This is a genomic window from Cohaesibacter sp. ES.047 (assembly GCF_900215505.1).
GTDB lineage: Bacteria > Pseudomonadota > Alphaproteobacteria > Rhizobiales > Cohaesibacteraceae > Cohaesibacter.
The window spans coordinates 1-56,823 of the sequence record NZ_LT907844.1 but is presented as its reverse complement, the minus strand read 5'-3'; the positions used below and the strand labels follow the sequence as shown (position 1 = coordinate 56,823).

Genomic DNA, 56,823 nt, shown 5'->3' with positions numbered 1-56,823 from the left:
CACCTGCCCACCTCTGGGATCGAGTGCCTACAAGGTCGAGCTTGAAGTCACGGCCTTTCGAGGCGCTCAGGAAGCCGAAGTCGATTATCTAACCCTGTCGAACTGATCCGACACGAAGGAAAAGCAAATGGCGCTGAAACTTCCCCCCGTCAAAAGCTCCCCCGACCTGCCTGCCAAAGCCACAGTGGCAATCATTGGCGGCGGCATCGTCGGAATTTCTGCAGCGCTCGCGCTGGCTGAGCGCGGCATTTCCGTGGTCGTTCTGGAGAAGGGACAGGTCGGCGCCGAGCAGTCGTCGCGCAATCTGGGCTGGATCCGCAAAACCCTCAGAGACCCGTCCGACATTCCGCTGGCTCTGGCTGCCGATCAGCTCTGGAGCCAGATGGCACAACGCACCGGTGTTGATGTCGGTTATCGTCAGAACGGCATCATGTTCGTCTCCGATGCTGACAAGGACATGGAGATGTATTCCAGCTGGTTTAAGGCAGCCTCGGAGTTATCTCCTGAGAGCCGGCTCATAACTCCTGACGAAATCGACCAATTGGCTCCCGGCTGCGAGCGCAAATGGAAAGGCGGGCTCTATACGCCGACGGATGGCTACGCCGAGCCGACCCTTGCGACCAGTGCACTGGCCAATGCAGCCATTGATAAGGGGGCCGTTATCGTCGAGAATTGCGCGGTGCGCGATCTGGCAATGACCGGTGGCCGCGTCAGTGGTGTCGTCACCGAAAAGGGCGAGGTTGCAGCAGAGCATGTCATTCTGGCCAGCGCCTTGTGGTCCCGCCGCTTTCTGGGCAATCGGGGCATTTCCTATCCGACCCTGCCTATGATTTGCTACGTTTTTCGCACCGCTCCCATCGAAGGGCCACAAGGTCCCAGTGAGATCGCCGTGGCTGGTCCCAATTTTTCGTTCCGAAAACATCAGGACGGCGGCTATGTGATCACCCACCGGGCGGCACTGGGCTCGCCGATCACGCTCGACCATCTGCTGATCGGGCTGCGCTATCTGAAAACCCTCAAGCATGCAGCGGGCATGATACGCCTCTTGATCGGCAAACCGTTCATTGAGGATCTGAAGCTGGCAAGGCGCTGGAAGGCAACGGATATATCCCCCTTCGAAAAGGTCCGCACCATGGACCCGCCCGCCGATGAGGCGATCAACAGTGAAGCGCTCGACAATATCATCAAGGCCTGGCCTCAATTCGCGAATGCCACCATCGAGGAAAGCTGGGCCGGCATGATCGACATCACCCCGGACAACAATCCGGTCTTCGGTGCCGTCGACAAGATCCCCGGCCTTACCCTCGCAACAGGGCTGTCCGGTCATGGTTTCGGAACCGGCCCGGCCGCCGGGCAATTGGCTGCGGATCTTGCAACGGGAGCCGATCCGATCGTCGATCCGTCACCCTATCGGTTTGACCGACTGTGACTGGACATAAGCGCCATTAGGGCAAGAAGACACGCAAGCCTCCTCCGAGGCGAATAATTTTGAAATAATAACAACAAAAGACATCGCATAGAGACACGCAAGACGGGCAAAGCGCCGGAAGAGTTGGATTGCACAGAAAGGATTGATTATGAAACTGATTAAAGCACTATCGATTGCATTGCTGACGATGAATGCCGCAACGGTGACCTCGGCCCTTGCCGAATATCCGGAAAAGCCAGTTCAATTCATCGTGCCGTTTCCTCCCGGTGATCTGGAAGATATCCTGACACGGCAGATTGCGGAGGGTTTTCAGGAAAAATATGGCGTGTCCACGGCTGTTGTAAACAAGCCAGGCGGCGGCGGCGGCCCGTTCCCCGGCGCGGTTGAAGCATCATTTGCACCGGCAGACGGTTATGTGGTGGGCTCCTTTGTCGCCGATGTGCCGGTCATTGGCCCGGAGATCGGAATTCCGCCTCTCAACCCGTTCCCGTTTGAGCCGCTGGGGCATTTTCTGACCTATCCTTTCATTGTCGTAGCCAAAGGGGATGCGCCCTTCAGCAATTTTGAAGAGCTGGCAACCTACGCCAAGGACAATCCGGTGACGCTGGGCCATTTCGGCAACGGCGCAATCCCGACAGATTCAGTGTTGGCGCTGGCGGCCCAAAAGGGCTTCTCGTATAAATCCGACGCCCCGTTCGATGCCCTTGATTGCAATACTCTCGCATCAGGAGACGTCGACGTGATCACCACCACCGTCCAGCAGGTTCGTCCGTGCCTCGATGATCTCAACGTGCTTTTCTCTATTGGTCACGAAAGGATCAGCATGCTGCCCGACGTGCCCACCATGGGAGAAATCGAACCCGGGCTCAACATTGGCACATGGAATGGCCTGTTCGTGAAAACCGGTACGCCTCAGGACGTCAAGGACAAGATCATTGCCGTTGCAAAAGAGGTCGTGATGTCGGCCCCGGCCCAGAAAATTGCCGAAGAAACCGGTGCAAAGGTCTACTGGAAGGATGCCGAGGCAACCGCGACACAGATTACCGAAGATCGCAAGACCGTGGCGAAAATCCAGGAATTGATTGCCAAATAGCCAACAATTGGTCCCAAGGCGGCTGATGGCACGAGACTTGCGTCAGCCGCCCTGGACATTGCATGAATTTGTTCATCTATAAAGGATTGTGAAAATGGGACAGTCGACAGCCGCCGCTCGCAACCGCCCTCTGGTGCGGAGCTCTCGCGTTGCCAGAGTGAGAACCGCACGGATCTACAATCGATACAAGCGATATGCCGTTCCGCGCCTACGGGTCATGAAGCCGGTCTTCACGCGCTATCACGGGCCTGTCATTGAACAGTTCCGCTCGATCAGCCCACTGTTTGTGCGTGACCATCGGTCCGGTGATTTTGCCTTTTCCATTCTGATCTTCGCAATTTCGATTGCGTTGTTCGCCAGTCTGGGTAGTCAGATAACGTGGATCGAAGGCAAGCCGTTGCCCGCTCAGCCGGGCTTCTGGCCATCGATTGCCATCGGCTCGATGCTTCTGTTCTCAAGCCTCAACGTCATCAGCGCCTTTGTCTCGGAAGAAAAAGAGGGGCGATGGAAAGAAGTGATGGTCTGGCTGCGCAGCCTCGAATTTGCAGGCTGGTTCATTGCCTATGTCTTTCTGGTGCCAAAGCTTGGCTATCTGCCCACGTCCATCGCCTTCGGGGCGTTGCTTGCATGGCGCGTCGGCTATAAGCGCGAAGGCATTCTGATCGCTGCTGTGGCGGGTTTGCTGACGGTTGTTGTCTTCAAATCCTTCATCGGCGCCCAGATTCCGGGTGGCGAGATCTACAATTATCTGCCATCTCAGGTGCGCCCCTTCATGCTCACCTATCTATGATGCGATCAGTGTTCCTCCAATAAAGGAAATCCCGATGGAAGCGTTTCTAGGCGGATTGGATTTGCTGCTGAATTGGCAGGTCTTGGCAGCCGTTGTCATCGGATCGGTGGGCGGCGTCATCATCGGCGCCATTCCGGGTGTCGGCCCGCCCATCGCGATCGCCATTCTGCTGCCCGTCAGTTTTGCCCTGCCTCCTCTGGTCGGCCTGACCATGCTGCTTGGCATCTACGGCTCGTCCATGTATGGCGGCGCACTGCCGGCAATCCTGATCAACACGCCCGGAACACCGGTCAATGCTCTGACCACCTATGATGGCTATCCCCTGACCCAGAAGGGCGAGGCGGGACGCGCGTTGAAGCTGGCCTATAGCGCCTCTCTTTTCGGCGGTCTTTTCTCGATTGCCTGCTTTGTGCTCATGGCGCCCGTGCTCGCCTGGATCGCACCGCAATTTGGCAGTCGGGAGATCTTTCTTGCCGCCCTGCTCGGCGTCATCATGGTGGTCTTTGCCCATCAGAACCAAATGCTCGCCGCAGGCATGCTCACCGCCTTTGGCATTTTTCTCAGCACCATTGGTCTGGATACGACAAGCTACACCATGCGCTTCACCTTCGGGCAATCGTGGTTGGTCTCGGGCGTTGATCTGATCGTGGTGACAACCGGGCTCTTTGCTCTCAGTCAGGCCTTTGTCTTGCTGGTCGACAAGGACGAGGACTTTAAACCCGAGCCGATCAAGGGCTCGCTCTTTGGCGGCTTGGGCGAGATACTGCGCCACAAGCGAATTGCCTCCTTTGCCGCCGGATGCGGCACCGTCATGGGGATCATGCCCGGCGTCGGAGAATTCACTGCACAGTTTCTGTCCTACACCTATGCCCGCCGGACATCTGCGACACCTGAAGAGTTTGGCAAAGGCTCAGCTGAAGGGCTGATCGCTTCGGAATCGGCCAACAACGCGGTTCCCGTTGCTGCGACCATTCCCCTTCTTGCCCTAGGCATCCCGGGCGAGGCACTGACGGCAATGATGCTGTCCGTCTTCTACGTTCACAACGTCGTTCCCGGTCCGCAGCTGTTCCAGAGCCACATGGATTTCGTGATGGCGCTCTATATTGCGCTGTTCGCCATCAATATCATCGTCTTCCTGTTCCTGTTGAGCACAACGAACCTGCTTTTGAAGGTTCTGCAGATCCCGACGCGGCTGCTTGGGGTCTTCATCTTCCTGCTCGGGTTCGTTGGCGTCTACACCCTTCGCAACTCCATCAATGACTGCATCATCGCAGCGGGGTTTGGTGTTCTGGGCGTCATCCTGCGCCGCCTCGATCAGCCGATCGTGCCAATCATTCTGGGCATGGTGCTGGGCAATATCATGGAAGTGAAACTGCGCAGCGCCATGCCGCGCATTGACGGCCCGCTGGATTTCGTCAACCGTCCAATCGCTGCGATCATCTTTGCCATCATCGTGTTCGTCGTTGCCCGTCAGATCCGCGCCACCTATCTCAACTGGCGCGATGGACATCAGGCGACCGAGGACCAGTAACGCCGGAGCTAACGCAAACGACTTTAAATGTGCCAGAAATCCGATAGACTGCGCCAAAGGGATCCCGAAGGCCGCGAAAGGGACCGAATAAGCGATCAGGCGAGGCGCATCATGTCTGGACTACCCTCCGTACGCGCATCCGTGCTTCTGCCGCTGGTGCAGCAGATTGACACCACCTGGGGCAAAGGCGACATCCTGCTTGCCCTGCACGGGATCTTGCGCTCTCAGCTTGAGGACCCTTACGCGCGGGTGTCCATGTCGCGCTATGTCGCTCTGTTCGAGGATGCCGCGACCCTGATCAAGGAACGTCACCTCGGTGCCATGCTGGGTCTTGGCACCAAGCCGGGAGACCTCGGTCCGGCCGGGCTTCTCTTCTCCATGTCATCGACCATACGCCGCGCGTTTGAACGGGTGACGTCAAACGTCCAGTCGCTTCAGGGTGCCACGTCGAGCGGGCTGCTGGAAGATGGCGACGAGCTTATCTGGAACTACCGCATCGCAGATGAGAGCATCTGGCCGCGCAGGCAGGATAGCGAGTTTACTATCTCGACGACGCTGCAGATGGTTCGCTCCTTCTTCGATCCTGACTGGACGCCGCTGGAGATCCATTTCGAACATGGCGAACCAAGCGGCTTGAAGGAATTGGAAAAACTGTTTCACGCCCCGCTCGTCTTCGGTCAATCGAGCAACCGGATCATCTTTGATCGAGAAGAGGCAGACAAGCGCTACCGGGTCGAGGATCCTGCGTTGACAACCATCATCGAGCGTCACCTCTCCGACATCATCGGCGAAGTCGATGGCACCTTGTCGTTTTCCAACAAGGTTCGGTCCTATATTGACATCCACATAGCGCACAAGCGCATAACCCTTGGTGAAATCGCCGCTGAATTGAAAACCTCACCGAGAACCTTGCAAAGACGCCTCGCCGAAGAGGGCACCTCGTTGCGCTCCCTGATCGAGAGCCACCGCCATTCCGTGATGGATCACCTGTTGGAGGCGAAGATCAAGAAGAACCGCATCGCCGAAACCCTCGGCTATGCCGATTCAACCACCTTCTGGCGCGCAAGGCGCAACTGGCAGGACGATCAGTAGACGGCGCTTATGTGGCCTGGCGCTGGAAGGGTTACGCCACACGGTGCTTGACCGGATCAAAAGCAAGGCAGATCTGATCGACCAGCGCCTGCACAGCGCGAGAATTGGCGTTTTTCCGCACCCGCGCGACGGTCGCAAAGCGGGGAGGCTGGGCAAATCCCTCGCTGATGATCTCCAGATCATCGTCCACCATGTGGGCATTGATCATTGCCACGCCGAGACCGGATTTCAGGGACTCGATGATGCCCGACATGCTGGCGCACTTCATGACCGTTGACAGGCCATGGGGCGGCAAGGGATCGCTTTCGATGGCCCAGAGCCGATAGAAGCAATTTTCCGCAAAGGCCAGAAACGGGATGGGCCTTTCGAAGTTCAGGTCGAAATCACGCGACTTGGCCCAGACGAGGGCCGCCTCGTTCAACACGATATCGTCCTGTCGCCGTTGATCGGGAAACAGCTGAAACACGCCGACATCAAGCTCGCCGCGCTCCAGTTGTTCCTGGATGATCAGACTCTGAGACACCTCGGTGAAGACCGCCACATCCGGCTGAAGCCTTGAAAAGTGCCCTAGAACGCGCGCCAATGTGCCCTGAACCGTCTGTTCGGTGATCCCAAGGCGAATGACACCATTGAGCGGATCGGTGCTCAGGCTGGTGAGCGCCTCGTTATTGATCGAGAGGATGCGGCGGGCATATCCAAGCATCCTTTCTCCTTCTGGCGTGAAGAGCGACTGGCCCGTTTGGCGGCTCAGCAACTGGCAGCCAAGCCTGTCTTCAAGGCGTCGGATCTTGTGCGACACCGCAGACTGGGACAACGCCAGCACCACCGCCGCACGTGAAACCCCGCCATGATCCCTGATGGCGCAAAGGGCCTGCAAGGCACCGATATCAAGTTTTGTCATCATGAATTGATATATGACAAATTTAGATCAAAAATGCAATTCATTTCATTTTTGTCATCTATTCGCCTGTTCTATGCTGCCTTCCAAGCGCCTCACGAAAAGGCCCAAGGGAGACACCGATGGACTACAGCCTCACTGACCATGTCATCATCGAGGGAAACGCGGTTGCCTGGGGCAAGGTGGGCTCCGGCCCCGCCCTCGTCGCCATCCACGGCACACCGTTTTCCGCGCAGGTGTGGCGCAAGATCATTCCGCATCTGATGGATGTCAGAACGATCTACTATTTCGATCTTGTCGGCTATGGCCAATCGGAAATGCGCGTGAGGCAGGACGTCTCGCTCGGTGTTCAGAACAGGGTGCTTGCCGCTCTCATCCGCGAATGGGGCCTCGAGCGCCCGGACGTACTGGCGCATGATTTTGGGGGCGCCACGGCTTTGAGAGCGCACTATCTGGATGGTGTACGCTATGGCTCGCTGACCCTGTTCAATGCCGTTGCCCTGTCTCCATGGGGCTCTCCCTTCGTGCAGCATGTGCGCGCGCATGAAACAGCGTTTGCGCGGATGCCGGAAACCATGCACCTAGCGCTCCTTCGCTCCTACCTGCAAGGCGCAGCGCACACCCCTTTGTCCGAAGAAGCGCTGGAGATCTATTGCGCGCCATGGCTCGGACCCGTGGGACAACCTGCCTTCTATCGGCAGATCGCTCAGATGGACGCCTGCTACACCGACGAGATCGAACCGCTTTATCAGCGGATGGATTGTCCGGTGACCGTCCTTTGGGGACAGGAAGACCAGTGGCTCCCCCGAGAGCAGGGCGAGGCATTGGCTGCAAGGCTCTCGGACAAGCCTTGCGTTCACATCGAAGGGGCAGGGCATCTGGTTCAGGAAGATTGCCCCGAGGCCATCGTGGCCGTCCTGCTCAAACAGCAAAACCAAAAGGACCCAAGCAAATGATAGCGATGCAATATAGTTTCACCTTGCCCGCAGACTACGACATGGAGCGCATCGACCGGCGGATTCGCGAGAAAGGGGCCGCGCTCGATGGCTTTGCACGGCTGCGCTTCAAGGCCTATCTCTCGGCCAGAAAGCACCCTGAGGACGGGTCCACCGCGCAGAATCTCTATGCCCCTTTCTACCTGTGGGACGAGGCCGAAGGCGCAAGTGCCTTTCTTTCGCATCCCGGATTTGCGGGCGTGACGCAAAGCTTTGGCTGGCCATCGGTGCAAATCTGGTTGCCGTGGGGCGTTCGCGTGGCGGAGGATCTTCATTCTGCGACTTTCGCCACGCGAACGATTGCACCGATTGATCCCTTTTCTGATATGGCAAGGATCCGCGATGCGCTTGAAGCACGGGTCGAGATCGCCCGAGATGCTGGCGCATTGGCAACCGTCACCGGCTTCGACCCGACCAACTGGAAATCTGTCGATTTCAGCCTTTGGGCTGAAGACCCCGAAGGGCTCGGCGACACCTGCCAGATCTATGATGTCGGATATGTTGCCACCTAGGTCAACGCGCTCCACAGATCCGTGATTGAGGGCTTCACATTGAGGCCGTGTTTGTCACTATAACGAAAGGACCCGAGTGAATCGCCGCACCCAACCCCGATGGGCGGCCGACCTGCGGCGTTGACACACCGCGCCCGATCAACTGGAGCCATTGGATTGAGCGATCGTGTTTCCAAAAGAACTGCAGAACCGCCCATAGAGCCACCCATGGTGCTGGCAGGTCCCATCATTCGCCGGGCTGAGGCGGGTCGACTGGCGATATGGTTGGCAGCAAGAGTGAAGACTGCTGTGCGGTTGGAGCTTTTCCCGCCCGCTGAGGACAGTCTGACCGTCGAACTCGAGCCAGACGATCCCGATATGCTCTGGCTGCCGGCCGGAACGCACCTTCACTATCTATTGATCGATCTGCAGCTTCATTGCGATCTTCCCAAGGAAGAGCTGATCTCCTATCGCCTCAGTCTGCGTGCCCCGGACCCGGAGGGCGCTGGCAAGCGCTGGCTGGTTCATACGGACTGGGCGCCGGATATCTGCTATCCGGGCCGTACGTTGCCGTTCATTCGCATCCCGAACAAGGTGTCCTGTGTGATGCACGGGTCATGCCGCAAACCGCACAGCCCCTGCGGCGACGGTCTGGTGGCGGCGGACCGGATGGTTGAGCAGTCTCTTAAGGCTCAGGTTTCTGACATTGATACCGACGGTGAGGCGCAAAGGGCCGCGGATGAAGACACAAGCCCCTCCATGCCGGAGCTCTTGGTGCTGAGCGGCGATCAGGTCTATGTGGACGATGTCGCCGGCCCGATGATTGAGGCCATTACGGCACTGATCGAGTGCCTTGACCTTCCTGACGAGGATTTGCCCGGTATCCAAAGCGGCCTGCCGCAAAGCGGGCACGACCTCATGGAAGAGGGGGGCATGCTCTATCGACGTGATCAACTGCTGCCGAAGATCGATCAGAAAGCATCGGTATTTGATGTCCTGTTCGGCGGAACGCGCAAACCGATCTTCACCTCGCAACACGCCAGAAATCATCTGCTGACCTTGGCTGAAATGCTGGCGATGTATCTGCTGGTCTGGTCCCCAACTGGCTGGACGCTTTTGCCGGACAGGAAAGCCCCCAACGGCCTTTCCGGCAAGGATCGCCGGATGTATAACGAGGAAAGCGCCGAGATGGACGCTTTCGTTGCCAACTTGTCCAAGGTGCGTCGCCTCTTGGCCCACGTGCCGACCGCGATGATCTTCGACGATCATGATGTCAGCGATGACTGGAACCTGTCGCTGGCATGGGAGAAGGCCGCTTACAGCCACCCTCTGTCGCGCCGCGTGATCGGCAATGCGCTGCTCGCCTACGGCATCAATCAGGGCTGGGGCAACCGTCCGCAAACCATCAGCGAAGATCTCAAGGATGCATTTCGGCAGGCACTGGAGAAACCGGGCACTGATGCGCACGAGGCCGCGATTGATGAGATCCTTGATTATCAGAAGTGGGATTTCGAATGGCCGACCGATCCTCCCTTGATCGCGCTCGATACCCGTACCCGTCGCTGGCGATCCGAACGCAACAGCCATTTTCCGTCCGGGTTGCTCGACTGGGAAGCCGTCACGGATCTGCAGGCGCGGCTTCGAAACAGGGATGCCGTTCTGCTCGTCTCGGCGGCACCCATCTTCGGTGTAAAGCTCATCGAAGTGGTCCAAAAGCTTTTCACCACACTGGGCAAGCCGCTGATGGTGGATGCGGAATACTGGATGGCCCATCCGGGAACTGCAAGCGCGATCCTCAATGTTTTTCAGCACAGCAACACACCGCGCCACTTCGTCATCCTGTCCGGTGACGTCCACTATTCCTTCGTTTATGATGTGCAATTGCGCAACGCTCGCTGGTCGCGCACCGGCAAGGCGGATCAGGATCCCGAAATCTGGCAAATCTGTTCGAGCGGCATCAAGAATAAATGGCCCGACAGACTGATCGCCTTGCTTGACCATGGCAATCGCTGGGCTTTCTCGCCGCGTTCGCCCCTCAACTGGCTGACCAAGCGGCGTGGTATGCGCGTCGTTCCCCGCAAACCGGTCGGAACCGCGCACGGTCGCCGGATCCTCAATGCCTCAGGCATCGGCATCGTCGAATTGAGCGATGACGGCTCACCAATCCGGATCACGCAAGTCACCTCCGATGGAGATGTCTATCCCTTCGAACCACGCGAAGGGGAAGCCAGACTGGATTGATCGAAACCCCGGCGGCTTTCCTAGGCTGTCCTCGCTTGGTTCGCTGCATGGAAAAGGGCGGACCCGCAGTGGATCCGCCCCAATCGAAAGCTGTAGTGCCTGGTTGAAGCCCATCAAGTGTCTGGTCTTGCGAACGAGACGTGCTTCTTGGTGCCGATTATGTCAGCGTTTTTTATTTCAGCAACGCCACGATTTCTTTCGCAGCGGCAGCAGATGAGGCCGGGTTCTGGCCCGTGACCAGCTTGCCATCACGTAACACGAAGCTGCCCCAGTCCGGGCCTTTTTCATAAAGGCCGCCATTTGCCTTGAGCATATCTTCAACAAGGAACGGCACAACCGCGGTCAGCCCCGCGCCCTCTTCTTCGGTGTTGGTAAAGCCCGTCACCTGGCGGCCGGAAACCAGCGGTTTGCCGTCCTTGCCTTGGGTGTGGCGGAACACGGCAGGAGCGTGACAGACCGCGCCAACCGGCAGGTCCGCGCCAGCGAACGCTTCGATCAAGCGTTTGCTGTCCGCATCTTCGGCAAGATCCCACAGAGGGCCATGGCCACCCGGATAGAAGACGGCGTCAAACCCGTCTGCGGTCACGTCCGAGAGCGTCAGCGTGTTGGCCAGATGCTTCTGCGCTTCGCTGTCATCCTTGAAGCGGCGGGTGTCATCGGTCTGTGCGTCCGGGCTGTCGCTGCTGGGATCAATTGGCGGCTGACCACCTTTGGGCGAGGCCAATGTGATGTCAGCGCCTGCGTCTTTGAATACATAATAGGGGGCCGCAAATTCTTCCAGCCAGAAGCCGGTTTTGTTGCCGGTGTCCCCAAGGGCGTCATGGGATGTGAGTACCATTAGAATTTTCATGATCTTGTTTCCAGTTCCCGTCAGCGCGGCGTACGCGCTTGTGAAATTATTCCCCGTTCAGCAACCCGATGTGCTTTTCGCGATATTAGAGTGTGTCGCTTTCAAAGGGCATTGGGGTGCAGTCAGGCGCACCGCCAGCAAAAGCTGGCGGTTTGTTGCTCGGTCTTGGTGAAGGTCGCGATTTCTTATTGGGCCGCTTCAAGAATGCGGCGCGCATCATCGGGCGTGATGGCACCATGCTCGCCGAGCGCGGTCATGCCGTGATCCTTCAAGGCGGCGACAATGTGGTCAATGCCAGACGCGGCAACATCATAGTCGCCCAGCCGTGTCTTGATGCCCATGGACTCAAAGAACCCGCGGGTGGCTTCGATGGCAGCGTCGATCCGCTCATCGTCGGAGCCTGTGCGGATGTCCCAGACGTTGGCAGCATATTGCAGCAGTTTTTCGCGTTTCGGGCCGCGCTGATCGTTCATCAGCGAAGGCAACACAACAGCCAGGGTCCGCGCGTGATCGGTATCGTTGAGCGCAGTAATCTCATGCCCGATCATGTGGCTTGCCCAGTCCTGCGGAACCCCGGCACCGATCAAGCCGTTGAGTGCCAGCGTCGCCGTCCACATCAGGTTGGCACGAATGTCATAGTCCTTGGGTGTTTCCAGTGCTTTCGGCCCGAGATCGATCAGGGTGCGCAGCAGGGTTTCGGCAAATCCGTCCTGAACCTGCGCCGCAGCAGGGTAGGTGAGATACTGCTCGATGATATGAACAAAGGCATCGGCAACGCCGTTCGCGATTTGGCGTGGAGGCAGCGTGTAGGTCACCTCTGGGTCAAGTACTGAAAAGGCGGGATAGCAATGGGCGCTCATGAAGGGGAGCTTTGCGCCCTTTTCAGCGTTGGTGATCACCGAGCCGGCGTTCATCTCAGACGCTGTGGCTGGCAGTGTCAGCACCGAACCGAAGGGCATGGCGCCCTTCACGACCGCCCCGTGCGTGGTCAGGATTTCCCAAGGGTCGCCATCATAAAGAGCAGCGGCCGCAATGAATTTGGTGGCGTCGATAACCGACCCGCCGCCAACGGCAAGCAGGAATGTTATGTCTTCCTTGCCAATCATCTCAACGGCCTTCAATGCAGTCGCAAAACGGGGATTCGGTTCGATCCCGCCGAATTCAACGATCGTGCGACCGGCGAGTGCTTCACGCACCTGAGCCAGAACGCCAGTCCGTTCCGCGCTCCCGCCGCCATAGATGACAAGGACCTTGGCGTCAGCAGGAACCTGATCTTTCAGATCCGCGATGCGGCCCTTGCCAAACAGAATATGCGTGGGATTGCGAAAATCGAAATTTTTCATTGGTCAAGGTCTCTTCTGTTTCAATGTGCAAGTGCACGTCGATCATTTCGCGTGTGTTGTTGCAAGTTGGTGAAAACGGCTGCGTCTCCTAGACTAGGCGCTAAGCGTCAGTCTCGATCTTCCACGGCAAACGGTTGGGTGATCTAAAGGTAACCCCGGCTGTGCCCTTGATGGAAACCACAAGACGATGCGCCTGTTCCCTAGCAACAGAAATAAGTACATCTAGCAGTATTTCAAGGTTGTCGGCGAAGGCCTTGCGGCCAACAAGAGCATGGCCGTTGAAGCTCACCGCAACCGGACAGCGTTCACTTCTGGTGCCATAGTCGGCTCTGGAGCGGTTATCAGCGCTTTCTCGCGAAATGTTCTCAAAGCGGATGTATGCGCAAGCTTCAGTCTCGTGCAAAGTCGCGCCGCGCTGCTACACTTTATAAAGCTTATCCAACGGTTGACTGTGTCCATTCGGCTTTTTGATTTCACATTCTATAGGAAAGAAATCATACATTATTACAATCGCTTATAGGGGATTTTAGGCTTGACTTTAGTCCTCGCTTTTGGGAGCAGGGGACCAATTTAGGCGTTCGGTCCCGGGATTTGATGGATCGGATTCATTTTGAATCTTTCCGGATCCTCTGTCCACTTTTTGCAGATAAATTCGTATGGGGTCAGCCCCCTTAGCGTCTTCAATCGTCTAGCGAAGTTGTAGGCATCTATGAAAACAGCCAGATGCTTCTGGAGTTGCTCGTGATCGTCGTAATGGAACCGTATGACGGTGGCATCCTTAATAGTCCGGTTCATCCTCTCGACCTGACCGTTGGTCCTTGGGTGCTTCACTTTTGTCAGGCGGTGTTCAATGCCGTTTCCAGTGCAGACCCGGTCAAAGATGTGCTGGAACTCATGGAGATCGCGAGACCGATTGGTGAACTGGATGCCATTGTCGTTCAGAACAGTATGGATGGTATAGGGCACAGTGGCGACCAGATTGCGCAGGAACTGTGCAGCATTCATCTTTCCTGCCTTGGTATAGAGTTCAACGAAGGCATACTTGGAAGTCCGGTCAATAGCCACAAAGAGATAGAGCTTGCCTTCAGCTGTCTGTACCTGGGCAATATCGATATGGAAATAGCCGATCGGATAGCTCTTGAAACGCTTCTTTGGCTGCTTGTCGCCTTCGACACTCGGTAGTCGCGAAACTCCGTGTCGTTGCAGGCATCTGTGCAGTGAAGAGCGCGTCAGATGCGGGATTGTCGGCTGGAGTGCATAAAGGCAGTCGTCGAGAGGCAACAAGGTATGCCTGCGGAAGGCGACAATGGTCGCTTCTTCTTGCCGCGAAAGCACAGTCGAACGTGGCTCCTTCGGTCCGGTTCTTAAGTCCGCTTGTGAGGTGCGCGTCTTCCACTTGACGACCGTTTTCTGATTGATGCCGTATCGCTTGGAAAGCACTCTCAGGCTCTCTTGACTATTTTGTATTGCTCGACGGACTGCCTCTGTCGTCGTGGCGCTGCCGTGTAGAACTCGGCCCTTAGTGCTTCCCTCCATTCAAATGAGAAAGGTGCACCATCAAAGCATGGGATCAAACATTTTTAGGTCGTAAACTCATAAACGGTTTCACATCAGATGCTTGATTTGATTCAATGGTCTTTGCAAAGGAGGGCCTTGATGAGACGTCGCTTTGATTTGACAGATTTCGAATGGTCGACAATCGCACCGCTTCTACCACAAAAGAGCCGTGACGTGCCGCGCGTCGATGACCGGCGGGTTATCAATGGCATACTTTGGCGGTTTCGCACTGGTAGCCCATGGGCCGACATACCGGAACGTTATGGACCATATACGGCCTGTTATAATCGCTTTGTGCGCCGGCGCCGAGCAGGTGTTTGGGATCACTTGCTTGATGCAATCTCGTCCGCTTTCGATGGTGACATCCAGATGATTGCCTCATCATGTGTCCGAGTGCACCAGCATGGAGCGACCGGTAAAAAGGGGGATCCAATCGAGGCATGGGACATTCCAGGGGCGGCCTGACGACAAAGATACACGCGCTTGTCGATGCTGATGGACTTTGGGACTATGCAGAATTTTGTGCCCTGGCGCTTTGATTACGCCATTTGGAAACGATCTTCGAACATTATTGCGAACTGGCTTTTCACTGAGTGCCATTCGCGCACGGAGCGTTTCCATTCCACAGAGGTAGCATTTAGCGCGAGATAAATCAATTTCGCAGCTGCCTCGTCACTGGGGAAATGCCCGCGGGAGCGAACGGCCCGGCGGATTTTCGAGTTCAGTGCTTCAATGGCGTTCGTGGTGTAGATCAGCCTGCGCACTTGGGGCGGATAGTCAAGGAACGGGATCACCTCGTTCCAAGTCCGGCGCCAACTCGGTGCGATTGCCGGGTATTTGGCGGCAAGGTCGCTGTTTTCGAACTCCGCCAGCGCCGCCTCCGCGGCTGTGGCGTCCACAGCGGTGTAGACAGCCTTAAGAGCCGCTGCGACGGCCTTGCGATCCTTGTAGCTGGCAAAGCTCATGGAATGGCGCAGCAGATGCACGATACAGGTCTGGACCTGGGTCTGAGGAAAGGCTGCCTCGATGGCCTGGGGGAAGCCCTTCAGACCGTCCACGACGGCGATGAGAATGTCCTGAACGCCACGGTTGCGCAGATCGCTGAGAACTTTAGCCCAGAACTTGGCACCCTCATTGGCCTGGAACCAAAGCCCCAGAACGTCGCGGGTGCCGTCCGGGAGAACAGCCAGGGCCACAAAAACCGCCTTGTTCAGAACCACGCCGTCGGTGCGGATCTTGACCCGGATCGCGTCCATGAACACAATCGGATAACACGGTTCCAGCGGGCGGTTCTGCCAGGCGGTCACTTCCTCCATCACGGCATCGGTGATCGCCGAAATCAGGCTCGGGGACGCCTCTATACCATAGATATCCTCGATATGCCCCTGGATCTCGCGGGTCGTCATCCCGCGCGCGTACATGCTGATGATCTTGGTGTCGAACTCGGGAAAGCGGCGCTGATACTTGGCGATCAGCAGAGGATCAAAGCTGCCGTTGCGGTCACGGGGAATGTCGAGAATGACCTTCCCGCTGTCGGTGGTCACCGTCTTCTGGCTGCGGCCATTGCGACGATTTAGCGCCTGGTTCGCGCCTTCAGGCGGCGCATCGGCGCGTTCTTCGGTCAGATGCTCGTCCAGTTCGGCGCTCAGGGCTCGTTCGGCCAGCGCCTTGGTCAGTTCTTGCAGAATCCCGTCCTCTCCGAACAGATCGCCCGCTTTGCGGCCTTCCATCAGATGATCCAAAAGGGCTTTGTCGATGCTCATACGTGGGTCTCCTCATATTAGAGTTACCACGCCAGGGCACAAAATTCTCCATAGTCCCATGGTATAATCCATCTTTATTGCCATAGCGAGGCATGTAGGAAGGGCGTAGGTAAGTAAGGACAAACGATCAACGAGACAGGGTTGGGAGAACCAGACACAGGCGGTGCGCCGCAGAGCGCGCGTATCCGAATTGGACCCGACCCGCGTATCTCCATACGGGCCCGTGGCGTGTTGATGCCACATCTGGAGGCCGAACACACGACAGCACCTGATCCTTGTTCATATTGACCAAAAACTTCTTGCATTTTCCGGGGTGTCCACACACGGCCTTTTGATCGACACGCGGGTCGTGGCCATGTTGGAGTTACGCTCGCACCGTGATCTCATTAGCGGAAAGGTCCATATTGACCGAAAGGGCCGTCAGATTCTGGGGGCGTATTTTTCTGTTCCATGCAGTCAGTCTATCGCGAACTCCTTTGAGGCCGAAAATGGTTTCAGATTCCAATCTCGACCGCATTTCTTGGGCGCATCAAACGCCGTTTTGTGTCTGAGGATACTCCAAGCCATCCGGGCCAGTTTGTTGGCCAAAGCTATCGCCAGCTTGTTCTGGTTCATGCGTTCTGATGCCCTTATCAGCCATTCACCAAAACTGAAGTCTGGCCATCGATTGGATCGCATCAGAATAACCCTCGCCGCTTGCACAAAGAGCATCCGCAAATATCGGCTGCCCCGTTTCGATATGCGTCCAAGTATTGTTCGGCCCCCTGTGCTGTGTTGACGGGGAACCAAACCGACCCAGGCGGCAAAATCGCGCGCTCGATCAAAGGCTTCTCCAGTTCCGACAGCAGCAACCATCGCAGTCGAGATTACCGGACCAATGCCGGGGATCGTCATCACGTTGATGCAGTTTTCTTCCCTTTGGCTGATCTCTTCTATCTCCTTGGAGACAGCCTCAATCCTGTCATCAAGCCAGAGCCAGTCTCCATAGAGGCCAAACAGGATACTGCGCATTCGGGGCGATATCTCATCTTTGCGCTGTTCGAGAATGGTTTCGAAGGAATTTTTCAAAGCCCGCAGCCCCTTGCGAACCGTAATGCCCTGTTCAATCAAAAATGCACGGATCTGGTTTATCGTTGCTGTGCGACGGGACACCAAGCGGGACCTGACGCGATGAAGAGCTTGCAGGTCGAGCTGGTCCTGGCTTTTCTCTGGCACTGTCGGCAAGTTCGGCCGCAAGGCTGCCTCCGCAATGGCCTCAGCATCATTGTAGTCATTCTTCTGGCCCTTGATGAAGGGCTTCACATAAATGGCAGGGATGATCCGAGGTTTGAACCCGAGTTTGCGCAAGCATCGACTGACAAAGTGGGCGCTCAGGCATGCTTCCATACCGACAACGCATCTCGGAAAATTTTCGAAGGTCTGCAGCAGGGCAAGTCGTTTGATTTTCTTGCGCAGAACAAGTTGGCCATCGTAATCAAAGCCAACCAGATGGAACGTGTCTTTGCCGATATCGATGCCAATCGACATCAATGCATCAATTGCTTTCTTCGTCATGCCACTTCTCCTAATCTGCAGTTGAAACAGTCAAACTATAACCTGCTGAGTTGGGGGAAGCAGCCGGTACATCCCATTGGGATGGTTCGGTTGACAATCGCCGGTTTTCTTGAACTTTTGAAGCTGTGGAGGCGCTGCAGTCGGCGTTTCAGGACTTGGTTCTCTTCATCTTCTTGCCGTCGACAGTTTAACTGAAAACTGCCGAATTCGGCCGATCTTTCACGTCTAGCCAGCTTACAATTTGCTCTGAAATCTTGTCATCAATCCAGTGCCCCACGTCCGAATAGGTGTAGCAACGGGCCTTTGACATATCGGCCGCGATCCGTTGAGCGGATTCTGCCTTGATACAAGGATCACTGTTACCATGCAGAAAGAGAGCCGGAACAGTGAGTCCTGCCAAGCTATCCGCCCAGGCTGGCGTCGCCGTCAGTGCCAGAGCCTGCCGGAGATAGCCACCTTCATCGCGGGCGCGCTCGATCAGAGCGCGGGACAGCCGAACATTTTGTTCGCCATCAAAGGGCAAGGTGCCACGGGAGAAATAGGCATTGCACGATTGGATCGTTGTCATTGCGTCTGCTTGCGTGGGAAGGGGCAAGAAAAAGGCTTCCATCTGACGCAACGCGTCAGGTTCGGCGGATAGCAGGCTTTCCCCGCCCGTGCTGCAAATTGACACAATAGACGTCACCCGCCCCTGCGCCCTTATTGCTACAAGCTGTGCGATCATGCCCCCCATGGAAAATCCGATGCACCCATGCGGCTTCAGGCCCAGATGGTCGGCCAACGCGATGACGTCATCCGCCATATCACTCAGGCCATAAGGGGCGAGTTCGGCCGGGCTACCCGCCCAGGAAAAGCCGGAGGGGACATTTGAGAACGGTCCGCCACATCGGCTTGATAACCCGCAATCCCGATTGTCCATGCGAATGACCCGATAATCTTGCGAAAGCGCATCGACAAGGTCTTCTGGCCATTCGATCAATTGCATACCAAGACCGGGAATGAGGAACAGCGCGGGTGCATCCGGAGGCCCGTCTTGCCTGTAGCAAATCCGGATATCACCCAACTCGGCATAGAGGTCTTGACGCGTCATTGCTTCGGATCAAGTCCGAGATCTGCTTTTATAACGGGTAAAGCCGGATCACCATCCGTCGTAGAAATGCCTTGCAACCAGTTCTCCAGCATTTCGGGATGGTTGGTAATGACTTTGCGTGCGGCATCCATGGTGTTCATTTTGTCATCCAGAATATAGCCCATGCCTTCGCTTTCCATGTCTACATTGAATGTGAGCTGGTCAAGCAGTTTGCCAATTTCGGGACATTCTTTCTGATACCCTTGGCGCACCTGTGTGTGCACGGTCGCCCCACCGAAGTCCGGCCCGTAGTAGTCGTCGCCCCCTTCAAGATATTTCAGATCGAATGCCGTGTTCATGGGATGCGGAGCCCAACCGAGGAAAACGATCCACTTTTTGCGCTTTACCTCACGCGAAACCTGCGAAAGCATGCCCTGTTCCGAGCTTTCGACGACCTTCCAGTCTCCCAATCCGAATTCGTTTTTGGCAACAATATCAAGCATGATGCTGTTCGAGCCCGGTTCGATACCATACACTTTCTTGCTGAATTCATCCGCATGGCCTACTAGGTCTTTGAAGGAGTGAACCCCTGCGTCATATACATACGATGGAACGGCCCACGTGAATTTGGCCCCTTCAAGGTTCGTATGGATCGTTTCGATTTCCCCGCCATCACGATAGGCATCGAAATAGGTTTCCATCGCCGGATCCCAATATCCCATAAAGACATCCAGATCCTTGCGCTTCATTGATTCATAAATCACGGGAATGCCGAGGATCTTGCTCTCTGTCTGATGCCCCATTCCTTCGATCAGAACCTGCGTGATCGCGGATGTAAGCGCCAGATCTGTCCAGCCAGGCTCGGCAAGGCGCACAAGATTGCAATCGGCATGGGCGGGAGCTGCTAACGTAAGCAACAGGGCGGCTGTCGTGGAGCGAAGTGATTTCATGTTTTTATGATCCTCTTGGGTTATAAATAAACCATTTGGTCAATCTATGGCAGAAGATCTATTAAATTGACCGCCGAGTCAACCTATTCTAGAAGAACGCACGAACCGGAGCGGATCTGGCTGGAGGGCAGTAATGGGTCGCAGGAATATTTCTCATATAAGACGGGCAGAATATGCCGCAGCTGCTTATCGTACCTTGATGAAGCTTGGACTGCAGGGAACTTCGCTTGCGCGCGTTGCTGAAGAGGCCGGGGCTTCCAAAGCAAATGTTCTGCACTACTTCCAAAGCAAGGAAGCGTTGCTCGCGGCTGCGCTGCGCCATGCCAATTCGGTCTTGCTGAAGGAAGCGGTATCGCTTTTGAAAGAGGCGCAAACCCCTTGGGAACGCATTTATGCTGTTCTTGAAACGAACCTTTCTCCCACGTCTTTTCGTTCTGACGTCGCCCACGCATGGATTTCTCTTTGCGCCGGCGTGCCCCATATTACGACCTATCAACGCATTCAGACGTTGATATACGCCAGAATGCGCTCGAACCTAATCGGCCCGTTGCGTAGCCTGTTGTCAGAGCAGGACGCGATCTTGATGGCGGATCTGTTGACGACAGCCATCGACGGGATATGGCTTCGGTGCGGGCTGAGCCTCGACGGATTAAGCCAGGAAGCAGCGCGCGCTCAACTCGATGCGGTACTGGATGCACGCCTGCCAGACAGTGAGGATCGTTGCCGAGCGCGCAGCCGCATGGCAGACGTATCGCGCATCGTAGCTAAAGCATATCGCAATTAATTAACCTCATACCCGGCAGCTTTGAAGTAGTTCAGACACTCCTTGGCAGAATAGAGGTCACAAATGTCACCGATCGCGTCTGAGATTGTATCGAAGCTTCTGGCTGCTCGCTTGCGCAGCAGTGTCTTGAGTTTGGAATATGCCATTTCGATGGGATTGAGGTCCGGTGAATATGGCGGAAGAAACAGCAGCCATGCTCCCTTTGATTTGACGAGCTTGTGAGCTTTCTCACTTTTGTGGAAGGCGACATTATCGAGGATGACGATGTCGCCAGCAGACAGGGTCGGCAGTAGTTGAGTTTCAATCCAAGTTTCAAAGATACGTCGGTTCATCGGAGCATTGACGATCCAGGGCGCAACCATCCCACGGGATCTCAAACCAGCGATGAAGGTCTGGGATTTCCAATGACCAAAAGAAGCGTGGGTGCGATAGCGCTGTCCTTTTGGTGACCATCCAGACCGTTTGGTCAGCTTCGTGTTGGTTGATGTCTCATACCAAGGGCGTGAAGTTCTGACTCTTTAGGGATTCCATTTTTAGCACTGGCGTGATTCAACATGGCAAAGGAGATTTTGCCATGTCTGCCGCTTTGATTCTTAGCGATGCTTTTGACGCCGATAGTTTGCGCCGTCTTGCCAAAGGATGCCGCAATGCCAAACAGAGCCGCCGCCTACTGGCCATTGCGGCTGTCTATGACGGCATGAACCGTGCTGATGCCGCCAAAGTCGGCGGTATGGACCGCCAGACTTTGCGAGATTGGGTTCTTCGCTTCAATGAGCAAGGCACCGATGGTCTTGTCGACATCAAAGCAACCGGCGCTCCCATGCGCTTGAGCCCAGAACAGCTCGAAGAGTTTGTTGCTATCGTTGAAACCGGTCCTGATCCTGAGAAGGACGGCGTCTCTGTCTGGCGTAGCCAGGATCTGGTGCGTGTGATCCAAGAGCGGTTTGGGGTCTCCTACAAGGAACGTGGAGTACGGGATCTTTTGCGCCGCATGGGGTATGTGCGCATATCTGGTCGACCTCAACATCCAGAACAAAAGCCTGAAGTCATTGATGCTTTCAAAAAAACTTCTCCGCAACGTTGGCAGCGCATGTAGGCCATTTGCCAAAGAACAAGCCCATCGAGATTTGGTGGCAAGATGAGGCTAGGCTTGGTCAGAAGAATGGACTGGCCCGACTATGGGCAAAAAAGGGAACCAGACCACGTCTGCCAGCCGATCAGCGATATAAAAATGCCTATCTGTTCGGTGCAATATGTCCAGCGCGTGGCGTTGGCGCGGGATTGATGATGCCTTTTGCAAATACACAGGCCATGCAAATGCACCTCGAAGAAGTCTCAAGGACAGTGGCGCGCGGCGCTCATGCCGTGGTGCTGATGGATCGTGCCGGATGGCATACGACAAGCAGACTCAACGTGCCCAAGAATATCACCATCCTCCTGTTGCCTTCCAAATCACCGGAACTGAACCCAGTTGAGAATATTTGGCAGTATCTGCGCGGTACCTTCCTGTCCAATCGGGTCTTCGAAGACTATGCCGCCATTCTTGATGCTGGTTGCCAAGCATGGAAGAGCCTCTCCGCCAACCCAACCATCATCCATTCAATAGGTATGAGAAAATGGGCTCAAGAAGGTCAGAATTAAATGCCGTTGGTATCATCGATAAAGATCAATCGGGACAATGCTTTGTTGAAGAAAGGCCGGCGCTGATTGATCCATACATACCGATCATGAGCAATCGCGGCCCGTAGCTGTTCAGTGGCTACCAGACTTTTTTTTATGGCTCAGGCCGAGCCTGTGAAGCACGCGCCCAACGCTAGAGCGATGCACATGGACCCCGCGTTCAGCCAATTCCAGACAAAGCTCATCAAGCGTCAGATCGCCATTCTCAGACATGCGCCTTGTGATCCATTCATGATGCACACCCAACTTGCCTTTGTCTGGTCGGCCTTGCTTGCGAGGCTGCACAGAACCCGTCTCTTTCTTGAGAAGCATCAGGTTATTGACAAACCGTGGTGACACGCGGAAATGGCTGGCGGCCGCCCGATGCGAATGACCGGCATCAACAAATGAAGCAACACGTTCGCGCAATGCAATAGGAAGTGATTTGCCCATGATGATCCCCTTTTCTCAAAGGGAATCACAATTGGCAAAAAATGGGAATCCTGAATCTCATTAACTGCGACACGCTTTAGCATGGGCAACAAGCACCCCTGATCCTCCATGATCGGTCTGTATTGACCCACCGGGAATCTGATAGTGTGGCTAACATGGTTCGAAATCCGGATCCTACAGATCTGGGTGCAAAGTTTGGATCAGCAGCCTTTTTTTGCGGAAGCGGCCTCACGCTTCAGATACCACTATAAAAAGCCACCAGCTCAACCTGACTGCTCACATCGGTTTTATTGTAGATCACTTTAAGGCGCTGACGAATGGAGGCTGGCTTCAGGTTCATGAGATCAGCAATGATGGCGGTGGTTTTTCCGACAGCCAGTAGCTCGAGCGTGATAATTTCCGCCTCTGTCAGATCAAATTCGTTCTTCAGACGGCTGCGCTTAAGCGCACTTGTATCACCCAATTCCGTTCGAATTGCACAAGTCTTAAATTTCATGAAAAAGTGGCGCAAGCTGGGTGGAATTTGGATTACGAAAACGTTGATATTCTTGCCACTTTGCGTGAATTGATAAGATTTGCTTAGTGACATGTCGGGACTTGAAAGCAGAACGTCTTTTAGTTCTTCTTGGATCGTCCTATTGACTTCATAAGGCAATAGTTTTTTTAGACAATCTCTTGTTTGGATGTCACCATTCACGTCTATGGAAAAGCTTTGCTCGCCATCAGCATCAAACACGAAGATTTCTGTTTCTGACCCATTCAAGAATTGAAAGAAATCATAAATTTTCTGGTGGGCGATTTCTGATGCGGATTTCGTTGCCTGTTCAAACAATGTCTGAATAGCTCTGACCAGAGTAAAATCATCTTCACCAAGGGGAGGGTGATCATTGGCAAAATGAACCGTCAGGGGCCAGTAGCCTTCGGGCGTCAGCAAACGGATCATGCATACATTCCCAAAATTCCATGGATGCAGAAAATCACGATAGATCGGCATGTCCTTACGGGCGGCTCGATCGGGAAACACTTCGTCGTCCGTACAATAGCCTCTTTCAAACATGATCTTCAAAACAGGCTCACGGGCATCACCATGTATCCATTTTTTTTCAAGATACACAGTCATCGCTTCCTTGATGCGCTTGGTGCCGGCTGTCCAAAGACCGCGAAAGTTTGGGTTGGATGCGGGCAGCAGCGTTCCAGTCGCACCAAAGAGAAAATTGATTTCCTCGCAGACATTATCCCATATTCGCGCATCAGATGCGGCGTCTTCCAGCAGCTTTTTAAGGCGATCGAGATCATGCGTCATCTAGTTTTCCAATTGTTCCGCCAGCCAAGCATAGGAAAAAATACAAATCTCAATAAAGCAAAACAAGAAAAGAGATCCTTTCCGCAGTAGCCGAAGCCCATTATTGTTTACCTTCATCCGAAAAACACTTGAACTTTCGGGGATACCTATTGGTCGCGCGACAAGGTGTTCAGGTTCATATTTGTTTTATGGAACGAAACCACAAAAGTACCGGGCAGATAGCGAAGTAAACCAACACGCCATAAATGGCACTCGCCAGCGCATAATCATTGAATCCGGTTGTGTTGTGGGTCAGCAATGTTGCCACCGTAATTCCAAGTGCGCCATTTTGAACGCCGGTCTCGATCGAGATGGTTTTGGCATGTTGCCTGTCACAGCCCAGTGCGAGCGGGACGAGAAAGCTGAGGGCGGTCAACAAGAAAAACAGGGCGGTCAGCGACCCTCCCAGAAGCTGCAGATTCTCAACAAATGATGTCCAGTTCCCGACGACAGCCCCGATGATTATTATAAGGAGCAATAGGATAGACACCTTTGTAAGAATGACCCCAGCCCTGTCTGCAAATGTTGTTGCGACATGGCGGAGGTAAATACCAATTAAAATCGGCAGGACTGACAGGAGAAACGCCCTTAAAGCAATGCCTCTGAGATCGTGGAAAACAGCCGTATTTTCCATAAAATAATATTCAGACCACTTTAATACGACAGGCACTGTAATGACGCTCAACAAGCTGCTCACAGATGTGAGAGAGATAGACAGTGCGACATTTCCTCTGGCGAATTTGGTAAAAAGATTGCTGGTGTTGCCTCCGGGACAGGCCGCGAGGAGCATGACGCCAACCGCGATTTTTCCTGTTATTCCAAAGGCTGTAACAACGGCAAAGGAAATGACCGGGATCATTACCATCTGACAGGCGAGCCCAACAAAGAATGATTTGGGCCATTTGACTATTCTGGTGAAATCTTTGGTCGATAAACCGAGGCCCAGGGAAAGCATTATTATTCCGACCGCAATTGGTAGAAATACCCGAATGACTAAATCCATGTCTTCTCTTTGCTTTCCAACTCATTGAGCTACTGAAATTTTTTATATCGTCAACATGAATCAAAAACGGTGCGATCATACGCACACTGCCATATGGCGCTTGTTGCTCTTCGGTTCCTTCACTCTCGTATCTTCAAACAATTTGGCGAGGCCGCGTGAACCACAACAGGCTTCACGCACGGTAGCGACGATCTGACTTCGGCATCGATATCATCAGGGCGGAAAACGCTGCCCTTCACCCCATCAAGCTTCGTCAGAACGATCAAAAGAAAGAACACGTTTTAAGGGTGATGTGTCCGTCTTTAGTGTCATTGTTGTAAGCAGACTACCATATGGCACTTGGAGTTACAAAAACGCCCTACTAGTAAGTTTTGATTATAGGATTTTGCACTGGGTGTGTCTGATTTCTATTTTGGAGAGAAGACGTCTAATGATCAAGCTTCCCAAATATCTAACTCTTATTGCTTTGCTTACAGCAGGTGCAGGCACAATGTCTGCTGTTGTAGCGCTAGCGCCTGCTCAAGCACAGGTCGTTGAATTCAAACAAGTTATAGGCATCGGCCAGAATGACAGCCTCAATATGCGCACAGGTCCAGGCAATGGTTTTGCCGATATTGGAGATGTGCGCAATGGGGCCATCGTTAAAGTGTGGGGCTATGACAGCACAGGCCGCTGGGCCAAGCTGCGCCGAACTGGGCGTGACGTCTGGGTTTCTGCCAAATATCTTGCTGATGTCAAAGCCAACCCTGATGTCAGCACAAAGCCAAACGCCAATAGGCTTGGCGCCCATTTGGTCACCGGCATACCGGCCAACGATCCCGATGGCGGCTTGAATTTGCGCTTCAAACCAAATCGCCATGGACGCGTTAAAGCGACACTTCCCCTTAGCACGCCTGTTGACGTCATGCGGCTCAGTGCTGATGGAAAATGGTCTTTCATCCGTGGTCCCTTCGGCAAAGGTTGGGTACGGAATAGCCATTTGGTCAAGGCTTTGCCGCGAAACAACCCTTCACCTGAGCCAGCCCCTTCTGAATTGAGCCAAGATCCAAAAGGCAACTCTCTGCCTGGTGTCTTCACTGTGACCGGTGTTGCTCAGGGGGATCGATTGTGGGTTCGCAACAAACCAAATGCCACCTCTGCTCCCGTCTCCAATCTTGCGCCCGGTGGTCCTGTCTTGGTTCTGGCATGGCTCAACAACGGCTGGGCCAAGGTCTCCATCGGCCAAAATATTGGCTATGTGAATGGTGCTTTCCTCCAATATGGCGGCGGACAAAAGATGCAAAACGGCTTCCCCCTTGGGCTCACATGCGCAGGGACGGAGCCATTCTGGACGCTCGATCTAAATGGCGATCAAACCGTTTCTTTTCGGCCAGCAGATCTGCCCAATCCGCGAGTGATTGGGTTGCAAATGACGGCTCCTGCGAACAGTCCGGATGGCTATCCTTTTGGTTTCCGCGCGGGCCGTCTTTCTGGCCGCCTTGATCAAGCAGCATGCTCCGATGGCATGTCAGATATCGAATATGGCTGGAGCCTGACATTGATACGAAATACCCCCAAGGGCCCCACCACAACGGCCTATGGCTGCTGCCGATTGCGCTAGAACTTTCTGTTTTGCTCAGACTGACCATTCTTGTCTGAAAATCGGCTGTGCCAGTCATGCAATACATCGCCTTCCAATTTAACCGGGCTTGCAAATTCCACTTCTCAGGCAATTTGCAATGACCAATTCATAATATGAGCCTTATCATGCGAATATTACTCCTCATACTCCTCATGCTTCTGCCGTCGCAGATTGCATGGGCGCAAACCCCATCTTCCGGCACTTTTGACGCATCTCTCATTACTCTGGCCAAAAGCTGCACGCCGCCAGTGGATGGCCAATATCAAGGTGCCTCCGGCAAACTCTGGAATTGCCAAATTGTGGTTGACGTCACTGCCGCCACGTCGTCTAGCACTGGCAGCCCGAACTTCAACGGCTATTTGACTATAAACGACGTTGTAACGCCGATGGCAGGCACCGGTTCACAGATCGTTTCCATGACGTCTCAATCCGGTAACTTCAATTGTTCCAGCGGTCAGGCCTGCATTATTGTTGGCCAGCTTTTCGCTACCAGTGGCATCGAAACAATTGATGTGCAGGTGTTCCTGTCGGAAAATGGCCAGAACGAAACATTCGGCGCGACCAATTGTTCGTCCGGAACCTATTTTGCCGGTTTGGGTCAACTCACAGCCATATCCGGCTCATGTGTCTCCACCAGTTGGACAGGCAGCTCTGATGGTGTTGACCCAATTTCGGGTAACGATAGTATCGAAACTCCATCCTCAGGTTTCACATCAAACCCTGATATCAACAACAGCACGACAGAGCCGCACGCTGACAATTTGGGCCTTGCGACAGCGATTGACGCCACAAACGATCAAACTGGACCCAACACAGGCGACAACACCAATGATGGCGGCACCGGCACCGAGACAAGCCTCGACACCGCCAAAAGCTGCGATCCGATCGTCAGCTTGGGCAACGGCAGTTATTCTCTGACCTGCCAGCTTACTGTGACGGGTAGCAATTTGCCTGCAGGCGAGACCATCGTATTGGCAGATCTTTTTGCCGGCCAAACTGGCAACTCAATGGGTTTATTGCCTTTCCTTACCAATTTCAGCTCCAATGAGCCTTGGTCTTGCGGAGCGCTCAATACGAATATTCAAGGCTGCACGCTTGATCCTGCGGATTTGGCCGCGGCGGGTGGCACATCAACCTTATCCACCACAACAGTGTTCCAAAACCCAGACAAGCAGGCACAGGCATTTAACTGCCTGCAGATTGATACAAAGAAAGGCTTTCCTGCTCCGGGTGGCAAAAGCGCCCGTCAACCTTTGCCAAGTGGCATCAAGGGCTTTTCAAAGGGTCAGAACAAATCAGCGCATTCACAGTTTGGCGATGTGTGTGTCGTCGTTGATATTCCAAAACCCGGCGACAAACCAACGGTGACCGGCAAGGTACAGAAACGCTGTCAGCAGATGCCGCGAATTGGATCCACCATCAATCTGATTTGTGAGATTAATGTTTCTCTGTCGGGGCCAGTTTCCGGCACCGTTACCGTGTCGGATCTATTCACTCAGCTTTCAGGCTCCCCTGTGTCCTATGTTGCGCAAGTTGGCAGCAACGAACCAGCATGGACCTGCAACAGCCCAGCGTTTTCCGCACAAAATCCGATGGCATGCTCCATTTCTGGAGCCGATTTGGCAAGCCTTGGCAATTCATCGGGCGTTTGGGCGCTCTTTTCGATCCCTGCGCGTGACTATAAAGAAGCAACATTCAAGAACTGTGGCACCATCTCCATGGGCGACACACAACTTGCCGATCCCGATTGCATTCCTCTTGGAAATGGCAATGGAGATACAGGTGACAATGACAACAACAATGATGGCGGGCTGGTTTCTCAAAATCCCGGCAGCGCCGCCAACCCAAACCCGTCAGTGATGGCCGACGATGGCACACCTTTGTGGCCGGATGTCGTCGACGGTCTGGTGGTAGGGTCGCCGGTACCCGATTTTCCAAGGCCAACAACGGCCAATCTGCAAGTCAGCAAAAAGAGTCTTGGGGCCTGCAGCATCAACCGGAGTGCACAAACCTACGAGTGCCGGTTCCAACTGACGGTCAAGAATATCGGCTCAGGACCTTATAACGGTCCAGTATCCTTGCTCGATCAATTTGGGCAGCCACACCCAACGGGTTTTAGTTTGGCCACAACCAACGGCTGGTCATGTTCCAGCAACAACAATGCCATCGCCAGCTGTCTCAACCCAAGCCTCAATCTGACGCCAGGTCAGGTCAGCCAGTTTGTGATGGTCGTGACTGTGCCGGGGGTTCGCAAAGGCGGCATATCCAACAACTGCGCCAAGCTTGCAGTGCCCCCATCAAAAACCCAGCGCATTGCCATGATCCAACAGATCATGAACGATCGCGGGCTCAATGCTGGCGTGGTTGATGGCAAGGACGGCCCGAATACTCGTCGTGCGCTCTCTCAGTTGAAGGCTGAGTTGGGCCTACCTGATACGCAGTCCATTGATGAGGGTCTGTTTCGTGCTCTCGGCTTGGGCGGGGAGTCCAAACAGGCATGCGTTAAATTCAAACTGCCGCCAATGCCTCGGCCAATTCCAAACTGCGACCGCACAACGGCCGTCCAGAAGGGGGATGCCTGTTTTTGTCGCTACAGCAACATGACACAGATCAGCCCGTCGAAATGCAAGTGCAGATTCGGCCTCGAACTGGTGAAGGGAAAAGGTTGCTTCAAACCGCACATCACACCGAAACCAGTGCCGAACGTACCAAGATGCAACCCACGCACCACGCGCGCTCGTGGCGACAGATGCGGTTGCCTCTACAAAGGCATGGTTCAGGTCAGCCCCACAAACTGTGTTTGTAAAAGAGGTACCAAGCTGGTTCGTGGCAAAGGCTGCGTGAGACCCGTCATCAAGCCAAGACCTCTGCCTGACGGACCCAAGTGCGACCCACGCACGACCCGCGCGCGCGGAAACAGGTGTGTTTGCATTATCAAGGGAGCTGTCAAAGTCTCAGCGACGAAATGTGGCTGTCGTTCAAATGCACAGATGATTGGTGGCCGCTGCGTTCCATACCGTACCCGTCCAACCCCGGACCAACCAAAACCGGGAAAACCAAGACCCGGGACGCCAAGACCGGGGAAAGCGTCTCCAAGCATATCCCTAGAAATGGCTCCATCGATCAAATTTGAGCCGGGCAAAGCAATTCTCCAGTTCAAGAACTGATCAAAAAATGGGAGGGCTAGTCTTTAGCCCTCCCTTACCCTGACAATTGGCGAATTTTTGTATTGATCCATTGAAATTCTGCTCATGCTATAGGTAAGGAAAAAGCGATGAGTACGACCATGGACGATAAGATCAAATGCTGGACAGCGAAGCGGAAATCGGCATTGGTTATTGAGATCATTCAGGGCAAGACGACGGTATCAGAAGCAAGCCGCTCTTATGATCTGTCGCCCTCCGAGATTGAGGGATGGGTTGAAGATGCCAAGCGAGGGTTGGAGAATAGCCTGCGTGCCAATCCCCTCGACATTCACGCCCAATATGAGAAGCGATTGAAGGATCTTCAGGAAGCCTATGGCGTAAGCGCCCGCTTGGCACCGCCTTTTGTGGTTGAGAGATCTGGCTTAAGACACGTGTATAACGACGTCGTTAATGACGTGTCTTAATGAGGATTGTGATGCGCGGAGAGATATTGGGCCCAGAACGCCGGCGACGTTGGAGCCTTGATGAGAAGCTTTCGATTGTTGGATCGATCGGTATTGATGGAGCGACGGTTACGCAGGTTGCCCAACGGCATGATATTAGCCGACAGCAGCTCTACATCTGAAGGCGCGATTTAAAGCGGAAGGGTTTGCTTAGAGAGGCTGATCCTGCCCGGTTCATTCAAATTGAGCTTTCGGCCATTGCAAAAGAAGCATCGGCATCGCTCGATGACATTGGGGGGGGGGAGCTCTTCTCAAGTTGAATTGAATTTGCGCCACGATCGCCGCCTCCGCTTTGACTGTGGCCTGGATGGATCCGTACTCACCGGTCGCATTCGGGCAGTGGAGGCAGCATGATTGGCCCAGGCACTGGCGTTCGTGTTTATCTTGCTGGCGGCGTGACTGATATGAGGAAGGGCATTGGGGGCCTTACGGTTTTGGCGCAGAATGTTTTGCGACAAAACCCGACAAGTGGAGCTGTGTTTGCCTTCCGAGGTCGGCGTGGAGATCGGTTAAAGCTTTTTTACTGGGATGGGCAAGGTTTTTGCCTTTATTACAAAGTGCTCGAGGGAGGACGCTTTCCGTGGCCATCGGCTAGCGATGGTGTTGCCAGACTGACATCAGCACAGCTTGCTATGTTATGGGAAAGGATTGATTGGCGGCGTCCCAGTTGGGGGTCTCCACCGGCCCGTATTGGGTGAATTCCCTATTATGAACCAATTGTTTTTATTGCTCTTTTGGCACATTCGCGCTATCAGGATGCATGTCAAACATCCCTAAAAATTTGCCCAATGACCCAGCCATTTTGAAGGCGATGATTACCGCTTTGCAGGCTGAAAACGAGCAGATGTCTGCGACATTGCGGGTTCATGATCAAATGATCCAGGGATCGCGCCTTCGTATTGCGAAACTGCAGAAGCAGGCTTTTGGCAAGTCATCGGAAAAGATCGAGCGGGAAATCGAGCAACTGGAATTGGCGCTGGAAGATCTATTGGTTGCGGTAGCCGAGAACAATGCCACGCCAGTCATTGAGGATGATGAGACTGCGTGCAATCCTGATCCTTCTCCTGCTGATGAGCCAAAGAAGCCCCGTCGTAGCCCTCGCGTCTCAGACAAGGCACCTCGTGAGCGCCGAGAGCTTGATCCAGGAAATTGCTGCCCTGACTGTGGTGGGGATCTGCGGACCGTCGGTGAGGATGACAGCGAAATGCTTGATATGATCTTCGCTCAGTTGAAAGTCATAGAGATTGCCCGTCTCAAGAAATCCTGCCGTTGCTGTGAAAAGATGGTTCAGGTACCTGCAACAAGCCGCCCAATTCCGGGCAGCATGGCCAGTGCAGGCCTGTTGGCCTATGTCCTTGTCTCCAAATTCGACGACCATATTCCGTTGTATCGCCAGAATGAGATCTTTGCCCGGATGGGTGCCGATATTCCCGATAGCACGTTGGTCGATTGGTGCGGTCGCGCCATGCGGACGCTCCAGCCATTGATCGAGCGAATTGAGGCTTCGATTATGGAAAGTGATCTTCTTTATGCCGATGATAAGCCAATCCGAGTTCTGGATCGTTGCTTACGCAAAAGAGGTTTGGGGAAAGGCGTGAAGAAGGGTAGAATATGGACCTATGTCAGGGACCAGCGGCCTTGGGCCGGAACAGCTCCTCCTGGGGCGGTCTATTACTTTGCTCCCAACTGGAAAGCTGAACATGTTCATCATCACCTCCGGCATGCCAGTGGCATCCTTCAGGCTGATGGCTACAAGGGCTATTCAAAGCTCTATGAGCCTGGATCGGATGGAAATGCGCGCTTCAAGGAAGCCGCGCATTTGCGCAGAGGTTTCCATGATTTTTGGACCTCAACCAAGTCCGAGATTGCCCATGAGGCTCTGAAGCAGATTGGGGCAATCTATGACATAGAGCGGGATATATCGGGGCAATGTGCCGATATGCGTCTGGCCGCGCGGCGAAAGCTAAGCAAGCCCAAGCTCGAGGCATTCTTCCAATGGTCCGACCAGCAACTCACCCGCATATCGGGCAAGAGTGATCTGGCAAAGGCTTTCCGCTATTGCTTGAGTAGGAAGGAGGCTTTCCGTCTATTCCTTGATGATGGCCGTGTTGCCATAGACAACAACGTAGCCGAGCGCGCGCTGCGCCCAATTGGAATCGGAAGAAAGAATTGGCTATTTGCCTGCGGGTTTCAGTAATTCCCGGACAGTCGTTTCATTAAATACCGGACAGCGATTTCACAAAAACCCGGACAGTTTTCAAGGCATAATTTTGGTTGATCCTTACCTGCCTAATTGGGGCACTCTTTTGGTCGAAGAACAGATCAGGAGGGAGCATGCCCCGACGCAAGCAAGTGAGGCGCACGACTGTGCAAGATATACGAGAGATATTACGGCTGACGCATGATCCGGGGCTTTCTACACGAGAGGTCTCTGCGCGAATGAAGCTGAGCAAGACAACCGTTGCCACCTACCTTCACCGAGCCCGTGACGCTGGCTTGAACAGCTGGCCAATACCAGCCGATCGCGATGATGACGAGCAATTGCGGGCAGCCCTGTTTCAGAATGTAGGTCGACCACCGCGTGACGATGCAGAACCTGATTGGCGCCATATTGCGACGGAATTGAAGCGCAAGGGTGTGACCCTGACCTTGCTCTGGGAGGAATATAGGGCGGTCCATCCCGAAGGTTACGGCTATACTTGGTTCTGCACTCGTTTCAGGGAATTCGAGTGCCGGGCCAATCCCCGTTTTCGCAACCGGCATGAAGCGGGTGCGGCCATTCAGACCGATTATGCCGGCCACACTATTCCGGTTTTTGATCCTGCGACCGGAGAGGCATATCAGGCCCAGATTTTCGTCGCAGTCCTCGGAGCCTCGAACTACACATTTGCCTGGGCCTCTCGAAGCCAGAAGCTGCCGGACTGGATTGATGCGCAAGTTCGGTCACTGAAGTTTTTCGGCGGCGTTACCAAGGCCATCATTTGCGACAATCTCAAGGCCGCCGTGGCCACACCATTGTGGTTCGAGCCATCGCTAACTGCCACCTTTGAAGCCATGGCAACCCATTACGACACGACCATTTTGCCGACACGACCACGTAAGCCGCGCGACAAGGCAAAGGTGGAAGGAGCGGTTCTGATTGTCGAACGTTGGATCCTGGCCCGGCTGCGCAATCAGCAATTCTTCTCGATTGAAGCGTTGAACAATACCATCGCGGAATTGCTGGTGGTGCTCAACAACAAGCAAATGCGGCGGATCGGAAGATCCCGCAAGGAACTGTTTGAAGAGATTGAACGGCCTGCCCTGCGTCTGTTGCCCGACACTCCATTTGAATATGCCGAATGGAAACGGGCCAAGGTGCATCTCGACTATCATGTCGAGATTTTACGAGGTTTCTATTCCGTCCCTCACAAGCTAATCGGACGGCAGGTTGATGTCCGGCTAACCCATCGTGTTGTCGAGATATTTTGCAATCATGAGCGGGTTGCAGTTCATCAGCGCAGGCGGGATCGGGGTGGCCATTCCACGATTACACAGCATATGCCCAAGGCCCACCAGCGTCACGCAGGCATGACGCCTCAAACCCTCGTCGCTCAGGCTGCCCGCATTGGATATCACACCGCCCTGTTGGTGGAACGCCTGATGCGAGATCGGCCACACCCCGAGCAGGGTTTCCGCTCGGCACTGGGGGGGGTGAGCCTACAACGCCGGTTCGGAACAGACAGACTGGAAGCAGCCTGTCAAAGGGCTCTGACATGCGAGACGGTCAGATACAAATCCGTTCAATCCATCCTGGTATCCGGTCTCGACAAGGCACCCGCGCACCAGGAACCCGCCCCTCCAGCACCGAGCCACGACAATATCCGAGGCGCAACCTACTACCAGTAATCAACAAACATCAAAACAGGAGAGAAAGAATGCTGACACACCCGACATTGAACCAAATGGCCGCACTCGGCATGACCGGAATGGCACAAGCTTGGAAGAGCCTGAATGAACAAGATCCTGGGCAATCCCTAGATCGGAATGAATGGCTTGGCCTTATGCTCGACCAGGAAGTAGCATCCCGAGCCGACAAGCGTTTTGCCAACAGGCTGCGCAATGCAAAAATGCGCTTTCCTGATGCATGCATCGAAGACATCAGCTTCGCTGCCAATCGTGGCCTTGATCAGAGCAAAATCCTTTCTCTCGCTCAAGGAGACTGGATTAAGGCTCATGAACAAATCATTCTCACAGGGCAAACCGGAACCGGCAAAACATGGCTCGCCTGCGCCTTCGGACGCCAATCCGCCAGGCTCGACTATTCCGTCTTTTATGTCAGAATGCCCCGCCTGTTTGAGGACATGGCCATGGCCCGTCTCGATGGGCGCTTTCCAAGGCTGGTCGACAAACTTGCTCGCGTCCAGTTGCTCATCCTGGATGACTGGAGAACCCATTCGCTCACAGACCAGCAGCGCCTCGATCTGCTCGAGCTCTTCGAGGAAAGATACCAACGCAAATCAACCATCATCACGGCTCAACTTCCCGTTTCGGCATGGCACGAGATGATCGGCGAGCCGACAATTGCCGATGCCATCCTTGATCAAATTATTCACAATGCGCACCGAATAGAGCTCAAAGGGGACAGTATGAGGCGATCAGAAGAAAATCAGAACTTGACCCAACAAACAGAACAGGAAACCATCAATCCACAAACCTGAACCAGGTAAAGGATCAGCCATTACTCAGCTGTTCGCGAATTACTGAAATCGCTGTCCGGGTTTTCGGGGGAAGGTTTTCCAACTGATCGATGATGGAGTTGGCGGTTGTTTCAGCGTCCCTGCGCGGTAATTTCTGCATCAGCCAAACCCTTGTGCGTCGTTCCTGAAGCGTCAAAAGTATGTCGTTTTGCTTTCGGAAGAGCATACAATCTCCATCCCAATGCTCTATCTCTGAACGAAGATGGGCCTTCGCCGGCCGTAGCCAAATCAGCAGTTTATCGCTGTTCTTAGCCTGTTCTCGTCTCTTCTTTGCCCGATAGCCTCGCTTGGCTTTCTTCTGCGTCAAATATCGATGCCAACCCAACCTGCGACCCGCAGCACTATAGATGAACCGATAGATGGACTCTGCGCTGATCCTATGGTCTGATTGGGTCAGCTGCAGTCGACCGGATATCTGTTCTGGGGTCCATCCCATACCAAGTTGGGCTTTGACCAGATCCTTCAGTTGGCTGCTGCGCTCAAGGCTGGAGCCGCGAAGCTTCCGAGCCCAGGCAATACGATTTGCCGTATCAGGCAGGTATCCGCTGGCGCTCCTGTTCCGTTGTAATTCTCGGCTGATCGTCGAGCAAGATCGCTTCAATTGCTTGGCGATCATACCAAAGCCTTGGGCGGAAGACTGCAAATCTCGCAGCGTTCCCGCAAATCAAGGTGTCTATATCTCGTTCCCATACCACCTGCCATAATAGCAGGTGTTGCACTTCGGATGTGAATCTAACGGGTTCCTTCTCGATCATGGCTTTGATCGGCTCAGCAAACCGGGGATCGACTTTGGGGGCCGATTTGGTTGGCCGGTAATAAACGGTCCTGCGAGGAACGCCAAACCATGCGCAGAGCTTGGCAATCGGTGCACGCAATTCAAGCATGGCCTCGCCATAGGCTTCCTGAAGATCCTTCAATTGCTTCTCATATTGGGCGTGAATGTCGAGCGGATTGGCTCGAAGAGAGTTCTCCATGCCTCGTTTGGCATCCTCAACCCATCCTTCAATCTCAGAGGGGGAGAGATCATAAGAACGGCTCGCCTCAGAAACAGATGTTTTGCCCTGAATGATCTCGATCACAAGCGCTGATTTGCGCTTCGCTGTCCAACGTTTGACCTTGCCGTCCATCGTAATACTCATCGCTATTTTCCTTACTTATAGCATGGGCAGATTTTCAATGGCTCAATACACTTCTCTGCTGGCATCTCTCACGAACAGGCAAGGCAACGACGGCTACAGCAGCCCTAGGTTCTGTTGACAAACTTTTTGATCCAAAGCCTTGCTGATACGATGTGAATGAAGTCCAGATAGCTATTTGCCGTTTTGTCATATCGTATTGCCAGTCGTCTGGCATTCTTGAGTTTGTTGAAGCATCTCTCGATCTGGTTGCGTAATGCATAGACGAAAGGGTCGAGAAAGGGCTGTTTCTTGCGATTTGATCTTCCAGGAATAATGGCAATCCCTCCCTTGCCCTCAACATCCTCTCTGATTGCATTCGCGTCATAGCCCCTGTCTGCGCATTCCGGAGCATTCGGCCGGCCATTCCGATAACATCCGGCCACCTAATCCGGAGTATCCGGCCACCTTTGGCGTGCCGTCTTGAGGCCTGAAGATTTAGGTATCAGCTTTTGTTGTTTTCGTCACCCGTTTTGACATGGGTTTTTCGGAAGGACTGGCCTTCGAGTTCGAGGCGATATGCGTTGTGCACGAGCCGATCGAGGATAGCGTCGGCGAAGGTAGGTTCGCCGATAACCTCGTGCCAGGTTTTCAGCGGCAATTGGCTGGTGATCAGGATTGACCCTGCACCATATCGTTCTTCGACGATTTCCATGAGGTCCCGTCTCTGGTTTGCATTCAGACGGTCGGGTCCCCAGTCATCGAGGATCAGGAGTTGGGTTTTGGTAAGGCTTCGAAAGAGGCGCGGGAAGCGCCCGTCTGCATGGGCCATCTCCAATTCGCTAAACAGACGCGGCACACGTTTGTAAAGCACGGTGACACCACTTCGACAAGCGGCCTGGGCGAGCGCACAGGCTAACCAGGTTTTACCGACGCCACATGAGCCGGTGATCATCAAGTTCCGTTTGTCCCGTATCCATTTACCTGTCAGCAGTTGCTGGAACAGCGCCTTGTCCAGCCCACGTCTGGTTTTGTAGTCGACATCTTCTGGGGCGGCTCCGACATGGCGCAGACGTGCGGTTCGCATTCGGCTCTCGAACCGCTTGGTCTCGCGGCTGGCAGCTTCTCTGTCGATGAGTAGCCCCAGCCATTCGGCGTGGGTCAGATCAGCCGTTCCGTCTTGGCTGGCCAGCTCGGTGAAGGCCTCTGCCATGCCGTCGAGCTTGAGGCTATTGAGCTGCTCCAGGGTTGGATGTGTCAGCATATCCTGTCCTTTCAATGGAAGTAATCTGCACCACGGATATTGGGGTGGGTGATCGCGGGGCCGTCCGTGGGCGTTTCTCGGCGTTGTCGATCCAGACCATTCTTGAGAATGGAATGCAGGGATTGGTAGGTGTAGCTGTTGATCTCGAGCGCGCGTTCACAGGCAGCATCGAGGCGAGCATTGCCAAAAGATCGGGCAAGCTTGAGCACGCCCATGCAACTGCGATAGGCTTGTTCTGGGTGTTTGCGTCGGCGCATGACGACCTCAACATAGGTATCGACATTGGGGCCGATGCGGACGGCTTGCCTTCGGATGCTTTCCGGCGTCCAGTCGGCACGATGGCGATGATTGGACGGCATATGTTCTTTCTGGGTGGAATGTTGGCGGTTACCAGAGATGCGGACGTGAGACGCAACCCTCTGACCTTTATGGAAGACTTCGATGGTCCGCGCGGCGACCCGCACCCATAGCCTTTGTTTGATCAGCTGGTAGGGTACCGAGTAATAGTGCCGGTCCACATCGATGTGATAGTCAATCCCAGCACGACACTGCTTCCATTCGGCATAGACGTATGGCTCCCGGGGCACTGGCTTCATGGCTGGTTTGTCCAGGCTCTCAAACAAGGCCCGGCGGCTGGTACCCAGATGCCGGGTGACCTTGGCATTGAGCTGATCTTGTAGAGGGCGAATTGCTGCGTTCAGCTCGTCCAGGCCAAAGAAGGTCTGGTTGCGAAGTCGAGCCAATACCCAGCGCTCGGCCAATTGAACCGCCGTCTCGACCTTGGCTTTGTCCTTGGGTTTATGCGGACGAGCGGGCACAACGGCGGTATCGTAATGTGCAGCCATATCCCCATAGGTGCGGTTGATCGCCGGGTCATGGAAACAGGCCTTGATTACCGCTGACTTCAGATTATCTGAGACAATCATCGCAGGCACACCGCCGAAGAAATCGAAGGCCCGCACATGGCTCGATATCCAATCCGGCAGGCTCTGGGTCCAACTGGCCTCCACATAGGTGTAGTTCGACGCCCCAAGCGTGGCCACAAAGATCTGAGCTGTGCGCACTTCACCGGTCTGAGGACAGATCACATCCACGGTCTGGCCCGCATAATCGACAAACAACCGTTCACCAGCGGGGTGACGCTGGCGCATTACCGGCGAAAGCTTGCCTTCCCACGCTGAATAGCGGGCACAATATTGGCTGTAACCATAGCCGTCAGGATGAACCTCGCGATATTCCTGCCACAACAGAGCCAGCGTCACACCTTTGCGGCGCAGCTCGGCATGCATATGAGCCCAGTCTGGCTGCGGTACCGCGCGAGAGGACGCCCCAGGTTGGGATGGGTAAAGAAGAAGTTCCAGATCACTGTCAGACAAATCAACCGGCAGAGGCCATGCCAAACCAGCCAAATCCGCGCGACGGAAATAGTCCGATATCGTTGCTCGTCCTATCGAAAGGCTTTGCGCCACTCGGCGTCCTGACAAGCCTTCTGCCCGAAGCCGAAGGGCTTCCCGGATCTTGCGCATTGGTAATCTCTTCATGGGGCTTTCTCACGTTCCAAAAGAACACAAGATAGCCGGTGAGTGATTACCTCAAAACGGTCGACAAATCCCCTTCACAAGGGGGGGTCGAATGCTCCGGAATCAATGGCCGGATCAAATCGGAATGGGTGGCCGGATGCTGTCGGAATCAGTGGCCGGATAAGACCGGAATGCGCACCTGTCTGCAATGAAGACCTTTGGATCTGGCAAATCCTCATCTTGCAGCAGGTCATAACCGGTATCGTCGGAGCACTGCCCCGGTGATATCTCGGCCTTGATGGGAAAGCCATGCGCATTCGTGATCAGATGAATTTTCGTCGTGAAGCCACCTTTTGAACGGCCAAAACCTTCTTTTGGAGTCCCCGTTTTGCGCCCGCTGCCCCCTCTCTCGGGACATTGCTAACGCAATGCCCTGCCGGGCAGTGGATGATGGGCGCGGATGACGGTGCTGTCGATCATTTGAACCTGATTTGGTGCGGCGCCACTCTCGTTCAGCGCCTCAAGAACCATTTCCCAGAGACCCGCCAAAGTCCAGCGTCGGAATTGGCGATAGACCGACGACCATTTACCGAACTCTTCAGGCAAGTCACGCCACTGTGCTCCAGTACGAGCAATCCAGAAGACCCCGTCAAGAACCAAGCGATGATCTCCCGCCGGGCGACCGCACGACCACGGATCGAGTGCATGAAAGGTTCGAAAAATGCCCATTCCGCATCGCTCATAGTCAATCGCGCCAACATAGCCTCCTTGAAAGCTATCTTGAATCATATCTCAGCTGATTTGGGAATCCAGTTTGTTAACAGATCCTAGAGCATGCTCTGATCAGTCGATTTGGAACACTTGGTCGTGTCGATCGGGAATTCCTTCTCCGCTCGGACAATGGTTTGGTTTTTACCAGTCGGCACTTCACCGCAATCGTCAAAAGCTACGGGCTCAAACAGGAGTTTATCACGCCTCATTGCCCGCAGCAGAATGGAATGGTGGAGCGTGCGATCCGAACGATGAAGGAGCAGTGCATTCACAGACACCGCTTCGAAACCATCCAGCACGCCAATCGCGTTATCGCCGACTGGATCTTTTTTTACAACAACCAACGGCCACATCAGGCGCTCGCGATGCGAACTCCGGCTGAGGCTTTCAAATTAGCAGCATAATCTGTGCAGATTCCGGTGGGTCAATACATCGCGGTGCAATTTACCCAGCCTTTATCCAAATGCAGTTTTAAGCACGATCTTGAGGTCCAATATCAATGATCGCCGATTGATATACTCATTGTCTATCGCAGCCAAACGCTCTGGATCGCTCATATCGACTTTGTTTACCTGCGCATAACCAGTGAGGCCAGGCAGGACATTGAGCACACCAAGTTTTTTGCGACATAGCAATAGCTTATCTTGTGTTGGTAAACACGGGCGAGGGCCTACAAGCGACATATCTCTACGCAAGATATTCCATATTTGAGGTAACTCATCAATTTTTGTTTTTCTTAAAAACTGTCCAATTTTGGTCACAGTAAGCGGTGGTAGCTCATGGGTGGGCACATCTTGGGTTCCAACCCGCATAGACCTAAATTTGTAGCACATGAAGAGTTTTCCATCTTTTCCAACCCTTTTTTGTGAAAAAATAGCGGGGCCTGGACTGTCCAATTTGACCAATAGAAAAAAGATGGGAAACAACCAACCAAAGCACAGCACCGCAAACACAAACGTGTAATCGCACAACAAACGGACCAACGAGTAAAAACGGTTTCCTTTTTGGCGGTTGGTTAGAAGGATTGGCCCCTCATTCACTGGGAGAGCTCCTGCGAGTGCGTGTTCAATGGTTTGTAGAACATCGTCAAGCGAAGCAACTGGTCTTATTGCAGAAACTATCTGAAACGCATGCTCCGAAACAACAGTAGGAAATCTATTCAACAGCGATAGTTTCCCGCGATATGGTAACGTCTGGATAAAAGCAGGGCGCAGTATCGTTAGTTGCCAATTAGGCACGCTTTGCGCAATACTTTGTATGAGGCATTCTGCTTGCCACTTCGTTTTTGCATAGAAAGATCTGCCATTTTCTTCGGCCAGAATCGATGAAACATAAATATGTCGGCTCACATTGGCTTGAAGAAGGATGTCACAAAAATCACGCAACAGTTCGACGTTTGTTTCTTGGTACTCCAGCAGAGATCCGCCAACGTCGCTATTGCGCGTTGCCATATGAATACATGCTTCATACCCACACAGCAGCTCCGGAGATGCATCAGCATAACTGTAGCTAAGTTGATCAGGAAACAGGGCCCGTAGCCTTGCATCATCACGCCCAACCAGCAACAATTGATGTCCAATCCTTGCTAGAAAATGAACCAGCCGGGTTCCGAGAAATCCGGACGCACCCGTAATAACGATTTTCATTGTAACTTCTCACGGTATTTGATGCCTTACACACCGTAAATGGGTGTTCCTTGGCTTGTTTTCTGTATAGAGGACTATCTCATTTGGTGATCTGCAGCACATGCTCACCAACTGCCAGTATTAGTTTTCTGTGCGATTTACCTTCGAAAACGTTAACCTAGGGTGAGATTGCACGATAATCAAACTTGAGGATCTTTTATTCTGTCCCCAACTCCATTCTTTGTTGAGTGTCAATGCAATCAACAATCCCCGATTTAGGTGTGAATCCAATCATAGGGTCTGACAGGAACTCAATAGCATGCTCAATATTGAACGACGTAAGCGCCTGATCAAGCGCTTCGAGGAGGGATTGCAGCTTTTCACTCGATGGCACGTCTTCCTGGGCCGTCAAAATATAAGGGTGCACCGTATTTGAAATGTTGCACCCGATCACCAATTCTTCCGTCATCTTCTCGCCGGGCCGTAATCCTGTGAAAGCAATTTCGATTTCGCCGTGGGGGTTGTCTGCGTTTTTGACAGTCCGACCCGATAGCTCAATCATCCTGCACGCAAGGTCGACGATCTTCACTTTCTTACCCATTTCCAAAACGAATACGTCGCCACCAACAGCAAGGCTACCGGCTTGAATGACCAACAGCGCTGCTTCAGGAATGGTCATAAAATAGCGAGTGATGTCAGGATGGGTAATCGTTACCGGGCCACCATTGTCGATTTGCTCCAAGAACAAGGGCACTACCGATCCAGAAGACCCCAGAACATTGCCAAAGCGCACCATGGTGAAAATTGTTTTGTCAGAGCGTTTGGCGATATCCTGAACGATCAATTCTGCAAACCGCTTTGTAGCACCCATAATATTGGTGGTACGCACCGCCTTGTCTGTTGAAATTAGAATGAAGCGTTCAACGCCCAGTTTGATGGCGGATTCACAGACCGTTTTGGTGCCAAAAATATTATTCCGGATGCCAACCAGAACATTCTGCTCAACTAAAGGCACATGTTTATAAGCGGCGGCATGATAGATAGTCTGGATGCCAAAGGTCGAAATGACCTTATGGATATGGTTTTCATCACAAACATTGCCCAAAATTGGAAGGATTTCACACTCCAAATTCTCGCTTTTAAAGTGATCATTCAGTTCGCGCTCGATGCTATAGAGATTGTATTCGCAGGCCTCGAAGAGAACAAGCTTCTTTGGATTGTTGCGAATGACTTGCCGACAGATTTCAGACCCGATAGAGCCGCCAGCACCAGTTACCATGACCGATTTACCTAAGAGACTTGCCGTGATAAGCGCTTGATCAGGAACAACCGCTTTACGCCCCAAGAGATCCTTGATTTCCAACTTGCGCAAGGTGTCAATTTGGGCGCGGCCGGTTACAATTTCCGACATCGCCGGAACGGTCAAGGCATTAATATTGGCGCGGGCCAGTTTCTCTACGATGCGGCTCCTATCATCGGGAGACGCAGAGGGAAGAGCGAGTAAAACATGCTTTATGTCGAGGCTTTCAACCAGCTTGATCAGATCTTCGCCACTATAGACACGCAAACCATGAACTATGGCTCCTTGCAGATTTTCGCTATCATCAATGTAAGCGACCGCTTTAAATTCTGCGCTATCAGCAAGGGCAGTTGCCAGTTGAACCCCCGCCCCGCCCGCTCCGTAGATTGCGACGCTTTCTTTGTTCAGCAGGTGTGTTAAAACCCATCGATAATAATAGCGATACAAATAGCGCGTGCTTGCGACATAGGCGGTGCAGACAAAAGCGAACAGTATAGGCACAGAGCGAGGCATGATCGGATCTACAACAAAAAACCCGAGGATCATAATGCACACGCTTAAAAGCACGATAGATTTCAGAATGAGAACGAGTGTATGCGACCCGATATAGCGCAACACAGAGCGGTAGATGCGAAAATGCGTGAATATTGCAACGCCTGCAATTGAAGCAAAAGGAAAGACCCACCAATGTACAATCATGCGCTCCCATGGCCACCATTCCGCCAAACGAAGCACATAGGCACACCATAAACAGATAGGAATAAGAATCGCATCGACCATCATCATGATGATGCGTTTCCAAGTCCGTGGAATGCCAGTCAAAATGGCATGTAATTCTCTATGTTTGATAGACATTGATCCTTAAGAACGCCATACCGTTCGCCATTGCAGGCTGATGCCAGTTGGTTCTGTATCCTGCTTTCATTTATCGATTTGGGGTCCACAAGCTCTCCTCTTAATACAATCTGATATGGAAAGTCACTGCTATTAATTGATAGTAAGTGAATCACCACCGGAGTTGGAGCTTTTGTCAAAACTGATGTTTGAGGATTTTCAAGCTCGACCAATGCGCTGAAAATAGCTGGCGCAAACTTCGCGGCTTAGCTCACCTCTCCGACGTCACCGAGTGCGTCCACTTCGTCAACGGAATCAAGCCATCAAACCAGCAAAAGGCCGCTGCTTAATAATCTGTATTGACCCATTGAAACAGAGTTAATGGGATGAACTGCCTTTCCGCCAAATTCAAGCTATATTAGCTGAGATTGAGGGATAGGAGGATCATCATGATGAATATCGCGATCTTGGGCATAGATCTAGGCAAAACTGTATGCAGCCTCGCCGGTTTGGACAAGGATGGGGCCGTCATTTTCCGCAGACGCATTAAGCGTTTTAAATTGCTAGATTTTCTTGATGAGCTTTCCCCTTGTATTGTGGCTATGGAAGCATGCGGAGGAGCCCATCACATTGGCCGATTTTGCCTGACCAAAGGTCACGAACCTCGGCTAATGTCGCCGTTATATGTGCGTCCCTATGTGAAGGTACACAAGAATGACGACCGTGACGCAGAAGCGATCGCCGAAGCAGCAACACGCTCCACGATGACTTTCGTTGCAATCAAATCTGAAGAACAGTTGGATCTTCAGGCTATCCATCGTCATCGTGAAAGGTTGGTTCAAAGCCGAACGCGTCTCATCAATCAAGCTCGCGGCCTCCTTATGGAAAGAGGGATTAGCATCGGAACTGGACGGCATGTCTTCCAGAAGGCCCTGAAAATGCTGACTAGCAAGGCCGAATTAGATTTATCGCCTCGTATGATTGTCATGTTTGAGAGTATGGCTTCGGAGCTGGCCGCATTGAATAAACAGATTAGTGGTCTAGATCAAGAAATCCGATCAACAGCTCAGCATGACAATGATATGCGTCGCCTTATGGAAATACCTGGTGTTGGACCAGCAATAGCGAGTGCTCTAGTCGCAGCAGTGGGCGCAGCAGAGAATTTTGGCAAAGCCCGCGATATGGCCGCATGGCTTGGGCTGGTTCCTCGACAAGTATCAACAGGAGGAAAAGCCAAGCTGATAGGAATATCGAAGCATGGAAACAGCTACCTCCGAAAACTCTTCATTCATGGTGCACGCACAGTTCTTCACTTGGTGCAGGATCGGAACACCCCAATCACTCAGTGGGTTGATCGGTTAAAAGAGCGAGCTCATGTTAATGTTGTAGCCGTTGCCATGGCGAACAAGATGGCCCGAATTGCATGGGTTATCCTTACCAGGGGTGAAAGGTACAACGCCAGTAGATTGATCGAAGTATAGGCTAGAATAAACACTTCTGGCAAAGCCGAAATCTGCGAGCGAAATAGAGATGGACCAACGACCAATCGGCGTTTTTTAAGCCTGACCGGGACCATGGCCAAAAGGCCGAAGAGGTAATGAGGCAAAGAATGCGCGACTTCCCATCTTGGTTAGGAGCAAAAAAACGCTCCGTGGTAAGACCGAATACATAGAAGCAGGGTCAACGGAACATCAAAAAGGGCTTGCAGAGGAGAGGCAGTTCATACATGGTCCTGGATTTTGGACCATATGTTAAGGTGGATCGTCTGAAAAGAAAGACGATCCGAAATGACGAAGAGAAAACGCTATTCTGCGGATTTTAAAGCCAAGGTTGCGCTTGAAGCGATCCGGGAAGAATTGACGCTTTCCGAGCTGTCGAAGAAGTATGACGTGCACCCGAATATGATCAGCACCTGGAAGTGGGCCGCGATCGAGAATATGGCGACAGCTTTTTCGAAGGGCAAGGAAACAGAGAGCCAGGCCAGTGCCGAGGAAATCGTGAAGCTTCACGCCAAGATTGGCCAGTTGGTCGTGGAGCGGGATTTTTTATCACAAGCCTCTGTTCTACTGGGCGTGAATGGAGGCAAAAAGCGGTGATGCGGGATCATTCCAAGCTCAGTATCCGTCGCCAATGCAAGCTTTTGTCTCTGTCGCGCTCGGGTCTATATTATCAGCCGGTCGGCGAAAGTGCTGAGAATCTGCGGTTCATGGAAATCATTGATAAGCAGTTTCTGGAAACGCCTTGGTATGGTTCCCGGCAAATGGCCCGCTACATGAAACGACAGGGCTATAAATGCGGGCGTCATCGTGTTCGCCGTCTGATGCGATTGATGCGGCTGGTTCCAATCTACCGGGAACCCAATACCAGCAAGAAGCATCCGGCGCACAAGATCTGGCCATATCTGCTGAAGGATGTGTCGATTGATCGGCCCAACCAAGTCTGGTGTGTCGACATCACCTATATCCCGATGCGTCGCGGCTTTCTATATCTGGTGGCAATCATGGACTGGTATAGCCGGAAGGTCTTGTCCTGGCGGCTTTCCAACAGCATGGAAGCCAGTTTCTGTGTCGATGCTTTGAAAGAGGCCTTGGTCAAATACGGACCGCCGGAAATCATGAATAGCGATCAGGGATCCCAACTTACCAGTTCCGACTGGATCCAGACCCTGACCGATGCTGAGGTGAAAATCTCCATGCCTCTCGGTGATGCTTCGCATCAACTGCCGGTAATAGACGGTCGAGGGCGCTGGGTTGATAACCGTATGATTGAACGGCTCTGGCGATCCATCAAATACGAATGCATTTATCTCAATGCTTTCGAGACAGGATCAGAGGCGAGGATTGGTATCGCGAAATGGATTACCTATTACAATGTCGAGCGACCTCATTCCAGCCATGGCATCTTGACCCCGAACGAGGCATATGACACCACACCAACCATCGAGAAAATCGCAGCCTGATGTGAAAACTGATCCACCTTATTGGGGCTGCAGAATGGTCCAAAATCCAGGACCACCTCTACGCACAGGAAAAGCGACGACTGCGACAGCCGCTCTGGAACATGCTCTGATCAGTCGATTTGGAACACTTGGTCGTGTCGATCGGGAATTCCAGCTCCGCTCTGACAATGGATTGGTTTTTACCAGCAGGCACTTCACAGCCATGGTTCGAAGTTATGGTCTCAAACAGGAGTTCATAACTCCGCATTACCCGCAACAGAATGGAATGGTCGAACGTGTTATCAGAACAATGAAAGAACAATGCATTCACAGACACCGCTTCGAAACCATTAAACATGCAAATCGGGTTATAAGCGATTGGATTGCCTTTTACAATAATTACCGCCCGCACCAAGCACTCGCCATGCGGACACCCGCTGAGGCATTCAAATTAGCAGCATAAACTGTGCAGATTCCGATGGGTCAATACAGCCGTCCCTTGTGGTCGACAACCGCTTGAACAGGCAGTTCGAAGTCGAGGCGGTGGAGCTTATGTCGAGTCTGGTGTTTGAAGATTTTTCAAGCAGCGGCTTTTTGTTGGGGTGATGCCATTGACGCCCTCAGTGGCGTCGGCGAGGTGAGCGAAGCTGCGAAGCTGCGAAGCTTGTGAGGTGGTCTTAGGCTGTAAATGCATAAAAGTTGTTTGTTTTTTTGTTTTGTTTGTGATTTAAGGACTTTAGGTGGTTGATCCCATACGAATTTATCTGGGACTATGGAGAATTTTGTGCCCTGGCGTGGTAACTCTAATATGAGGAGACCCACGTATGAGCATCGACAAAGCCCTTTTGGATCATCTGATGGAAGGCCGCAAAGCGGGCGATCTGTTCGGAGAGGACGGGATTCTGCAAGAACTGACCAAGGCGCTGGCCGAACGAGCCCTGAGCGCCGAACTGGACGAGCATCTGACCGAAGAACGCGCCGATGCGCCGCCTGAAGGCGCGAACCAGGCGCCAAATCGTCGCAATGGCCGCAGCCAGAAGACGGTGACCACCGACAGCGGGAAGGTCATTCTCGACATTCCCCGTGACCGCAACGGCAGCTTTGATCCTCTGCTGATCGCCAAGTATCAGCGCCGCTTTCCCGAGTTCGACACCAAGATCATCAGCATGTACGCGCGCGGGATGACGACCCGCGAGATCCAGGGGCATATCGAGGATATCTATGGTATAGAGGCGTCCCCGAGCCTGATTTCGGCGATCACCGATGCCGTGATGGAGGAAGTGACCGCCTGGCAGAACCGCCCGCTGGAACCGTGTTATCCGATTGTGTTCATGGACGCGATCCGGGTCAAGATCCGCACCGACGGCGTGGTTCTGAACAAGGCGGTTTTTGTGGCCCTGGCTGTTCTCCCGGACGGCACCCGCGACGTTCTGGGGCTTTGGTTCCAGGCCAATGAGGGTGCCAAGTTCTGGGCTAAAGTTCTCAGCGATCTGCGCAACCGTGGCGTTCAGGACATTCTCATCGCCGTCGTGGACGGTCTGAAGGGCTTCCCCCAGGCCATCGAGGCAGCCTTTCCTCAGACCCAGGTCCAGACCTGTATCGTGCATCTGCTGCGCCATTCCATGAGCTTTGCCAGCTACAAGGATCGCAAGGCCGTCGCAGCGGCTCTTAAGGCTGTCTACACCGCTGTGGACGCAGCAGCCGCGGAGACTGCGCTGGCGGAGTTCGAAAACAGCGACCTTGCCGCCAAATACCCGGCAATCGCGCCGAGTTGGCGCCGGACTTGGAACGAGGTGATCCCGTTCCTTGACTATCCGCCCCAAGTGCGCAGGCTGATCTACACCACGAACGCCATTGAAGCACTGAACTCGAAAATCCGCCGGGCCGTTCGCTCCCGCGGGCATTTCCCCAGTGACGAGGCAGCTGCGAAATTGATTTATCTCGCCCTGAATGCTACTTCTGTGGAATGGAAACGCTCCGTGCGCGAATGGCACTCAGTGAAAAGCCAGTTCGCAATAATGTTCGAAGATCGTTTCCAAATGGCGTAATCAAAGCGCCAGGGCACAAAATTCTGCATAGTCCCATTTATCTTCAAAAAGTGGACAGAGGATCCGGAAAGATTCAAAATGAATCCGATCCATCAAATCCCGGGACCGAACACCTAAATTAAACAGCCTCAGGTAAACCCAGCGCAGTTCAACCTAAAGAATTATATTCTCCTAAAAAGGGCTGCAGCATATAGCGCAATAGAGGAAATCAGTGTCTGGCGCCTAAATCCTCTACGCATCAATTCTAATGCGAACCCGACACTTCCCCCTTCGCGAGCACGAACAAAGCGATCAAGTTTGGCGGCATTTTCAACTGTAAGGTAACAAGAATTCTTCTGAAGTGCGCTCAGGTGAAGATCGGTCCAAGTTTTGAAGCGACCATTAAGTAGCATCTTAAAACGTATTATATTTTCACTCAATCCGGAGTTGTTACCAACCAAATTTGCTTCATGTTGGCGATATTCCACAAAAACTTCTTTATCGTAAAATACGTTGCCACCTGCTCCAGAAACCCAGATATATGCCCACCAATCATGAGATACAATTCTTGAGTCGGCACTAACTTTTTGCAAGAGAGCTAATGTCGGAAAATTGAACACCATGGTGTTCCCACCCACGATAGATTGAACTAAAGCATTGCCAAAACACGGCTTATTGCTCATCAAAGGCGACTGACCATACGGTATTCCCTTTGAATCAACTATTCTAGTACGTCCTCCATAAAGGCAAATCTTTCCAGACCCCATCAAAGCAATTTTCTCTTGAGCTTGCAACAGCTTGTTAGGTAACCAGACATCATCTTGATCAGAGAAGGCATAATAATCGTAACCATCAGGAGCACAAAGCAGCAAACGCCTAAAATTTTCCGCAAATCCTAGCTTTGGACCTTCAATGATTTTTACGTGTCCCTTGCTCCACCTCGAAGCCCATTTTTCTAGGTGTACCCACGTCCCATCTGTGGAGCCATCATCCGAAATCAGAAGGTCAATATTATCCACATTTTGATCAAGAATGCTTTCGAGTTGTTCATCTAAAAACTCGAGCCCATTGTAGGTGGCTAAAAGGATCAAAAAACGCATATTTTTACGATATCAGATGAAACAATATTTTCGAGTTGTTATCCAGAATTCGAACCAACATTAAAATTCTACTGAGTGATTAGCATCCGCAAATAAGTACCATAATCGCCCCTGCCTGCATTTTCGGCGAGTTTGGCTAGATCGTCAGCGTTAATAAAGCCCTTGGTGAAGGCGATTTCTTCCGGGCAGGCGATCTTGAAACCCTGTCGTTTTTCAAGCGTGCGGACGAACAGGCCGGCTTCGAGAAGGCTTTCCGGCGTGCCCGTATCCAGCCATGCATAGCCGCGCCCCATGATGGAGACGTTCAGCTTGCCGCGGTCGAGATAGATCTGGTTGACGTCGGTGATTTCATATTCGCCGCGCTTCGATGGCTTCAGGTCGGCGACGATATCGACGACCGCGCTGTCGTAGAAATAAAGTCCGGTAACGGCCCAGTTGGATTTCGGCCTAGCGGGTTTTTCCTCAATCGAAATCGCCTTCATACTGGTATCGAAATCGACGACGCCGTAACGCTCTGGATCGTGGACGCGATAAGCAAAGACGGTCGCGCCATCGGTGATTGCCTTTGCGTCATCGAGAAGCTCGGGCAGGCCGTGGCCGTAATAAATGTTGTCACCAAGGATCAGGCAGGAGGGCGAGCCCCCCACGAAATCCGCCCCGATCATATAGGCTTGCGCTAGACCGTCCGGGCTTGGCTGTTCGGCATAGGTGAGCGAAAGCCCCCATTGCGCGCCGTCTCCCAGAAGCTTCTGGAAGAGCGGCATATCATGCGGCGTGGAAATGATCAGGATTTCGCGGATATCCGCCAGCATCAAAACGCTAAGCGGGTAATAGATCATCGGCTTGTCATAAATCGGGATGATCTGCTTGCTGATCACAAGCGTCATCGGGTGGAGGCGCGTGCCACTACCGCCTGCGAGAATGATGCCCTTCATGATGCTCCTCCAGTGTCGCTGATCAGCGCGCGAACAACCTCGCGCGTCGATGCCTGCCAGTTTGGCATGCGGATACCGAATTCCGCCTCAAGCTTTCCGCAATCAAGCCGCGAATTGGCAGGCCGCTTGGCAGGGGTCGGATAATCCGCGGTGGTGATCGCCGTCACCATCACGCGCTTGCCCGTCTCATCGTAAAGCGCGTCGAAGATTTCCGCTGCAAAGTCGGCCCAGCTCGTCTCACCATGGCCGCTCATATGGAATATGCCGCGCAATCCTTGCGATGAATTGGCAAGCATCTGCCGCGCGGCGGAAACCAGCGCTTCTGCAATATCCCGCGCGGAGGTGGGGCAGCCGAACTGATCGCCAACCACGCCCACGCTGTCGCGCGTTTCTGCAAGCCGTAGCATGGTCTTCACGAAATTCTTGCCATAGGGCGAATAGACCCAGGCGGTTCGAAAGATTGCATGATTGTCCGTTGCCCGCGCCACGGCCTCTTCGCCGTCCAGTTTCGAGCGGCCGTAAATGGTGGCAGGCCCGGTTGGATCGCTTTCGATATAGGCGCGGTTAAGCGTGCCATCGAAGACATAATCGGTCGAAAGGTGAAGCACCGGGATATTCAGGCTTGCTGCGGCCGCAGCCACAGCACCAGCCCCATCGCGGTTGTTGGCAAAGGCCAGATCGGGCTCGCTTTCCGCCGCATCCACCGCAGTATAGGCTGCCGCCGAAACCACCGTATCGGCCTTTGCCGCATCAATAGCTGCCCGCACGCTTTCTGCATCCGTCAGATCCATCTCGGGCCGCCCGATGGCAACCACTTCGAGATCGTCAAGGTTCAGCCCCTGCAAAGCCTGGCTCACCTGTCCATTTTTGCCCGTCACCGCAAGTCGCATGGTCATGCCTTCTTCAACATGCCAAGCCGCTTGCCGGAATAAACACCCTTGCGCAGCGGCTCCACCACCAGTCATTGTCGAGATACCACTCGACCGTCTTGGCAATGCCGGTGTCGAAGGTCTCTTCGGCATTCCAGCCAAGCTCGGTTTCGAGTTTGGTGGCGTCGATGGCATAGCGCGCATCGTGGCCGGGCCGGTCGATGACGTAAGTTATAAGCTGGCTATGTGGTTTGCTGGAGGGGCGCAGTTGATCCATGATCTCGCAAACGCGGGTGACGACATCGATATTGCGCCGCTCATTGCGCCCGCCGACATTGTATTTCTCGCCGGGACGCCCTTTTCTCGTAACAAGCCAAAGGGCGCGCGCATGATCCTCCACGTAAAGCCAGTCGCGAATATTCGCGCCATTGCCATAAACGGGCAGCGGTTTGCCTTCCAGTGCATTCAGAATGATGAGCGGGATGAGCTTTTCGGGGAAATGGAAGGGCCCGTAATTGTTCGAGCAATTGGAGATTACCGCCGGGAAACCGTAAGTTCGCTGCCATGCAGAGACCAGATGGTCGCTTGCCGCCTTGGATGCCGAATAAGGCGATGAGGGATCGTAAGGCGTTGTTTCTTCAAATAGCCCCTCTTCGCCAAGCGAGCCGTAAACCTCGTCGGTCGACACATGTAGCATGCGGAAGGCCGCCTTCTTGTCATCCTTAAGGCTGTTCCAGTATTTGCGGCCTGCCTCCAGCATGTTGAACGTGCCGTTCACATTGGTTTGCACGAAATCGGCAGCCCCGGTGATTGAGCGGTCGACATGGCTTTCCGCTGCCAGATGCATGACATAATCCGGCTGGAAGCTTTCAAAAGCTTCGGCAATCGCTGATTCGTCGCAAATATCTGCCTGTAGAAAGCGATAGTTTGGACGCTCCGCGATCGGCTTCAGCGAGGCGAGATTGCCCGCATAGGTGAGCTTGTCGACATTGAGAACCTCAGCTCCGATATCGCTGACGAGGTAACGCACGAGTGCCGAGCCGATAAATCCCGCCCCGCCAGTGATGAGAACCCGCATTAATTCGCCTCCCGCGCGTGACAGTGGAAATAGGCTGGCATATCGGCGAGCATCGGCTGCTTTTTGTCCTTGTCAGAAAGAATGCAATCAACGCTTTGCGGCCAGGATATGCCGATCGCCGGATCGTTCCAGCGCAGTCCGCGATCGTTTTCCGCGCTATATGGTGCCGTGACCTTATAAGCGATCATCGTGTCGGGTTTAAGCGTCATGAAACCGTGCGCCATGCCGGGCGGGACCCATAATTGCTGGCCGTTTTCCGCCGAAAGCTCAACGCCAACCCACTGACCAAACGTTGGCGAGCCATGCCGGATATCAACCGCGACATCGAAAAGCGCGCCCTTGATGCAGCGCACCAGCTTGCCTTGCGCAAACGGATCAAGCTGAAAATGCAGCCCCCGCATCGTGCCGACATCGGCGGACAGCGATTCATTGTCCTGCACGAAAGTTACATCGGCAACATTCTCCCGAAAACCAGCCATCCTTGAAGACCTCGCAGAAATACCCTCGGTGATCGCCATGGTGCACCGGCGAAATAGAAACGAGGCCCGGAATTTTGGTAGGCGTGACGTGCAAAGAGTGACCTCTCATCGCTTAACAATTGGAACATGTAAATTTTGCATATTGTGTCTTTGTGATAACCGAAAATTCCGGTGTGACAAATAGATTAATTATATTGCTTCATTTTACTCGCCACTATCATCAGGCAATCCGACCTGAAACGCGCAAAATCGGAAGGCAAAACCCTCGGTGTCCCCGCAACGCTCAGCAAAAAATAGAAGCAGGATGTGCGAGACGAGCTCGCAAAAGGGCATGAGTGCTTCGGCAATCGCCAGGAAATTTGTCACTATTTGCCACTAGTAGGCAGACCATCATGCGGGTTCGCGGAAATAAATCTTGTTCTGACCCCTTATAAGGTACTATCCAACTCTATCGCTTCAAAACATCTTTTCACATTTTGAAATTTCTTCAGCGCGTGCAGACCTTCCAAAATGCCGATGTAAGCACTGAGATTGTCCGGATCGACAGAAATGCACCGATTAAATTTATCAAGTGCCTCTTCTTGGTGGTTCTGCCCCAGAGCCTCCCACCCTAAAAACAAGAGCTCAGTTTGACCGTCCGCCAGACCAGTCGAGTCGTGCCTTGAAGTCAATTTTCTAAATGCCACTTCAGCCCTTCCGGCAAACATTCTAACCTTCTTAGCATTGGCAATCCTACTCCCTTACTTTCGAACAAAGCGAAAATCGACCGACCCAAACCCCATCTAAATATTGTATTGTCTTTGAAAGATGCTAGTAGTACGTCCGGCATTTGGCTGTCAAATAAATAGGGGGATAAGATGCTCAATATTGTTATACCAATGGCTGGCGCGGGAAGCCGGTTCGCGGCAGCCGGGTACAAACTGCCCAAACCACTTATCGAAGTGCAAGGCGTCCCAATGATCAAGCTGGTCATCAAAAACCTGCGCACGACCACGCCACATCGCTTTGTGTTCATCTGTCAGCAGGGAGCACCTGGAAAAGTTTGACTTGGCTGCCAAAACTTGAAAAATGGGCACCAGGCTGCGAGATTGTTGCGGTCAAGGGCTTAACTGAAGGCGCGGCCTGTACGGTCTTGGCGGCGAAAAGCTTCATCAATAACGCCGATCCGTTGATGATCGCCAATTCGGACCAATATGTCGATGTCAAGATCGACGATTACGTCGGCGCTATGGGCGGAAGGGAATTTGGACGGCTTGATAATGACAATGAAGGCCGACGATCCAAAGTGGTCTTTTGTTGGTTTCGATGCGGCAGGGAATGTCAACTGTGTCGTCGAGAAACAGGTCATTTCCGACGAAGCGACCGTTGGGATTTACAACTTCAAGCATGGCTGCGGACTTCGTGTCGGCCGCTGAGGAAATGATTGAAGCAGATCTGCGCGTAAACGGCGAATTTTATGTCGCGCCTGCGTATAATTTGCTGATCGCAAAGTCGGAAAAAATCGGCGTCTATAATATCGGGTCTGAGGCCGATGGGATGTATGGGCTTGGCATTCCGGCTGATTTGAACTTGTTTTTGGAACTTCTCTTTCAAAGAAAATTGCAGTACAAGAATGAAGATTATTTCCCACCGCGGTTATTGGAAAGAGCCTCTGGAAAAGAACAGGGATGTGGCCTTTAACCGTTCTTTCTCTCTGGAGTTCGGCACCGAAACAGACGTTCGTGACCGCAAAGGCCAATTAGCGGTCGCGCATGATCCAGCAACTGCGTATGACATGAGCTTGCCCTCACTTTTGGCGATGGCTCCCAAACACTTGCTCTTGGCTTTGAACATCAAAGCCGACGGATTGGCGGGGCTCCTGAAGGAACAACTGGAGGCAGCAAATATTACGGAGTATTTCGTCTTCGACATGGCCGTCCCTGATATGCGGGATTACTTTCGTCTCGAAATGCCAGTATATACGCGCCTCAGTGAGGTCGAAAAAGTACCCGCTTATCTCGACCAAGCAACCGGCATTTGGCTAGATAGTTTTGGAGCGGAATGGTACGGCGAAGCCGAGCTTGAGGAATTGTTGAAGCTTGGCAAACCAATTTGTGTAGTTTCCGCAGATCTGCACAGGCGTTCAAACCACGCTCAATGGCGCCTACTTGCCAAATTCAACCATTGGAAAAACATCACCCTTTGCACCGATTTTCCGGAACAAGCGCGCGAGTATTTCACATGAGAATCAAAGCCATAATTTTCGATATGGATGGCGTTCTAATCGAGGCCAAGGATTGGCACTATGAAGCACTTAACCGAGCGCTTCTGTTGTTTGGATATGAAATAAGCCGTTTTGATCATCTGACAACATATGACGGATTGCCGACGCGCAAGAAATTGGAGATGCTCAGCGCTGAACGCAACCTGCCGCGGTCTTTGCACAGCTTCATCAATGAAATGAAGCAGATTACACAACGGAGATCATTCACCAACGCTGTCGCCCTCTCTTTGTTCATGAATACGCGTTGTCCACACTCAAGGCGAAAGGCTACAAGCTTGGTCTTGCCAGTAATTCAATTCGAAGCACAATTGAGTTGATGATGGAAAAGGCTAGCCTGAAACAATATCTTGACGTGATCCGCTCCAATGAGGATGTCACGGAAGGCAAACCCAATCCGCAATTTACACCAGTGCTATCGAGGCGTTGAACCTCATGCCGGAAGAGTGCTTGGTCGTCGAAGACAACGAGAATGGAATACGTGCTGCGCGTGCGGCGGTGCGCATGTCCTTGTTGTTCATGAAGTCACTGACGTTACATTGGACAGGATCACCAACTTTATAGAACATGCTGAAGGGAAGGCTGTATCCTTATGAACGTATTGCTTTTAGCGGCTGGAGAAGCCGCCGACCACGATTCATATCCCCTCTGCCTAAGTGAGTTTGATGGCGAGCCCCTAATCGCGAAACAACTTAGTGCTTGCGCCGGTCTGGAAGCTGAAAAAAATAATTGTGGCGATGCCCAAAACGGACGTCGAAAAATTTCACCTTGATAATGTTGTTTAGATTGCTGGAACCGAAAAGCGTAGTTGTCAAAATTGAAAATCCGACCAGCGGTGCAGCTTGCACTGCTTTACTTGCCGCTGGCTTCATCGACAACGATAAGGAATTGCTGATCATAAACGCAAATGAGTTGATTGATGTCAATTTCGCGGACATTGTTGGTGGGTTTCGAGAACGCTCCCTTGCTGCAGGCGTTCTGACCTTCAAATCTGTCCACCCGCGATATTCCTATGTGAAGCTGGACGATAGCGGCTTTTGTCATGGAAGCTGCTGAAAAGCGCCCCATCAGCCAAAACGCCACCGTTGGCTTTTACTGGTATCGACACGGGCATGACTTCGTAAACGCCGCAAAAAATATGATTCGTAAAGGGGCAAGCGTTCAGGGTGGATTCTATATTTGCCCCGTGTTCAACGAATTCATACTAGAGCAAAAAGCAGGTAGGCTCATCCGTTTTGGATATTAAAAAATATCATCCCCTCAAATCCGAACGGGAAATCGATCGCTACGAAGCTGTATCTCAGAGGAGCAATACCTAGTGAAAACAATGCGTTTGGAAGATATGGTAAAAGGCTGGTTTGTTGGTAATTTTAAACCAGCCGCCTATCAAACCACTGACTGCGAAGTTGCAGTCAAGACTTATCGCAAAGGCGATAAGGAGAAAGAACACTATCATAAAATGCTACGGAAATCACATTGATTTTAAATGGCCGGGTGCGTATGGTGTGATGCCGAATGGGGCGATGGAGACATATTAGTCCTCGAGCCAAGGGACGCAACCTCATTTGAGGCGCTGACAGACGTAACTACTGTGGTTGTGAAACACCCCGGTGCCAACGACGACAAGTATTTGGGAAGGCCTGAAGGTTGAAGAACATTATCAAAACACCCTACAGTTTGCGGTTTGATCCAGCAAGGCTTACTCAAGCGATAGATTGGCATGGGCACTTGGCATTTGCTGCTTGGTTAATTGAAACGTTACGCCCCCACATACTTGTAGAACTTGGTGTTTTTCGCGGAGACAGCTTCGCG

At 53.1% G+C, this 56,823-nt stretch carries 53 protein-coding genes and 7 pseudogenes (1 of these 60 only partly in view); 34 read left to right on the top strand and 26 right to left on the bottom strand.

Annotation, left to right across the window (positions count from 1 at the left end):
- The 6 genes from CPH65_RS00285 to CPH65_RS00260 all read left to right on the top strand — a co-directional run.
- A protein-coding gene (locus CPH65_RS00285; protein WP_096171610.1) for a Rid family hydrolase crosses the window boundary here: on the top strand, positions 1–106 show its 3' end. It extends 317 nt beyond the left edge of the window; the window shows 106 of its 423 coding nt (coding positions 318–423); its start codon lies beyond the left edge, outside the window; its stop codon occupies positions 104–106.
- Between the two features lie 21 nt (positions 107–127).
- Complete coding sequence (locus CPH65_RS00280; RefSeq protein ID WP_096171609.1) at positions 128–1,429, top strand: FAD-binding oxidoreductase; 1,302 nt, start codon at positions 128–130, stop codon at positions 1,427–1,429.
- Positions 1,430–1,577: 148 nt separating this feature from the next.
- Positions 1,578–2,522, top strand: a complete 945-nt coding sequence (locus CPH65_RS00275; protein WP_096171608.1) for a tripartite tricarboxylate transporter substrate binding protein — start codon at positions 1,578–1,580, stop codon at positions 2,520–2,522.
- 94 nt (positions 2,523–2,616) lie between these two features.
- Entirely contained in the window at positions 2,617–3,312 is a 696-nt protein-coding gene (locus CPH65_RS00270; protein ID WP_096171607.1) for a tripartite tricarboxylate transporter TctB family protein, read from the top strand.
- A gap of 34 nt (positions 3,313–3,346) precedes the next feature.
- On the top strand, positions 3,347–4,843 hold the full coding sequence (locus CPH65_RS00265) for a tripartite tricarboxylate transporter permease (protein WP_096171606.1): 1,497 nt from the start codon (positions 3,347–3,349) through the stop codon (positions 4,841–4,843).
- 111 nt (positions 4,844–4,954) lie between these two features.
- Positions 4,955–5,935 (top strand): AraC family transcriptional regulator, encoded by a 981-nt coding sequence (locus CPH65_RS00260; protein ID WP_244574495.1) that lies wholly within the window; start codon positions 4,955–4,957, stop codon positions 5,933–5,935.
- A gap of 31 nt (positions 5,936–5,966) precedes the next feature.
- Here CPH65_RS00260 and CPH65_RS00255 read toward each other — a convergent pair whose 3' ends face one another.
- Positions 5,967–6,836: a LysR family transcriptional regulator gene (locus CPH65_RS00255; protein WP_197703925.1), complete on the bottom strand. Its 870-nt coding sequence runs from the start codon at positions 6,834–6,836 to the stop codon at positions 5,967–5,969.
- Between the two features lie 119 nt (positions 6,837–6,955).
- Between CPH65_RS00255 and CPH65_RS00250 the strand changes: the two genes are divergently transcribed.
- From CPH65_RS00250 to CPH65_RS00240, 3 genes are all read left to right on the top strand, one after another.
- Positions 6,956–7,789, top strand: a complete 834-nt coding sequence (locus tag CPH65_RS00250; RefSeq protein ID WP_096171603.1) for an alpha/beta fold hydrolase — start codon at positions 6,956–6,958, stop codon at positions 7,787–7,789.
- Positions 7,786–8,340: a DUF4865 family protein gene (locus tag CPH65_RS00245; protein WP_096171602.1), complete on the top strand. Its 555-nt coding sequence runs from the start codon at positions 7,786–7,788 to the stop codon at positions 8,338–8,340. The genes CPH65_RS00250 and CPH65_RS00245 overlap by 4 nt, the downstream gene beginning before the upstream one ends.
- A gap of 156 nt (positions 8,341–8,496) precedes the next feature.
- Positions 8,497–10,560 (top strand): hypothetical protein, encoded by a 2,064-nt coding sequence (locus CPH65_RS00240; protein ID WP_197703924.1) that lies wholly within the window; start codon positions 8,497–8,499, stop codon positions 10,558–10,560.
- A 172-nt stretch (positions 10,561–10,732) separates the two neighbouring features.
- On the opposite strand, the gene CPH65_RS00235 is transcribed toward CPH65_RS00240, so the two are convergent.
- The 3 genes from CPH65_RS00235 to CPH65_RS00220 form a co-directional block, all read right to left on the bottom strand.
- The gene (locus CPH65_RS00235) at positions 10,733–11,410 is read right to left on the bottom strand and encodes a type 1 glutamine amidotransferase domain-containing protein (protein ID WP_096171600.1); all 678 of its coding nucleotides are present in this window, start codon (positions 11,408–11,410) and stop codon (positions 10,733–10,735) included.
- Positions 11,411–11,595: 185 nt separating this feature from the next.
- Positions 11,596–12,753 (bottom strand): iron-containing alcohol dehydrogenase, encoded by a 1,158-nt coding sequence (locus CPH65_RS00230; RefSeq protein WP_096171599.1) that lies wholly within the window; start codon positions 12,751–12,753, stop codon positions 11,596–11,598.
- 570 nt (positions 12,754–13,323) lie between these two features.
- Positions 13,324–14,289: an IS481 family transposase gene (locus CPH65_RS00220; protein WP_096171597.1), complete on the bottom strand. Its 966-nt coding sequence runs from the start codon at positions 14,287–14,289 to the stop codon at positions 13,324–13,326.
- A gap of 117 nt (positions 14,290–14,406) precedes the next feature.
- Here CPH65_RS00220 and CPH65_RS00215 point away from each other — a divergent pair.
- Positions 14,407–14,810: pseudogene (locus tag CPH65_RS00215) on the top strand (IS5 family transposase); the annotation flags it as partial.
- A gap of 39 nt (positions 14,811–14,849) precedes the next feature.
- Here CPH65_RS00215 and CPH65_RS00210 read toward each other — a convergent pair.
- From CPH65_RS00210 to choX, 4 genes are all read right to left on the bottom strand, one after another.
- Positions 14,850–16,073 (bottom strand): IS256 family transposase, encoded by a 1,224-nt coding sequence (locus CPH65_RS00210; protein WP_096171596.1) that lies wholly within the window; start codon positions 16,071–16,073, stop codon positions 14,850–14,852.
- A 456-nt stretch (positions 16,074–16,529) separates the two neighbouring features.
- Positions 16,530–17,627 carry an IS110 family transposase gene (locus tag CPH65_RS00205; protein WP_244574392.1) on the bottom strand — a complete coding sequence of 366 codons (1,098 nt, stop codon included), beginning with the start codon at positions 17,625–17,627 and terminating at the stop codon, positions 16,530–16,532.
- 187 nt (positions 17,628–17,814) lie between these two features.
- Complete coding sequence (locus CPH65_RS00200) at positions 17,815–18,717, bottom strand: alpha/beta fold hydrolase (protein WP_096171595.1); 903 nt, start codon at positions 18,715–18,717, stop codon at positions 17,815–17,817.
- Positions 18,714–19,646 (bottom strand): choline ABC transporter substrate-binding protein, encoded by a 933-nt coding sequence (gene choX / locus CPH65_RS00195; protein WP_096171594.1) that lies wholly within the window; start codon positions 19,644–19,646, stop codon positions 18,714–18,716. The genes CPH65_RS00200 and choX overlap by 4 nt, the downstream gene beginning before the upstream one ends.
- A gap of 133 nt (positions 19,647–19,779) precedes the next feature.
- Here choX and betI point away from each other — a divergent pair, with 133 nt between their 5' ends.
- On the top strand, positions 19,780–20,430 hold the full coding sequence (gene betI, locus CPH65_RS00190; protein WP_096171593.1) for a transcriptional regulator BetI: 651 nt from the start codon (positions 19,780–19,782) through the stop codon (positions 20,428–20,430).
- Here the strand turns inward: betI and CPH65_RS00185 are convergent.
- Positions 20,427–20,909, bottom strand: a pseudogene (locus CPH65_RS00185) (IS630 family transposase); the annotation flags it as partial. The gene betI and the pseudogene CPH65_RS00185 sit on opposite strands and share 4 nt — an antisense overlap.
- Positions 20,910–21,004: 95 nt before the next feature.
- Between CPH65_RS00185 and CPH65_RS00180 the strand changes: the two are divergent.
- Positions 21,005–22,071, top strand: a protein-coding gene (locus CPH65_RS00180; RefSeq protein ID WP_096171592.1) for an IS630 family transposase whose coding sequence is annotated in 2 segments (ribosomal slippage) — positions 21,005–21,509 and positions 21,509–22,071 — 1,068 coding nt in all. Because the reading frame shifts where the segments join, the coding sequence is not laid out codon by codon here.
- A gap of 111 nt (positions 22,072–22,182) precedes the next feature.
- On the opposite strand, the gene CPH65_RS00175 is transcribed toward CPH65_RS00180, so the two are convergent.
- The 3 genes from CPH65_RS00175 to CPH65_RS00165 form a co-directional block, all read right to left on the bottom strand.
- Positions 22,183–22,542 carry a transposase gene (locus CPH65_RS00175; protein WP_096171591.1) on the bottom strand — a complete coding sequence of 120 codons (360 nt, stop codon included), beginning with the start codon at positions 22,540–22,542 and terminating at the stop codon, positions 22,183–22,185.
- A gap of 235 nt (positions 22,543–22,777) precedes the next feature.
- Positions 22,778–23,845, bottom strand: a complete 1,068-nt coding sequence (locus CPH65_RS00170; protein WP_096171590.1) for a helix-turn-helix transcriptional regulator — start codon at positions 23,843–23,845, stop codon at positions 22,778–22,780.
- Positions 23,846–24,020: 175 nt separating this feature from the next.
- Positions 24,021–24,887 carry a bile acid:sodium symporter family protein gene (locus tag CPH65_RS00165; protein WP_096171589.1) on the bottom strand — a complete coding sequence of 289 codons (867 nt, stop codon included), beginning with the start codon at positions 24,885–24,887 and terminating at the stop codon, positions 24,021–24,023.
- Positions 24,888–25,179: 292 nt separating this feature from the next.
- Here CPH65_RS00165 and CPH65_RS00160 point away from each other — a divergent pair, with 292 nt between their 5' ends.
- From CPH65_RS00160 to istB (CPH65_RS00125), 8 genes and pseudogenes are all read left to right on the top strand, one after another.
- Positions 25,180–26,487, top strand: a complete 1,308-nt coding sequence (locus CPH65_RS00160) for an SH3 domain-containing protein (RefSeq protein ID WP_157747421.1) — start codon at positions 25,180–25,182, stop codon at positions 26,485–26,487.
- A 134-nt stretch (positions 26,488–26,621) separates the two neighbouring features.
- On the top strand, positions 26,622–29,675 hold the full coding sequence (locus CPH65_RS00155) for a peptidoglycan-binding protein (RefSeq protein ID WP_157747420.1): 3,054 nt from the start codon (positions 26,622–26,624) through the stop codon (positions 29,673–29,675).
- Positions 29,676–29,782: 107 nt separating this feature from the next.
- On the top strand, positions 29,783–30,118 hold the full coding sequence (locus CPH65_RS00150) for a DUF1153 domain-containing protein (RefSeq protein ID WP_197703923.1): 336 nt from the start codon (positions 29,783–29,785) through the stop codon (positions 30,116–30,118).
- Entirely contained in the window at positions 30,118–30,279 is a 162-nt protein-coding gene (locus CPH65_RS24920) for a transposase (protein WP_371359366.1), read from the top strand. The genes CPH65_RS00150 and CPH65_RS24920 overlap by 1 nt, the downstream gene beginning before the upstream one ends.
- Positions 30,280–30,507: 228 nt before the next feature.
- Positions 30,508–30,855 carry an IS66 family insertion sequence element accessory protein TnpB gene (tnpB, locus tag CPH65_RS00140; RefSeq protein ID WP_096171586.1) on the top strand — a complete coding sequence of 116 codons (348 nt, stop codon included), beginning with the start codon at positions 30,508–30,510 and terminating at the stop codon, positions 30,853–30,855.
- A gap of 62 nt (positions 30,856–30,917) precedes the next feature.
- A pseudogene (locus CPH65_RS00135) lies at positions 30,918–32,339 on the top strand (IS66 family transposase); the annotation flags it as partial.
- Between the two features lie 152 nt (positions 32,340–32,491).
- On the top strand, positions 32,492–34,045 hold the full coding sequence (gene istA, locus CPH65_RS00130; protein ID WP_096171585.1) for an IS21 family transposase: 1,554 nt from the start codon (positions 32,492–32,494) through the stop codon (positions 34,043–34,045).
- 29 nt (positions 34,046–34,074) lie between these two features.
- Entirely contained in the window at positions 34,075–34,857 is a 783-nt protein-coding gene (gene istB, locus CPH65_RS00125) for an IS21-like element helper ATPase IstB (protein ID WP_096171584.1), read from the top strand.
- Positions 34,858–34,870: 13 nt separating this feature from the next.
- Here the strand turns inward: istB (CPH65_RS00125) and CPH65_RS00120 are convergent, their stop codons facing one another.
- The 6 genes and pseudogenes from CPH65_RS00120 to CPH65_RS24395 form a co-directional block, all read right to left on the bottom strand.
- Positions 34,871–35,512 carry an IS30 family transposase gene (locus tag CPH65_RS00120; RefSeq protein WP_157747419.1) on the bottom strand — a complete coding sequence of 214 codons (642 nt, stop codon included), beginning with the start codon at positions 35,510–35,512 and terminating at the stop codon, positions 34,871–34,873.
- The gene (locus tag CPH65_RS24400) at positions 35,427–36,035 is read right to left on the bottom strand and encodes a DUF1153 domain-containing protein (protein ID WP_244574494.1); all 609 of its coding nucleotides are present in this window, start codon (positions 36,033–36,035) and stop codon (positions 35,427–35,429) included. Before CPH65_RS24400 ends, CPH65_RS00120 begins: the two co-directional genes overlap by 86 nt.
- A 104-nt stretch (positions 36,036–36,139) precedes the next feature.
- Positions 36,140–36,457, bottom strand: coding sequence for a transposase (locus CPH65_RS24915; RefSeq protein ID WP_096171582.1), 318 nt, complete (start codon positions 36,455–36,457; stop codon positions 36,140–36,142).
- A 59-nt stretch (positions 36,458–36,516) separates the two neighbouring features.
- The gene (gene istB, locus CPH65_RS00105) at positions 36,517–37,275 is read right to left on the bottom strand and encodes an IS21-like element helper ATPase IstB (RefSeq protein ID WP_096171581.1); all 759 of its coding nucleotides are present in this window, start codon (positions 37,273–37,275) and stop codon (positions 36,517–36,519) included.
- A gap of 11 nt (positions 37,276–37,286) precedes the next feature.
- The gene (gene istA / locus CPH65_RS00100; RefSeq protein WP_096171580.1) at positions 37,287–38,816 is read right to left on the bottom strand and encodes an IS21 family transposase; all 1,530 of its coding nucleotides are present in this window, start codon (positions 38,814–38,816) and stop codon (positions 37,287–37,289) included.
- Positions 38,817–38,939: 123 nt separating this feature from the next.
- Positions 38,940–39,556, bottom strand: a pseudogene (locus CPH65_RS24395) (IS5 family transposase); the annotation flags it as partial.
- A 237-nt stretch (positions 39,557–39,793) separates the two neighbouring features.
- On the opposite strand from CPH65_RS24395, the gene CPH65_RS24910 reads away from it, so the two are divergent.
- Positions 39,794–39,970 carry an integrase core domain-containing protein gene (locus CPH65_RS24910; protein WP_371359474.1) on the top strand — a complete coding sequence of 59 codons (177 nt, stop codon included), beginning with the start codon at positions 39,794–39,796 and terminating at the stop codon, positions 39,968–39,970.
- 51 nt (positions 39,971–40,021) lie between these two features.
- Here the strand turns inward: CPH65_RS24910 and CPH65_RS00085 are convergent, their stop codons facing one another.
- Complete coding sequence (locus CPH65_RS00085) at positions 40,022–41,212, bottom strand: hybrid nucleoside-diphosphate sugar epimerase/sugar transferase (RefSeq protein WP_096171578.1); 1,191 nt, start codon at positions 41,210–41,212, stop codon at positions 40,022–40,024.
- A 196-nt stretch (positions 41,213–41,408) separates the two neighbouring features.
- On the bottom strand, positions 41,409–43,346 hold the full coding sequence (locus tag CPH65_RS00080) for a nucleoside-diphosphate sugar epimerase/dehydratase (RefSeq protein WP_172891422.1): 1,938 nt from the start codon (positions 43,344–43,346) through the stop codon (positions 41,409–41,411).
- A 431-nt stretch (positions 43,347–43,777) separates the two neighbouring features.
- Between CPH65_RS00080 and CPH65_RS00075 the strand changes: the two genes are divergently transcribed.
- The 4 genes from CPH65_RS00075 to CPH65_RS00060 all read left to right on the top strand — a co-directional run bounded on the left by CPH65_RS00075 (position 43,778) and on the right by CPH65_RS00060 (position 48,311).
- A complete protein-coding gene (locus CPH65_RS00075; protein ID WP_096176137.1) occupies positions 43,778–44,806 on the top strand; it encodes an IS110 family transposase in 1,029 nt (342 codons plus the stop codon).
- Between the two features lie 306 nt (positions 44,807–45,112).
- Positions 45,113–46,284 (top strand): IS3 family transposase gene (locus CPH65_RS00070; RefSeq protein WP_371359365.1). Its coding sequence is split into 2 segments (ribosomal slippage): positions 45,113–45,404 and positions 45,404–46,284, totalling 1,173 coding nucleotides; the frame shifts between segments, so codons are not numbered across the junction.
- Entirely contained in the window at positions 46,247–46,726 is a 480-nt protein-coding gene (locus tag CPH65_RS24905; RefSeq protein WP_371359364.1) for a transposase, read from the top strand. Before CPH65_RS00070 ends, CPH65_RS24905 begins: the two co-directional genes overlap by 38 nt.
- Before the next feature lie 361 nt (positions 46,727–47,087).
- Positions 47,088–48,311: an IS256 family transposase gene (locus CPH65_RS00060; protein WP_096171576.1), complete on the top strand. Its 1,224-nt coding sequence runs from the start codon at positions 47,088–47,090 to the stop codon at positions 48,309–48,311.
- 161 nt (positions 48,312–48,472) lie between these two features.
- Here the strand turns inward: CPH65_RS00060 and CPH65_RS00055 are convergent, their stop codons facing one another.
- From CPH65_RS00055 to CPH65_RS00030, 6 genes and pseudogenes are all read right to left on the bottom strand, one after another.
- Entirely contained in the window at positions 48,473–49,390 is a 918-nt protein-coding gene (locus CPH65_RS00055; RefSeq protein ID WP_096171575.1) for a glycosyltransferase family 2 protein, read from the bottom strand.
- A 68-nt stretch (positions 49,391–49,458) separates the two neighbouring features.
- Complete coding sequence (gene rfbA, locus CPH65_RS00050; RefSeq protein ID WP_096171574.1) at positions 49,459–50,325, bottom strand: glucose-1-phosphate thymidylyltransferase RfbA; 867 nt, start codon at positions 50,323–50,325, stop codon at positions 49,459–49,461.
- Complete coding sequence (gene rfbD / locus CPH65_RS00045) at positions 50,322–51,215, bottom strand: dTDP-4-dehydrorhamnose reductase (protein WP_096176136.1); 894 nt, start codon at positions 51,213–51,215, stop codon at positions 50,322–50,324. Before rfbD ends, rfbA begins: the two co-directional genes overlap by 4 nt.
- A gap of 2 nt (positions 51,216–51,217) precedes the next feature.
- Positions 51,218–52,272 (bottom strand): annotated as a pseudogene (rfbB, locus tag CPH65_RS00040) (dTDP-glucose 4,6-dehydratase).
- Positions 52,272–52,845: pseudogene (gene rfbC / locus CPH65_RS00035) on the bottom strand (dTDP-4-dehydrorhamnose 3,5-epimerase). The pseudogenes rfbB and rfbC overlap by 1 nt, the downstream one beginning before the upstream one ends.
- 334 nt (positions 52,846–53,179) lie before the next feature.
- The gene (locus CPH65_RS00030; protein WP_096171573.1) at positions 53,180–53,458 is read right to left on the bottom strand and encodes a hypothetical protein; all 279 of its coding nucleotides are present in this window, start codon (positions 53,456–53,458) and stop codon (positions 53,180–53,182) included.
- A gap of 150 nt (positions 53,459–53,608) precedes the next feature.
- Here CPH65_RS00030 and CPH65_RS24200 point away from each other — a divergent pair, with 150 nt between their 5' ends.
- The 9 genes and pseudogenes from CPH65_RS24200 (at position 53,609) to CPH65_RS24375 (ending at position 56,491) form a co-directional block, all read left to right on the top strand.
- Positions 53,609–53,797 (top strand): hypothetical protein, encoded by a 189-nt coding sequence (locus CPH65_RS24200; RefSeq protein ID WP_197703920.1) that lies wholly within the window; start codon positions 53,609–53,611, stop codon positions 53,795–53,797.
- A gap of 153 nt (positions 53,798–53,950) precedes the next feature.
- Positions 53,951–54,166 carry a hypothetical protein gene (locus tag CPH65_RS24195; RefSeq protein ID WP_197703919.1) on the top strand — a complete coding sequence of 72 codons (216 nt, stop codon included), beginning with the start codon at positions 53,951–53,953 and terminating at the stop codon, positions 54,164–54,166.
- Positions 54,138–54,431: a hypothetical protein gene (locus CPH65_RS24190; RefSeq protein WP_197703918.1), complete on the top strand. Its 294-nt coding sequence runs from the start codon at positions 54,138–54,140 to the stop codon at positions 54,429–54,431. Before CPH65_RS24195 ends, CPH65_RS24190 begins: the two co-directional genes overlap by 29 nt.
- Positions 54,364–54,975: a phosphodiesterase gene (locus CPH65_RS00020; RefSeq protein WP_096171572.1), complete on the top strand. Its 612-nt coding sequence runs from the start codon at positions 54,364–54,366 to the stop codon at positions 54,973–54,975. The genes CPH65_RS24190 and CPH65_RS00020 overlap by 68 nt, the downstream gene beginning before the upstream one ends.
- On the top strand, positions 54,972–55,331 hold the full coding sequence (locus CPH65_RS24385; RefSeq protein WP_244574490.1) for an HAD hydrolase-like protein: 360 nt from the start codon (positions 54,972–54,974) through the stop codon (positions 55,329–55,331). The genes CPH65_RS00020 and CPH65_RS24385 overlap by 4 nt, the downstream gene beginning before the upstream one ends.
- Positions 55,259–55,449, top strand: a pseudogene (locus CPH65_RS24380) (HAD hydrolase-like protein); the annotation flags it as partial. The gene CPH65_RS24385 and the pseudogene CPH65_RS24380, both read left to right, overlap by 73 nt.
- Positions 55,447–55,575: a hypothetical protein gene (locus tag CPH65_RS24900; RefSeq protein WP_371359473.1), complete on the top strand. Its 129-nt coding sequence runs from the start codon at positions 55,447–55,449 to the stop codon at positions 55,573–55,575. The pseudogene CPH65_RS24380 and the gene CPH65_RS24900, both read left to right, overlap by 3 nt.
- Before the next feature lie 210 nt (positions 55,576–55,785).
- Complete coding sequence (locus CPH65_RS24185; RefSeq protein WP_197703917.1) at positions 55,786–56,067, top strand: hypothetical protein; 282 nt, start codon at positions 55,786–55,788, stop codon at positions 56,065–56,067.
- Between the two features lie 262 nt (positions 56,068–56,329).
- Positions 56,330–56,491: a hypothetical protein gene (locus CPH65_RS24375; RefSeq protein ID WP_244574488.1), complete on the top strand. Its 162-nt coding sequence runs from the start codon at positions 56,330–56,332 to the stop codon at positions 56,489–56,491.
- Positions 56,492–56,823: the final 332 nt, after the last annotated feature.

Coding starts and splice junctions, on each gene's coding strand:
- CPH65_RS00280 (WP_096171609.1), top strand. CDS start 128: ATGGCGCTGAAACTTCCCCCCGTCAAAAGCTCCCCCGACCTGCCTGCC.
- CPH65_RS00275 (WP_096171608.1), top strand. CDS start 1,578: ATGAAACTGATTAAAGCACTATCGATTGCATTGCTGACGATGAATGCC.
- CPH65_RS00270 (WP_096171607.1), top strand. CDS start 2,617: ATGGGACAGTCGACAGCCGCCGCTCGCAACCGCCCTCTGGTGCGGAGC.
- CPH65_RS00265 (WP_096171606.1), top strand. CDS start 3,347: ATGGAAGCGTTTCTAGGCGGATTGGATTTGCTGCTGAATTGGCAGGTC.
- CPH65_RS00260 (WP_244574495.1), top strand. CDS start 4,955: ATGTCTGGACTACCCTCCGTACGCGCATCCGTGCTTCTGCCGCTGGTG.
- CPH65_RS00255 (WP_197703925.1), bottom strand. CDS start 6,836: ATGACAAAACTTGATATCGGTGCCTTGCAGGCCCTTTGCGCCATCAGG.
- CPH65_RS00250 (WP_096171603.1), top strand. CDS start 6,956: ATGGACTACAGCCTCACTGACCATGTCATCATCGAGGGAAACGCGGTT.
- CPH65_RS00245 (WP_096171602.1), top strand. CDS start 7,786: ATGATAGCGATGCAATATAGTTTCACCTTGCCCGCAGACTACGACATG.
- CPH65_RS00235 (WP_096171600.1), bottom strand. CDS start 11,410: ATGAAAATTCTAATGGTACTCACATCCCATGACGCCCTTGGGGACACC.
- CPH65_RS00230 (WP_096171599.1), bottom strand. CDS start 12,753: ATGAAAAATTTCGATTTTCGCAATCCCACGCATATTCTGTTTGGCAAG.
- CPH65_RS00220 (WP_096171597.1), bottom strand. CDS start 14,289: ATGGAGGGAAGCACTAAGGGCCGAGTTCTACACGGCAGCGCCACGACG.
- CPH65_RS00210 (WP_096171596.1), bottom strand. CDS start 16,073: ATGAGCATCGACAAAGCCCTTTTGGATCATCTGATGGAAGGCCGCAAA.
- CPH65_RS00205 (WP_244574392.1), bottom strand. CDS start 17,627: ATGACGAAGAAAGCAATTGATGCATTGATGTCGATTGGCATCGATATC.
- CPH65_RS00200 (WP_096171595.1), bottom strand. CDS start 18,717: ATGACGCGTCAAGACCTCTATGCCGAGTTGGGTGATATCCGGATTTGC.
- choX (WP_096171594.1), bottom strand. CDS start 19,646: ATGAAATCACTTCGCTCCACGACAGCCGCCCTGTTGCTTACGTTAGCA.
- betI (WP_096171593.1), top strand. CDS start 19,780: ATGGGTCGCAGGAATATTTCTCATATAAGACGGGCAGAATATGCCGCA.
- CPH65_RS00175 (WP_096171591.1), bottom strand. CDS start 22,542: ATGGGCAAATCACTTCCTATTGCATTGCGCGAACGTGTTGCTTCATTT.
- CPH65_RS00170 (WP_096171590.1), bottom strand. CDS start 23,845: ATGACGCATGATCTCGATCGCCTTAAAAAGCTGCTGGAAGACGCCGCA.
- CPH65_RS00165 (WP_096171589.1), bottom strand. CDS start 24,887: ATGGATTTAGTCATTCGGGTATTTCTACCAATTGCGGTCGGAATAATA.
- CPH65_RS00155 (WP_157747420.1), top strand. CDS start 26,622: ATGAGCCTTATCATGCGAATATTACTCCTCATACTCCTCATGCTTCTG.
- CPH65_RS00150 (WP_197703923.1), top strand. CDS start 29,783: ATGAGTACGACCATGGACGATAAGATCAAATGCTGGACAGCGAAGCGG.
- CPH65_RS24920 (WP_371359366.1), top strand. CDS start 30,118: ATGAGGATTGTGATGCGCGGAGAGATATTGGGCCCAGAACGCCGGCGA.
- tnpB (WP_096171586.1), top strand. CDS start 30,508: ATGATTGGCCCAGGCACTGGCGTTCGTGTTTATCTTGCTGGCGGCGTG.
- istA (WP_096171585.1), top strand. CDS start 32,492: ATGCCCCGACGCAAGCAAGTGAGGCGCACGACTGTGCAAGATATACGA.
- istB (WP_096171584.1), top strand. CDS start 34,075: ATGCTGACACACCCGACATTGAACCAAATGGCCGCACTCGGCATGACC.
- CPH65_RS00120 (WP_157747419.1), bottom strand. CDS start 35,512: ATGATCGCCAAGCAATTGAAGCGATCTTGCTCGACGATCAGCCGAGAA.
- CPH65_RS24400 (WP_244574494.1), bottom strand. CDS start 36,035: ATGAGTATTACGATGGACGGCAAGGTCAAACGTTGGACAGCGAAGCGC.
- istB (WP_096171581.1), bottom strand. CDS start 37,275: ATGCTGACACATCCAACCCTGGAGCAGCTCAATAGCCTCAAGCTCGAC.
- istA (WP_096171580.1), bottom strand. CDS start 38,816: ATGAAGAGATTACCAATGCGCAAGATCCGGGAAGCCCTTCGGCTTCGG.
- CPH65_RS24910 (WP_371359474.1), top strand. CDS start 39,794: ATGGTGGAGCGTGCGATCCGAACGATGAAGGAGCAGTGCATTCACAGA.
- CPH65_RS00085 (WP_096171578.1), bottom strand. CDS start 41,212: ATGAAAATCGTTATTACGGGTGCGTCCGGATTTCTCGGAACCCGGCTG.
- CPH65_RS00080 (WP_172891422.1), bottom strand. CDS start 43,346: ATGTCTATCAAACATAGAGAATTACATGCCATTTTGACTGGCATTCCA.
- CPH65_RS00075 (WP_096176137.1), top strand. CDS start 43,778: ATGAATATCGCGATCTTGGGCATAGATCTAGGCAAAACTGTATGCAGC.
- CPH65_RS24905 (WP_371359364.1), top strand. CDS start 46,247: ATGACACCACACCAACCATCGAGAAAATCGCAGCCTGATGTGAAAACT.
- CPH65_RS00060 (WP_096171576.1), top strand. CDS start 47,088: ATGAGCATCGACAAAGCCCTTTTGGATCATCTGATGGAAGGCCGCAAA.
- CPH65_RS00055 (WP_096171575.1), bottom strand. CDS start 49,390: ATGCGTTTTTTGATCCTTTTAGCCACCTACAATGGGCTCGAGTTTTTA.
- rfbA (WP_096171574.1), bottom strand. CDS start 50,325: ATGAAGGGCATCATTCTCGCAGGCGGTAGTGGCACGCGCCTCCACCCG.
- rfbD (WP_096176136.1), bottom strand. CDS start 51,215: ATGCGACTTGCGGTGACGGGCAAAAATGGACAGGTGAGCCAGGCTTTG.
- CPH65_RS00030 (WP_096171573.1), bottom strand. CDS start 53,458: ATGTTTGCCGGAAGGGCTGAAGTGGCATTTAGAAAATTGACTTCAAGG.
- CPH65_RS24200 (WP_197703920.1), top strand. CDS start 53,609: ATGCTCAATATTGTTATACCAATGGCTGGCGCGGGAAGCCGGTTCGCG.
- CPH65_RS24195 (WP_197703919.1), top strand. CDS start 53,951: ATGTCAAGATCGACGATTACGTCGGCGCTATGGGCGGAAGGGAATTTG.
- CPH65_RS24190 (WP_197703918.1), top strand. CDS start 54,138: ATGGCTGCGGACTTCGTGTCGGCCGCTGAGGAAATGATTGAAGCAGAT.
- CPH65_RS00020 (WP_096171572.1), top strand. CDS start 54,364: ATGAAGATTATTTCCCACCGCGGTTATTGGAAAGAGCCTCTGGAAAAG.
- CPH65_RS24385 (WP_244574490.1), top strand. CDS start 54,972: ATGAGAATCAAAGCCATAATTTTCGATATGGATGGCGTTCTAATCGAG.
- CPH65_RS24900 (WP_371359473.1), top strand. CDS start 55,447: ATGCCGGAAGAGTGCTTGGTCGTCGAAGACAACGAGAATGGAATACGT.
- CPH65_RS24185 (WP_197703917.1), top strand. CDS start 55,786: ATGTTGTTTAGATTGCTGGAACCGAAAAGCGTAGTTGTCAAAATTGAA.